47 protein-coding genes (2 of these 47 running past the window's edge) are annotated in these 57,671 nt (G+C 57.6%); 22 read left to right on the top strand and 25 right to left on the bottom strand.

Annotated elements, in window-relative coordinates:
- Nucleotides 1–444: the beginning of a glyceraldehyde-3-phosphate dehydrogenase gene (locus KO536_RS16710; protein ID WP_133077828.1), read on the bottom strand. Its footprint begins 1,020 nt before the window's first position; only the first 444 of its 1,464 coding nucleotides appear in the window; its start codon is at nt 442–444; its stop codon lies off the left edge, out of view.
- 286 nt (nt 445–730) lie between these two features.
- On the opposite strand from KO536_RS16710, the gene mfd reads away from it, so the two are divergent.
- Both mfd and KO536_RS16720 read left to right on the top strand, forming a co-directional pair.
- Complete coding sequence (gene mfd / locus KO536_RS16715) at nt 731–4,180, top strand: transcription-repair coupling factor (RefSeq protein ID WP_219262486.1); 3,450 nt, start codon at nt 731–733, stop codon at nt 4,178–4,180.
- Nucleotides 4,181–4,191: 11 nt separating this feature from the next.
- Complete coding sequence (locus KO536_RS16720) at nt 4,192–6,894, top strand: DEAD/DEAH box helicase (protein ID WP_133077830.1); 2,703 nt, start codon at nt 4,192–4,194, stop codon at nt 6,892–6,894.
- Nucleotides 6,895–7,075: 181 nt separating this feature from the next.
- On the opposite strand, the gene nagZ is transcribed toward KO536_RS16720, so the two are convergent.
- Nucleotides 7,076–8,074: a beta-N-acetylhexosaminidase gene (gene nagZ / locus KO536_RS16725; protein ID WP_219262539.1), complete on the bottom strand. Its 999-nt coding sequence runs from the start codon at nt 8,072–8,074 to the stop codon at nt 7,076–7,078.
- 181 nt (nt 8,075–8,255) lie between these two features.
- Nucleotides 8,256–8,963, bottom strand: coding sequence for a TetR/AcrR family transcriptional regulator (locus tag KO536_RS16730; protein WP_133077832.1), 708 nt, complete (start codon nt 8,961–8,963; stop codon nt 8,256–8,258).
- Nucleotides 8,964–9,223: 260 nt separating this feature from the next.
- Between KO536_RS16730 and lexA the strand changes: the two genes are divergently transcribed.
- Both lexA and sulA read left to right on the top strand, forming a co-directional pair.
- Nucleotides 9,224–9,832, top strand: coding sequence for a transcriptional repressor LexA (gene lexA, locus KO536_RS16735; RefSeq protein ID WP_019827486.1), 609 nt, complete (start codon nt 9,224–9,226; stop codon nt 9,830–9,832).
- 10 nt (nt 9,833–9,842) lie between these two features.
- Nucleotides 9,843–10,316: an SOS-induced cell division inhibitor SulA gene (gene sulA / locus KO536_RS16740; protein ID WP_133077834.1), complete on the top strand. Its 474-nt coding sequence runs from the start codon at nt 9,843–9,845 to the stop codon at nt 10,314–10,316.
- Between the two features lie 69 nt (nt 10,317–10,385).
- Here sulA and KO536_RS16745 read toward each other — a convergent pair whose 3' ends face one another.
- From KO536_RS16745 to KO536_RS16775, 7 genes are all read right to left on the bottom strand, one after another.
- Nucleotides 10,386–10,619, bottom strand: a complete 234-nt coding sequence (locus KO536_RS16745; protein WP_003446620.1) for a hypothetical protein — start codon at nt 10,617–10,619, stop codon at nt 10,386–10,388.
- Between the two features lie 119 nt (nt 10,620–10,738).
- Nucleotides 10,739–11,260: a DUF6586 family protein gene (locus KO536_RS16750; protein ID WP_133077835.1), complete on the bottom strand. Its 522-nt coding sequence runs from the start codon at nt 11,258–11,260 to the stop codon at nt 10,739–10,741.
- Between the two features lie 279 nt (nt 11,261–11,539).
- Nucleotides 11,540–14,167 (bottom strand): type I DNA topoisomerase, encoded by a 2,628-nt coding sequence (gene topA, locus KO536_RS16755; RefSeq protein WP_133077836.1) that lies wholly within the window; start codon nt 14,165–14,167, stop codon nt 11,540–11,542.
- Nucleotides 14,168–14,281: 114 nt separating this feature from the next.
- A complete protein-coding gene (locus KO536_RS16760; RefSeq protein ID WP_133077837.1) occupies nt 14,282–14,518 on the bottom strand; it encodes a DUF1653 domain-containing protein in 237 nt (78 codons plus the stop codon).
- An 87-nt stretch (nt 14,519–14,605) separates the two neighbouring features.
- Nucleotides 14,606–15,781 (bottom strand): acetyl-CoA C-acyltransferase FadA, encoded by a 1,176-nt coding sequence (gene fadA / locus KO536_RS16765; RefSeq protein WP_133077838.1) that lies wholly within the window; start codon nt 15,779–15,781, stop codon nt 14,606–14,608.
- A gap of 27 nt (nt 15,782–15,808) precedes the next feature.
- Nucleotides 15,809–17,956: a fatty acid oxidation complex subunit alpha FadB gene (fadB, locus tag KO536_RS16770; RefSeq protein WP_219262487.1), complete on the bottom strand. Its 2,148-nt coding sequence runs from the start codon at nt 17,954–17,956 to the stop codon at nt 15,809–15,811.
- A gap of 408 nt (nt 17,957–18,364) precedes the next feature.
- Complete coding sequence (locus tag KO536_RS16775; RefSeq protein WP_019827478.1) at nt 18,365–18,802, bottom strand: hypothetical protein; 438 nt, start codon at nt 18,800–18,802, stop codon at nt 18,365–18,367.
- 103 nt (nt 18,803–18,905) lie between these two features.
- On the opposite strand from KO536_RS16775, the gene KO536_RS16780 reads away from it, so the two are divergent.
- On the top strand, nt 18,906–19,346 hold the full coding sequence (locus KO536_RS16780) for a universal stress protein (RefSeq protein WP_019827477.1): 441 nt from the start codon (nt 18,906–18,908) through the stop codon (nt 19,344–19,346).
- A gap of 77 nt (nt 19,347–19,423) precedes the next feature.
- On the opposite strand, the gene KO536_RS16785 is transcribed toward KO536_RS16780, so the two are convergent.
- The gene (locus KO536_RS16785; protein ID WP_219262488.1) at nt 19,424–21,340 is read right to left on the bottom strand and encodes an ATP-binding cassette domain-containing protein; all 1,917 of its coding nucleotides are present in this window, start codon (nt 21,338–21,340) and stop codon (nt 19,424–19,426) included.
- Nucleotides 21,341–21,554: 214 nt separating this feature from the next.
- Here KO536_RS16785 and KO536_RS16790 point away from each other — a divergent pair, with 214 nt between their 5' ends.
- On the top strand, nt 21,555–23,483 hold the full coding sequence (locus KO536_RS16790; protein ID WP_219262489.1) for a transglycosylase SLT domain-containing protein: 1,929 nt from the start codon (nt 21,555–21,557) through the stop codon (nt 23,481–23,483).
- A gap of 182 nt (nt 23,484–23,665) precedes the next feature.
- Here KO536_RS16790 and KO536_RS16795 read toward each other — a convergent pair whose 3' ends face one another.
- The 3 genes from KO536_RS16795 to yegS all read right to left on the bottom strand — a co-directional run bounded on the left by KO536_RS16795 (nt 23,666) and on the right by yegS (nt 26,467).
- Nucleotides 23,666–24,472, bottom strand: coding sequence for an MOSC domain-containing protein (locus KO536_RS16795; protein ID WP_219262490.1), 807 nt, complete (start codon nt 24,470–24,472; stop codon nt 23,666–23,668).
- Nucleotides 24,473–24,543: 71 nt separating this feature from the next.
- A complete protein-coding gene (locus KO536_RS16800; protein WP_219262491.1) occupies nt 24,544–25,479 on the bottom strand; it encodes a chemotaxis protein CheV in 936 nt (311 codons plus the stop codon).
- A gap of 91 nt (nt 25,480–25,570) precedes the next feature.
- Nucleotides 25,571–26,467: a lipid kinase YegS gene (gene yegS, locus KO536_RS16805; protein WP_219262492.1), complete on the bottom strand. Its 897-nt coding sequence runs from the start codon at nt 26,465–26,467 to the stop codon at nt 25,571–25,573.
- Between the two features lie 158 nt (nt 26,468–26,625).
- On the opposite strand from yegS, the gene KO536_RS16810 reads away from it, so the two are divergent.
- Nucleotides 26,626–28,074, top strand: a complete 1,449-nt coding sequence (locus tag KO536_RS16810; RefSeq protein WP_219262493.1) for a mannose-1-phosphate guanylyltransferase/mannose-6-phosphate isomerase — start codon at nt 26,626–26,628, stop codon at nt 28,072–28,074.
- 75 nt (nt 28,075–28,149) lie between these two features.
- Here the strand turns inward: KO536_RS16810 and glp are convergent, their stop codons facing one another.
- Nucleotides 28,150–29,376 carry a gephyrin-like molybdotransferase Glp gene (glp, locus tag KO536_RS16815; RefSeq protein ID WP_133077847.1) on the bottom strand — a complete coding sequence of 409 codons (1,227 nt, stop codon included), beginning with the start codon at nt 29,374–29,376 and terminating at the stop codon, nt 28,150–28,152.
- The gene (gene moaB, locus KO536_RS16820) at nt 29,360–29,899 is read right to left on the bottom strand and encodes a molybdenum cofactor biosynthesis protein B (protein ID WP_133077848.1); all 540 of its coding nucleotides are present in this window, start codon (nt 29,897–29,899) and stop codon (nt 29,360–29,362) included. Before moaB ends, glp begins: the two co-directional genes overlap by 17 nt.
- 78 nt (nt 29,900–29,977) lie before the next feature.
- Here moaB and mobA point away from each other — a divergent pair, with 78 nt between their 5' ends.
- Nucleotides 29,978–30,547, top strand: a complete 570-nt coding sequence (gene mobA / locus KO536_RS16825) for a molybdenum cofactor guanylyltransferase MobA (protein WP_219262494.1) — start codon at nt 29,978–29,980, stop codon at nt 30,545–30,547.
- A gap of 104 nt (nt 30,548–30,651) precedes the next feature.
- Complete coding sequence (locus KO536_RS16830; RefSeq protein ID WP_133077850.1) at nt 30,652–30,873, top strand: YgdI/YgdR family lipoprotein; 222 nt, start codon at nt 30,652–30,654, stop codon at nt 30,871–30,873.
- A gap of 74 nt (nt 30,874–30,947) precedes the next feature.
- Here KO536_RS16830 and KO536_RS16835 read toward each other — a convergent pair whose 3' ends face one another.
- Both KO536_RS16835 and KO536_RS16840 read right to left on the bottom strand, forming a co-directional pair.
- Nucleotides 30,948–31,838, bottom strand: coding sequence for a pseudouridine synthase (locus KO536_RS16835; RefSeq protein ID WP_219262495.1), 891 nt, complete (start codon nt 31,836–31,838; stop codon nt 30,948–30,950).
- Nucleotides 31,839–31,905: 67 nt separating this feature from the next.
- Nucleotides 31,906–32,142 carry a glutaredoxin family protein gene (locus KO536_RS16840; protein ID WP_046809656.1) on the bottom strand — a complete coding sequence of 79 codons (237 nt, stop codon included), beginning with the start codon at nt 32,140–32,142 and terminating at the stop codon, nt 31,906–31,908.
- A 210-nt stretch (nt 32,143–32,352) separates the two neighbouring features.
- Here KO536_RS16840 and KO536_RS16845 point away from each other — a divergent pair, with 210 nt between their 5' ends.
- From KO536_RS16845 to KO536_RS16880, 8 genes are all read left to right on the top strand, one after another.
- The gene (locus KO536_RS16845; protein WP_219262497.1) at nt 32,353–34,086 is read left to right on the top strand and encodes a monovalent cation:proton antiporter-2 (CPA2) family protein; all 1,734 of its coding nucleotides are present in this window, start codon (nt 32,353–32,355) and stop codon (nt 34,084–34,086) included.
- Nucleotides 34,087–34,227: 141 nt separating this feature from the next.
- Nucleotides 34,228–34,542, top strand: a complete 315-nt coding sequence (locus KO536_RS16850; RefSeq protein WP_133077853.1) for a YqjD family protein — start codon at nt 34,228–34,230, stop codon at nt 34,540–34,542.
- Between the two features lies 1 nt (nt 34,543).
- Nucleotides 34,544–34,918, top strand: a complete 375-nt coding sequence (locus KO536_RS16855; RefSeq protein WP_133077854.1) for a phage holin family protein — start codon at nt 34,544–34,546, stop codon at nt 34,916–34,918.
- Nucleotides 34,915–35,253 carry a hypothetical protein gene (locus tag KO536_RS16860; RefSeq protein ID WP_133077855.1) on the top strand — a complete coding sequence of 113 codons (339 nt, stop codon included), beginning with the start codon at nt 34,915–34,917 and terminating at the stop codon, nt 35,251–35,253. The genes KO536_RS16855 and KO536_RS16860 overlap by 4 nt, the downstream gene beginning before the upstream one ends.
- Before the next feature lie 107 nt (nt 35,254–35,360).
- On the top strand, nt 35,361–36,692 hold the full coding sequence (locus KO536_RS16865; protein ID WP_219262498.1) for a deoxyguanosinetriphosphate triphosphohydrolase: 1,332 nt from the start codon (nt 35,361–35,363) through the stop codon (nt 36,690–36,692).
- A gap of 388 nt (nt 36,693–37,080) precedes the next feature.
- Nucleotides 37,081–37,707 carry a response regulator transcription factor gene (locus KO536_RS16870; protein ID WP_219262499.1) on the top strand — a complete coding sequence of 209 codons (627 nt, stop codon included), beginning with the start codon at nt 37,081–37,083 and terminating at the stop codon, nt 37,705–37,707.
- A gap of 8 nt (nt 37,708–37,715) precedes the next feature.
- Nucleotides 37,716–41,339, top strand: a complete 3,624-nt coding sequence (locus tag KO536_RS16875; protein ID WP_219262500.1) for a transporter substrate-binding domain-containing protein — start codon at nt 37,716–37,718, stop codon at nt 41,337–41,339.
- A 95-nt stretch (nt 41,340–41,434) separates the two neighbouring features.
- A complete protein-coding gene (locus KO536_RS16880) occupies nt 41,435–44,389 on the top strand; it encodes an HD domain-containing phosphohydrolase (protein ID WP_133077859.1) in 2,955 nt (984 codons plus the stop codon).
- 6 nt (nt 44,390–44,395) lie between these two features.
- Here the strand turns inward: KO536_RS16880 and KO536_RS16885 are convergent, their stop codons facing one another.
- Nucleotides 44,396–44,878 carry a GAF domain-containing protein gene (locus KO536_RS16885; protein WP_133077860.1) on the bottom strand — a complete coding sequence of 161 codons (483 nt, stop codon included), beginning with the start codon at nt 44,876–44,878 and terminating at the stop codon, nt 44,396–44,398.
- Nucleotides 44,871–45,764 (bottom strand): ATP-binding protein, encoded by an 894-nt coding sequence (locus KO536_RS16890; protein WP_133077861.1) that lies wholly within the window; start codon nt 45,762–45,764, stop codon nt 44,871–44,873. Before KO536_RS16890 ends, KO536_RS16885 begins: the two co-directional genes overlap by 8 nt.
- Nucleotides 45,765–45,939: 175 nt before the next feature.
- Here KO536_RS16890 and KO536_RS16895 point away from each other — a divergent pair, with 175 nt between their 5' ends.
- Nucleotides 45,940–48,255: a response regulator gene (locus tag KO536_RS16895; protein ID WP_219262501.1), complete on the top strand. Its 2,316-nt coding sequence runs from the start codon at nt 45,940–45,942 to the stop codon at nt 48,253–48,255.
- Between the two features lie 126 nt (nt 48,256–48,381).
- Here KO536_RS16895 and KO536_RS16900 read toward each other — a convergent pair whose 3' ends face one another.
- A complete protein-coding gene (locus tag KO536_RS16900) occupies nt 48,382–48,867 on the bottom strand; it encodes a glutathione peroxidase (protein ID WP_219262502.1) in 486 nt (161 codons plus the stop codon).
- A gap of 15 nt (nt 48,868–48,882) precedes the next feature.
- Complete coding sequence (gene msrB / locus KO536_RS16905; protein WP_133077864.1) at nt 48,883–49,278, bottom strand: peptide-methionine (R)-S-oxide reductase MsrB; 396 nt, start codon at nt 49,276–49,278, stop codon at nt 48,883–48,885.
- A 222-nt stretch (nt 49,279–49,500) separates the two neighbouring features.
- On the opposite strand from msrB, the gene KO536_RS16910 reads away from it, so the two are divergent.
- Together KO536_RS16910 and htpX are read left to right on the top strand one after the other, a co-directional pair.
- Nucleotides 49,501–50,712 (top strand): pyridoxal phosphate-dependent aminotransferase, encoded by a 1,212-nt coding sequence (locus tag KO536_RS16910; protein ID WP_095028529.1) that lies wholly within the window; start codon nt 49,501–49,503, stop codon nt 50,710–50,712.
- 313 nt (nt 50,713–51,025) lie between these two features.
- Complete coding sequence (gene htpX, locus KO536_RS16915; protein WP_133077865.1) at nt 51,026–51,913, top strand: protease HtpX; 888 nt, start codon at nt 51,026–51,028, stop codon at nt 51,911–51,913.
- 56 nt (nt 51,914–51,969) lie between these two features.
- Here the strand turns inward: htpX and KO536_RS16920 are convergent, their stop codons facing one another.
- Nucleotides 51,970–52,635, bottom strand: a complete 666-nt coding sequence (locus KO536_RS16920) for a thiopurine S-methyltransferase (RefSeq protein ID WP_219262503.1) — start codon at nt 52,633–52,635, stop codon at nt 51,970–51,972.
- A gap of 101 nt (nt 52,636–52,736) precedes the next feature.
- Here KO536_RS16920 and KO536_RS16925 point away from each other — a divergent pair, with 101 nt between their 5' ends.
- Nucleotides 52,737–53,504 carry a class III extradiol ring-cleavage dioxygenase gene (locus tag KO536_RS16925; protein WP_219262504.1) on the top strand — a complete coding sequence of 256 codons (768 nt, stop codon included), beginning with the start codon at nt 52,737–52,739 and terminating at the stop codon, nt 53,502–53,504.
- A 172-nt stretch (nt 53,505–53,676) separates the two neighbouring features.
- Here KO536_RS16925 and KO536_RS16930 read toward each other — a convergent pair whose 3' ends face one another.
- Nucleotides 53,677–55,347 carry a DEAD/DEAH box helicase gene (locus KO536_RS16930; RefSeq protein WP_133077868.1) on the bottom strand — a complete coding sequence of 557 codons (1,671 nt, stop codon included), beginning with the start codon at nt 55,345–55,347 and terminating at the stop codon, nt 53,677–53,679.
- A gap of 370 nt (nt 55,348–55,717) precedes the next feature.
- Nucleotides 55,718–56,473, bottom strand: coding sequence for a spermidine synthase (locus tag KO536_RS16935; protein ID WP_133077869.1), 756 nt, complete (start codon nt 56,471–56,473; stop codon nt 55,718–55,720).
- Nucleotides 56,474–56,631: 158 nt separating this feature from the next.
- Between KO536_RS16935 and KO536_RS16940 the strand changes: the two genes are divergently transcribed.
- On the top strand, nt 56,632–57,671 hold the 5' portion of the coding sequence (locus KO536_RS16940) for a class II 3-deoxy-7-phosphoheptulonate synthase (RefSeq protein WP_133077870.1). 307 nt of this gene lie beyond the right edge of the window; the window shows 1,040 of its 1,347 coding nt (coding positions 1–1,040); its start codon is at nt 56,632–56,634; its stop codon lies beyond the right edge, outside the window.

Genomic DNA, 57,671 nt, shown 5'->3' on the forward strand with positions numbered 1-57,671 from the left:
GCCGATACGACCGAAGCCGTACAGAACAACGTCAGTACCTTTGCGTGCAGAAGCGTTTTGCTGACCCACTACATCGGCCAGCTCTTCGCGTACAAACTGCTCAGCCGTGCGGCCATTGCCTTCGGCCTTGAACTTGACGGCCAGCTTGCCCAGGTCTACCGAGGCAGCGCCGAGCTTGAGCTCGCTCATTGCCTTTAGCAGAGGGAAAGTTTCGTGCACGGACAATTCGATATCATCGGACTGACGATGGCGAGCAAAGCGGTGAGCTTTGAGAATCGCAATGACTGAACGGTTGATCAGGCTGCGGCCATAGATCGAGCTAACCACATTGTTATTGCGGTATAGCTGACCGATAAGCGGAATCATCGCTTCTGCGAGTGCTTCACGGTCGATCCATTCACCAAGACACTGGTCGGGCTTCTGAGTCACGGGAACCTTCCACATGTAGGGGCTGAAAAAAGGGGCTACATTATGCCGCCGCGCCCATTCAGGGGCAATGCACGCCTGTCATACGCCGTTACTGAAACGATTAAGCTCCCGTAAATATAGGCGAATATTTTTATAACACCGGCATTTTTATGGGCCTGCAGCCCTTGAGCAGCCCCTCTCACACCCCCATGTTCGATAACTCACGCTGAATTCAACGCCGTTCAAAGACTGCAACTGACAGCCTGCCCCTTGGCCCGTTACAATTGCAGACTTTGCCGCAACGCTTGGAGCTCAACCTTCCGTGCCCGTCCTGCGTCTACCGAAACTCCCTGCTACGGCAGGTAAACAGCACTGGAGCAACTTGCCCGGTGCCGCCCTGAGCCTTGCGATTGCCGAGGCCGCCAGCGCCGCCAAGCGCTTCACCCTGCTCCTGACCGCCGACAGCCAAAGTGCAGAACGCCTTGAGCAAGAGCTGAGGTTTTTCGCGCCCGAGTTGCCGGTGCTGCATTTTCCCGACTGGGAAACCCTGCCCTACGATCTCTTTTCTCCTCACCAGGACATCATCTCCCAGCGTATCGCCAGCCTGTACCGGCTGCCGGAGCTGAGTCATGGGGTTTTGGTAGTGCCGATTACCACCGCCCTACATCGCCTTGCGCCGACCAAGTTCTTGCTCGGCAGCAGCCTGGTGCTGGATATCGGCCAGAAGCTGGACGTGGAACAGATGCGTACCCGGCTTGAGGCCAGTGGTTATCGCTGCGTTGACACCGTGTATGAACATGGTGAATTTGCAGTGCGAGGCGCCCTGATCGACCTGTTCCCGATGGGCAGCAAGCTGCCGTACCGGATCGACCTGTTCGACGACGAAATCGAGACCCTGCGCACCTTCGACCCGGAGAACCAGCGCTCGATAGACAAGGTCGAGTCGGTAAGGCTGCTGCCCGCTCGCGAGTTCCCGCTGCAAAAAGACGCCGTGACCCGCTTCAAGGCCCGCTTCCGTGAACGCTTTGATGTCGACTTCCGTCGATGCCCGATCTTTCAGGATCTGACCAGCGGGATTACACCTGCGGGTATCGAGTACTACCTGCCACTGTTTTTCGATGAAACCTCAACCCTGTTCGATTATCTGCCGGCCGACACGCAAGTGTTCTCGCTGCCAGGCATTGAGCAGGCGGCCGAGAATTTCTGGTCTGACGTGCGCAACCGCTACGAAGAACGCCGCATCGACCCGTCGCGTCCTTTGCTGCCGCCTGCCGAGCTGTTTTTGCCGGTTGATGACTGCTTCGCCCGCCTCAAAAGCTGGCCACGGGTAGTCGCAAGCCAGGATGACCTGGACACCGGCAGCAGCCGTGAACGGTTCCCGGCCCAACCGCTGCCCAATCTCGCGATTGAAGCCAAGGCCAATCAGCCACTGGCTGCCTTGTCCGGGTTTCTTGAGCAGTTTGATGGCCGCGTGTTGTTTACCGCCGAATCGGCGGGTCGGCGCGAGGTGCTGCTCGAACTGCTGGAGCGCCTGAAGCTGCGACCAAAAACGGTCGACAGCTGGCCGGACTTCGTCGCCAGCAAGCATCGCCTGGCAATCACCATTGCCCCGCTGGATGAAGGTCTGCTGCTGGACGACCCGGCACTGGCACTGATTGCCGAAAGCCCGTTGTTCGGCCAGCGTGTAATGCAGCGCAGGCGTCGCGAAAAACGCGCCGATGCCAACAATGATGCCGTCATCAAGAACCTCACCGAGCTGCGTGAAGGCGCACCCGTTGTCCACATTGACCACGGTGTCGGTCGCTATCAGGGCCTGGCAACGCTGGAAGTGGATAATCAGGTGGCCGAATTCCTGACCCTGGAATACGCCGAGGGCGCCAAGCTCTACGTGCCGGTGGCCAACCTGCACCTGATCGCCCGCTACACCGGCAGCGATGATGAACTGGCGCCGTTGCACCGCCTGGGTTCGGAAACCTGGCAAAAGGCCAAGCGCAAAGCTGCCGAGCAAGTGCGTGACGTGGCTGCCGAACTGCTCGACATTTATGCCCGCAGAGCTGCCCGTGAAGGCTATGCGTTTGCGGACCCGAAAGCCGATTACGCCACCTTCAGTGCCGGCTTCCCGTTTGAAGAAACACCGGACCAGCAAACCACCATCGAAGCCGTGCGCGCCGACATGCTGTCGCCCAAGCCGATGGACCGCCTGGTGTGTGGCGACGTGGGCTTCGGCAAAACCGAAGTGGCCATGCGTGCGGCCTTCATTGCCGTGCATGGTGGTCGTCAGGTCGCCATTCTGGTCCCCACCACCCTGCTCGCCCAACAGCACTACAACAGCTTCCGCGACCGTTTTGCCGACTGGCCGGTAACCGTTGAGGTGATGAGCCGCTTCAAGTCGGCCAAAGAGATCAACCAGGCAGTGGCCGACCTGGCCGAAGGCAAGATCGACATCGTGATCGGCACCCACAAGCTGCTGCAGGACGACGTCAAAATCAAAAACCTGGGCCTGGTGATCATCGACGAAGAACACCGCTTCGGGGTTCGCCAGAAAGAACAGCTCAAGGCCCTGCGCAGTGAAGTCGATATTCTGACCCTCACCGCAACACCCATCCCGCGCACGCTGAACATGGCGGTGTCGGGCATGCGCGACCTGTCGATCATCGCCACGCCACCGGCACGCCGGTTGTCGGTGCGCACCTTTGTCATGGAGCAGAACAAAAGCACGGTCAAAGAGGCACTGCTGCGCGAGTTGCTGCGCGGCGGCCAGGTTTACTACCTGCACAACGATGTCAAAACCATCGAAAAATGCGCCGCCGAACTGGCAGAGCTGGTACCCGAGGCGCGGATCGGCATCGGCCACGGGCAGATGCGCGAACGCGAACTCGAACAGGTGATGAGCGACTTCTACCACAAGCGCTTCAACGTGCTGATCGCCTCGACCATCATCGAGACCGGCATCGACGTGCCGAGCGCCAACACCATCATCATCGAGCGCGCCGACAAATTCGGCCTGGCACAACTGCACCAGTTGCGCGGTCGCGTGGGGCGAAGTCACCACCAGGCTTACGCCTACCTGCTGACCCCCCCGCGCCAGCAAATCACCGGGGATGCGCAAAAGCGCCTGGAAGCCATCGCCAACACCCAGGATCTGGGGGCCGGTTTTGTGCTGGCCACCAACGACCTTGAGATCCGTGGCGCAGGCGAGCTGCTGGGCGATGGCCAAAGCGGCCAGATCCAGGCCGTCGGCTTTACCCTGTACATGGAAATGCTCGAACGGGCGGTCAAGTCGATCCGCAAGGGCGAGCAGCCCAACCTCGACCAGCCACTGGGCGGCGGGCCGGAAATCAACCTGCGGGTGCCCGCGCTGATTCCCGAGGCCTACCTGCCCGATGTGCACACTCGACTGATTCTCTACAAGCGCATTGCCTCGGCCGCCGACGAAGAAGGCCTCAAGGACTTGCAGGTCGAGATGATCGACCGCTTTGGTCTGCTTCCGGAACCGACCAAGAACCTGGTACGCATCACCCTGCTCAAATTGCAGGCCGAGCAGCTGGGAATCAAAAAGGTCGATGCCGGCCCACAAGGCGGGCGAATCGAATTTGCAGCGGACACACCGGTTGACCCGATGGTGCTGATCAAACTGATCCAGGGCCAACCCAACCGCTACAAATTCGAAGGCGCAACCCTGTTCAAGTTCATGGTGCCAATGGAGCGCCCGGAAGAACGCTTCAATACCATCGAGGCGCTGTTTGAGCGCCTGACGCCGAAGTCTTCCTAAATGAACTACCCATGACCCTGAGCCAGACACCCCGGTTGACCAAGCCGCTCGCACCGACCTGGACCAGCCGCTTCAAAGAGCAAAGCCTTGAGCGTGGCCGCCGCTACGCCAAGGAAAACCGTGTCAGGATCGTCCAGATCGGCGACAGCATGATCAGCGCGAGCTGCCAGGGCTCAGGCGAAAACCCCTACCGCCAGACCATACATCTGCGTGAGTCCGCCAAAGGTACTTTGCTTTTGGTGGACGCCACCTGCACCTGTCCGGTACGCACCCATTGCAAGCACACCGCTGCCGTCTTACTGAAGATTGAAGAAACCTTGAACTACCCTGCCGCCGCTCAGGATGCCGAGCTTCTGGAAAAACTCCAGGCCGTACTCGACTCACGTCGTCCCAACAACCTGCCAGAACTTCGGGTCGACGATGTAAAGCCGGTGCCACGGCTGTGGCTGGCCAGCGCTGAATTCAGCGCCTTCGAACCGCGCAACGGCAAGATGCAACGCTACATCCAGCACCGCGCAGCACTGTCGTTCAACTACCTGGATCAATACGTCAGCGGGCAAAAGAACACCGACATCCTGCTGCGCCAGGAACAGCAGACCCTGCGGATCAAGCGTCATCCCGACACAGAGAACCTCTACCGCGAGCAATTGCGCAGCCTGGGCTTCAAGATTGCGACCCGCCAGAGCAAGGCGCTGCCTGAAAGTGCTGGAGAGCTGTTTGAACTGGTCAATGACAGTGCCTGGCTGAATTTCACCCTCAACCAGATGCAAGGCCTGAGGGAACAAGGCTGGGAGCTGCAGATCGATGAAGGTTTCGGCTTTGACCTGACCCCGGTCGAAGACTGGTATGCCAATGTCGACGAGGCCCCGGAACGTGACTGGTTCGACCTGGAACTGGGCATTATCGTCAACGGCCGACACCTGAGCTTGCTGCCGATACTGCTGAACCTGATGCGCTCCCACAGCGACATCCTCAACCCCGAAAAACTCGCCCGGCGTCGGGATGACGAACTGATTCTGGTGAATATCCCGGCCAACCCCGGCAGCAATCATGGCCCGCTTCAGGTCGCCCTGCCGTACGGACGGCTGAAACCGGTACTGGCAACCCTGGACGAATTTTATCTGGGTGAACCGGACGCGACCTCCCTGCGGATCAAAAGCGCTGACGCACCACGCCTCAATGCTCTCGATGCCCTGCCCTTGCGCTGGGAAGGTGGCGAGCAGATACGCGGTTTTGCCCAGCGCCTGCGCGACATCAAGGACTTTAGCGTCGAAGTTCCCCAAGGGCTCAATGCCAACTTGCGCCCATACCAGCTTGAAGGCCTGAGCTGGATGCAGTCGTTGCGCCAGCTCGAAGTGGGCGGCGTACTGGCCGACGACATGGGGCTGGGCAAAACCCTGCAGACCCTGGCCCATATCTTGTGCGAAAAAAATGCCGGCCGCCTGGATCGTCCGGCAATGGTGGTGATGCCCACCAGCCTGATCCCCAACTGGCTGGACGAAGCTGCGCACTTCACTCCGCAGCTCAAGGTGCTGGCGCTGTTTGGCGCCACCCGCAAAAAACACTTTGCACACCTCAATGACTACGACGTGATCCTGACCACCTACGCCTTGCTGCCCAAGGACATCGAGCACCTGGCAAAACTGCCCTTGCACCTGCTGGTCCTGGACGAGGCCCAGTACATCAAGAACCCCGGCAGCAAGGCCACCCAGGCGGCCTGTGAACTGATTGCACGGCAACGCCTGTGCCTGAGCGGCACCCCGCTGGAAAACCACCTGGGCGAGCTTTGGTCTCTGTTCCACTTCCTGCTGCCCGGCTGGCTGGGCGACGTTAAAACCTTTAACCGCGACTACCGCATACCCATCGAGCGTCAGGGCAGCAACGAGCGCCTGCAGCATCTCAATGCGCGGATCAAACCGTTTTTATTGCGCCGCACCAAGGAACAGGTCGCGACCGAACTGCCGCCCAAGACCGAGATCATTCACTGGGTCGACCTGAACGAGGCCCAGCGCGACGTCTACGAGACCATGCGCCTGGCGATGGACAAGAAGGTGCGCGACGAAATCACTCGAAAAGGTGTCGGGCGCAGCCAGATCATTATCCTCGAGGCGCTGCTCAAGCTGCGTCAGGTGTGCTGCGATCTGCGACTGGTCAGCGACACCCCGCCGAAAAAAGGCAGTTCCTCGGGCAAGCTAGACAGCCTGATGCTGATGCTCGAAGAACTGTTTGCCGAAGGCAGGCGCATCCTGCTGTTTTCCCAGTTCACCTCGATGCTCGGCCTGATCGAAATCGAACTGAAAAAACGCAAAGTGCGCTACGCCATCCTCACGGGGCAAACCCGTGACCGACGCACACCGGTCAAAGACTTCCAGAGCGGCACCCTGCAAATATTCCTGATCAGCCTCAAGGCTGGCGGCGTGGGATTAAACCTCACCGAAGCCGACACCGTGATTCACTATGACCCGTGGTGGAACCCGGCGGCTGAAAACCAGGCCACCGACCGCGCCTACCGTATCGGCCAGGAAAAACCGGTGTTTGTTTACAAGATGATTGCCCGCGGCACCGTGGAGGAAAAAATCCAGCACTTGCAGCAAGAAAAATCGGATTTGGCCGCAGGTGTTCTGGACGGACGAGTCGCCGGTGACTGGAAATTACAGGACGACGACATCGACGCGCTCTTCGCGCCGCTGCCACCCAAAACAGAGAAGCGCTGAGACACCCGACTTATTGATTAACTGCAGGCGCGGTCTTTCTGCTTGATCGCGCTGACGCCATCGCGAGCAAGCCCGCTCCCACGGGCTTTGTGGTGCTTGCGAAATCTTGGGAGCTGGCTTGCCGCGATTCAGGCGATACGGTCTTTCTGCTTCGCCAAGCGTCAAAGCGGCATCGATGTGCTCAATCTATTAATTGAGCATCCTTGAGCGCACCCATTGCCACCAGCCAGCGCGGGCTCTGGCGATAGTCAGTGCTGGCCCAGGCCTGACCGCGCATGCGTGCAATCCTGGGCGAAGGGGTAACGTTCAACCGCTGAGCAGCGCTGAGTGCCAACTCCGCCGCCGCACGGTCGTTGCATACCAGTCCCATGTCACAACCCGCCGACAAGGCCGCCTCAATCCGGCTGGCGGCATCACCCACTACGTGCGCACCCGCCATCGACAGGTCGTCACTGAAAATCACGCCGTCGAACTGAAGCTCGCCGCGCAAAATATCCTGCAACCAGCGACGCGAGAATCCTGCAGGCTGGCTGTCCACTTGTGGATAGATCACGTGGGCTGGCATGACAGCAGCCAGATGCTTGCTCAAGCGGGCAAAAGGTACGAGGTCATGGGCGCGAATCTGCTCAAGACTGCGCTCGTCAGTTGGAATGGCGACGTGAGAATCAGCCTCGGCCCATCCGTGTCCCGGAAAATGCTTACCGGTCGCCGCCATGCCCGCGTCGTTCATCCCGCGAATAAAAGCCCCGGCCAATGTGGCTGCGCGCTCAGGGTCTCCCTCGAACGAACGGCTACCGACCACAGCGCTACGTTGATAATCCAGATCCAGGACCGGGGCAAAGCTCAGGTCCAGCCCTACGGCCAGCACTTCAGTGGCCATGATCCAGCCACACTGTTCAGCCAGGTACTCGGCGTTGGGGTTATCAGCAATGGCACGCATGGCTGGCAGGCGCACGAACCCCTGACGCAGACGCTGCACCCGGCCACCTTCCTGATCGACCGCCAGCAACAGGTCGGGACGCAGCGCGCGAATCGAAGCGCTCAACTCACGCACCTGGCGCGGATGCTCGATATTGCGTGCAAAGATAATCAACCCGCCTACTTCTGGCTGGCGAAGTAATTGCCGATCTTCAGCCGTCAGCCAAGTACCGGCGACGTCCACCATCAAGGAGCCTTGCAAGGCAGAACTCATGGGAAATCCTTTAAAAAGAGAGCGTTCATTGCCCGGTCCGGATCCGCAGCCACGCGCCTGCGCGCCGCACTCCAGAGAGGCAGCGGCGAATCGACAGACGGGAATAAGTCAGGGTTGGGCATGGCAACTAGCTTAGCGGAACAAAGCTGCCGCGCCCACCCGCCGCGGGTCAAACCTTGGCGGTAACCGGGGCGGTTTTACTGCGGGGGCGAAGCTGGGCACTGGCCATTGCAGAATCCGTGACGCCGCTTTGTGCACGCATGCCTGCCGCGAGGAATGGCACCATCAGACGCATCACCTGCTCGATGGAGGTGTTGACACCGAAATCAGTCTCGGCAATTGCACGCAACGCCTTGATTCCCGACATGCTGAAGGCCGCAGCACCCAGCATGAAGTGCACGCGCCAGAACAACTCGATGGGCGGGATTTGTGGGGCAGCCTCGTTGACCAGCAGCATATAGCGGCGAAAAACCTTGCCGTACATGTCTTCAAGATAGCGACGCAAGTGACCCTGGCTCTGACTGAACGCCAACCCGAGCAAGCGCATGAAAATCGACAGGTCGTTACCACTGCGCGGCTGGATCACCAGCGCCTGCTCGACCAGCATCTCCAATAACTCTTCAAGGCTGGGGCGGTTCTCAGGCTTGGCCTGACGACGCTCCAGCTCACGATCGAGGTTGGCGCAAAAAGGCCCCAGGAAGCGCGAAAAGACGGCCTGGATCAGCGCCTTTTTAGAACCGAAATGGTAATTGACCGCCGCCAGATTGACCCCGGCTTTACTGGTGATCAGCCGCAATGAGGTTTCAGCAAACCCTTTTTCCGCGAACAGCTGCTCGGCAGCATCAAGGATACGTTCAACGGTTTCCGACTGGGCCATGACTACTCCGCCTGACAAACATTTAAACACTTGTTTGAAACATACGTTTCAGATTGTAAAAAGTCAAGATGAGGCATTCGTTTCAGGACCGGGCAGTTCTGCATTTAACCACAGCCTCGGCCAGTCCGGCCCCACCTGATAAAGTACGGGTCGCCCGACTTATTAATGACCGTCCAGCGGACCGTTGGAAATGGGTGATTGCCAAGAAGCTTTCACTGTATATAATCCCAGTCACTGTATAAAAAGACAGAGCGATCAACATGCTAAAACTGACGCCACGCCAAGCTGAGATCCTGGCCTTCATCAAGCGATGCCTGGATGACAACGGATACCCGCCCACCCGTGCCGAGATCGCACAGGAGCTGGGCTTCAAATCCCCCAACGCCGCCGAAGAACACCTCAAGGCGCTTGCCCGCAAGGGTGCCATCGAGATGACCCCCGGCGCCTCCCGCGGTATTCGCATACCCGGCTTCGAAGCCAAGTCTGACGAATCCACGCTGCCCATCATTGGCCGAGTAGCTGCCGGTGCTCCGATTCTTGCGCTGGAGCACGTCGAAGAGTCCTGCAACATCAACCCGACCTTCTTTCACCCCAGAGCCGACTACCTGCTACGGGTACAAGGCATGAGCATGAAGGATGTCGGCATCTTCGATGGCGATCTGCTTGCCGTGCATACCTGTCGCGAAGCCCGTAACGGCCAGATTGTCGTGGCCCGTATCGACGACGAAGTCACGGTCAAACGCTTCAAGCGTGAAGGCAACAAGGTCTGGCTCATTGCCGAGAACCCTGAATTCGCCCCGATTGAAGTCAACCTCAAAGACCAGGAACTGGTCATTGAAGGCTTGAGTGTCGGCGTAATTCGCCGCTAAAGGAGGCTTCATGCAGTTCCCACACACCCCGCTGCCAGCACAACTCACCCTTTTTGAAGCGTTCATGGCTCAACCCATGACGCCCGCGATCAAGGACGTGCTCGATTCCCCCTGGAGCGCCGAACCCGAGGTGTTCAGTGAACTGTCGCTACGCGGTGCCGCCGGAAACTGCCTGAACCTGCTTGCCCCCATGCTGCGCGAACTGAGCGAGCAACAAAACGCCCGCTGGCTGACACTGATTGCGCCACCTGCAAGCCTGACCCAAAGCTGGTTACGCGATGCCGGACTGAACCGCGAGCGCATTCTGCTGCTGCAACCCAATGGCAACAAAAGCGCCTTGCAACTGACCTGCGAAGCGCTGCGACTGGGTCGCAGCCACACGGTAGTGAGCTGGATCAACCCGCTGACCAGCGCTGCCCGCAATCAGTTGATCAGCGCAGCTCGCACCGGTCACGGGCAAAGTCTAAATATACGCTTGGGTTAAACAGTTGATGCCTGCGCAGGGCCAGTGCAGAACGCACTCGCCTGGCTGCGGAGCACGAGTCAGAGTCGCTTAGTGAAGAATGCGTGGCCCATCGTCTTTTTCGAGCTCGCCTTCGGCCAGCCGACCCGCCATTTGTACACCGACGCTAAGCATGGCTTTCGCCACCTCTACGTGCTGCCCCTGAAGAAAAGCCTTGGCATCTTCAGAAAAATTCAGCGTTACCAAAGACCCTTCGTCCTCAGCACGGCGCAACTCGATGCGGCCGTCTGGCAACTCGACAATTTCTAGAAAAGACGTTGGCATATAAATTTGTTCTCCACGAAAGCGCGGGAGTATATCAGCCATCCCGCGGGAATTTCCCGTGATCTGTAGCGCTTTCGATTACAGACTGATGAATGACTGTACCGTTTCGGTTTCGACCCTTAGCACTCATTGAGTCCATCACGGAACCGAATGGCCAGACCTTTGAGGTTCTGACGCCACTCCTCCATTGTTTCGCGACTCAACTCCTGGGGTGCCTCATCCTCCAGGTTGACCGCAATGATCAAGGGCTGGAACACATCCGCCTTGACCTTTTTGGGTGCCTGTAACGGCTGATACAGAGCAGCGTGGGTCGCAACCAGTTGCGCCAGCCATGTCTGCGGCGCCTGTGCCAGTTCAACCAGCTCGGCCAGTTCCGGGATGGCCTTCTCGTCCAGCACTTGCTGGGTGAGCAGCAGTTCGACCCGAGGTGCATTGGCTTGGGACAGACGATAAAAGCCAGCAATCTCATGACACAAGCCAAGCAGCGCACCATACAGATGAAATACCGCCGACTCGCGCTCTGCCTGAACCAGCGCCTGAGCATTCATGGCCCGACCCTCACTCGCCTTGTTCATGGCCTCAAGGGCCAGGCCAGCGAAATAGATCTTCTGATTGGTACGGGTATAGAGTTCGTGAGCCATGCGGGCGCTCCACATCGAATGGGTAAAGGCAGGTAGTGCAGTCTCAGGGATCAGGCCGTGCTGGCGCAAGGCCTACGTTCCCTGCGCTTTTGTGGGAGCGGGCTTGCCCGCGATGCAGGCGCTGCGGTGCTTCAGCCAAACCGTGTCGATGCCATCGCGAGCAAGTCTGCTCCCACAAAAGCACTCAAGCAGCGGCAACCAGGCCCGGGATTGGCAAACAAAAAAACCGCGCAAGGCATACAGCCCTTGCGCGGTTTTCTATTCAGCGATCAACTCAGATCAAGCGTCTTTTTCTTTACGCTTGTCTTCAACCTTCCAGCTACCGCCGTCGTAGAACGCACGCCAGCCAGTCGGCTTGCCATCCACTTCAGTCTGCACGTACTGCTCTTTGGTTTTGCGGCTGTAGCGAATCACTGCAGGACGGCCATCCGGATCTTTCTTCGGCGCTTCGCACAAGAAGTGATACTTGGGATCGATCTCGTCCTTGTGGGGCACAATTTCGATCACTAACGGAGCACGAGTCTCACGGTTTTTCGGGAACTGGCTTGCCGCCAGGAACAACCCCGAAGCACCGTCACGCAGGATGTACGTGTCGTTGACCTTCTCGCATTTAAGTTCCGGCATTTTCACCGGGTCCATTTTCGGTGGCGCCGCTTCACCGCTTTTCAGCAGTTTTCGGGTGTTTTTGCACTCGGCATTGGTACAGCCGAAGAACTTGCCGAAACGACCGGTTTTAAGCTGCATTTCGCTGCCGCACTTGTCGCACTCAAGGCTCGGACCTTCATAGCCCTTGATGCGGTAGTTGCCTTCTTCGATTTCGTAGCCGACACAATCCGGGTTGTTACCGCAGATGTGCAGCTTGTGCTTCTCATCCAGCAGGTAGGCGTCCATTGCCGTGCTGCAGATCGGGCAACGGTGTTTGCCCAACAGCACCAGGGATTCGGATTCGCCTTCGTCGTCGGCCGCAATTTCGTCACCCGGCACCAGATTGACAGTGGCCTTGCAACGCTCTTTGGGCGGCAGGCTGTAGCCCGAACAACCCAGGAACACGCCGGTTGAAGCCGTGCGAATCTGCATTGGACGACCACATTCCTTACAAGGAATATCAGTCATTACCGGCTGGTTGGCACGCATGCCACCTTCCGGTGCAGCAGCTACTTCGAGCTTCTTCTTGAAGTCGCCGTAGAACTCGTCCAGTACGTTTTTCCAGTCACGCTCGCCTTGCGCCACGTCATCGAGGTTCTCTTCCATACCGGCCGTGAAGCCGTAGTCCATCAGGTCGGAGAAGCTCTCGGACAAGCGTTCGGTAACGATGTCGCCCATTTTTTCGGAATAGAAGCGGCGGTTGTGCAACGCCACGTAACCACGATCCTGAATGGTCGAGATAATCGCCGCATAGGTCGAAGGACGACCAATGCCACGTTTTTCCATCTCTTTTACCAGGCTGGCTTCGGAGTAACGCGCAGGCGGCTTGGTGAAGTGCTGGCTCGGGTCGAGCTCGATCAGCTTCAGGGCATCGCCCTGAGCCATATCTGGCAGCACATCGTCGTCGCCCGGCTTGGCAATTTGCGGCATCACACGGGTGTAACCGTCGAATTTGAGGATGCGGCCCTTGGCACGCAGCTCAAAATCACCGGCCGCCACAGTGACGGTGGTGGACAGGTACTTGGCCGGCAGCATCTGGCACGCCACGAATTGGCGCCAGATCAGCTCGTAAAGGCGCTCAGCGTCGCGCTCCATGCCCGACAGCTTGCTCGGGTGCATGTTTACGTCAGAAGGACGAATCGCTTCGTGAGCCTCCTGTGCGCCTTCCTTGCTGCTGTACACATTAGGTGCCGGCGGCAGGTACGACGCGCCGAACTCACCTTCAATATAAGTACGCGCCATCTCGACCGCATCGGCCGAGAGGTTGGTGGAGTCGGTACGCATATACGTGATGTAGCCAGCTTCATACAAACGCTGGGCCATCATCATGGTTTTCTTCACCCCGTAGCCCAGGCGATTGCTCGCGGCCTGTTGCAGGGTGGAGGTAATGAAAGGCGCCGACGGCTTGCTGCTGGTCGGTTTGTCTTCACGCTTGACGATGCTGTAGTTCGAAGCCTTGAGCTTCTCCAGCGCCGCCATTGCCTGAGCTTCGTTGAGCGGCTTGAACGCCTCGCCTTTTTCACGGGCAACGTCAAAACGCACTTTCGCCCCCTTGGCAGTGCCAAGGTCGGCGTGGATTTCCCAGTACTCTTCAGGGTTGAACGCACGAATTTCGCGCTCACGCTCCACCACCAGCTTCACGGCCACCGATTGCACACGGCCTGCCGACAGGCCACGGGCTACCTTGGCCCACAGCAGCGGCGAAACCATGTAACCCACGACGCGGTCGAGGAAGCGGCGGGCCTGCTGGGCGTTAACGCGGTTGATATCCAGCTCGCCCGGCTTGGAGAAGGCTTCCTGAATCGCTTTCTTGGTGATTTCGTTGAACACCACGCGCTTGTAGCGGGTGTCATCACCACCGATGGCTTCGCGCAGGTGCCATGCAATGGCTTCCCCCTCGCGATCCAAGTCGGTTGCGAGATAGATGGTGTCAGCATCCTTGGCAAGCCGGCGCAGCTCTTCGATGACCTTTTCCTTGCCGGGCAGGATCTCGTACTTGGCTTTCCAGCCATGCTCGGGATCGACGCCCATGCGCGAGATCAGCTGCTTCTGAGCCTTCTCTTTTGGCGACAGGGCCGGCACTTCGCCCGCCGCTGCCTTGCCACGCTTGGCAGCCGGTTCTTTGCTGGCGCTAGCCGAACCGCTGGTGGGCAGGTCTCGGATATGGCCGATACTCGACTTCACCACGTACTCGTTGCCCAAGTACTTGTTGATGGTCTTGGCCTTAGCCGGGGATTCCACAATGACCAGCGATTTGCCCATGGATCAGAAAATTCCTGAATTCTAGAAGTGAAAGGCGGTTCGCGCCTGACGCGGCACCGCTATATATAGTGGCTACAAGGTGAGGTCAAGCACAGGGTTCTGCGCGACCTTGCCTTATGGCCGGGAAAAAAGGCTGGGTTCGGCCTGAATCAAGGCAAAGCGCGGGACGTGTTCGCCCTCAACGATGACTGACTCCAGGAACATGCTCAGCGGGCGCACCCAAAAGCCGTAATCGCCATACAGGGCTTGGTAGAACACTACATCTTCTTCGGTTTCAGAATGGCGAGCCACACTGAAAACACGATACTGAGGACCTTTGTAGTGTTGATAGAGCCCAGGTTGTAGCGACATGTTGCGGCCCCTCTGCAAATAAAAAAATTAAACACGCTTAAAAACAAAAACCGGGGCACAAGGCCCCGGCTTCCATCAACGCAACGCTTAGACGCGTTCGAAGACGGTGGCAATGCCCTGGCCAAGACCAATGCACATGGTGGACAACCCGAAAGTGCCGCCATTTTGCTTCATTACATTGAGCAAAGTGCCGGAGATACGAGCACCCGAGCACCCAAACGGGTGACCCAGAGCGATGGCACCGCCGTGCAGGTTAACCTTCTCATTCATCTTGTCGAGCACTTTCAAATCTTTCAGCACTGGCAGGGCCTGTGCAGCGAAAGCTTCGTTGAGCTCAATGAAGTCGATATCGGCCATATTCAAGCCTGCACGCTTCAATGCTTTTTGTGTAGCCGGTACTGGACCATAGCCCATGATCGCAGGATCCACACCCGCAACTGCCATCGAGCGGATCACTGCCAGCGGCTCAAGCCCCAGGTCTTTTGCACGCTGGGCAGACATCACGATCATGCATGAAGCACCATCGGTGATTTGCGACGAAGTGCCCGCAGTCACGGTACCGCCTTTAGGGTTGAACGCAGGTTTCAACGCCGCCAGGCTTTCCAGGGTGGTATCTGGACGAATAGTTTCATCGTAGTCGAAAACTTTCAGGAAACCGTTTTCGTCGTAACCCTGCATCGGGATGATTTCGTCCTTGAACTTGCCTTCTACCGTCGCCTTGTGAGCGAGCTGGTGAGAACGCACAGCAAATGCATCCTGCTGTTCGCGGGTGATGCCGTGCATCTTGCCCAGCATTTCAGCGGTCAAACCCATCATGCCCGAGGCTTTTGCCGCGTACAGCGACATGTGCGGGTTAGGGTCGACACCGTGCATCATGCTCACGTGACCCATATGCTCGACGCCGCCCACCACGAAAACGTCACCGTTGCCGGTCATGATCGCTTGCGCAGCCGTGTGCAGGGCGCTCATGGACGAGCCGCACAGGCGGCTCACGGTCTGTGCAGCCGAGGTGTGCGGGATCTGGGTCATCAGCGACGCCATGCGCGCAATGTTCCAGCCTTGCTCCAGGGTCTGGTTCACACAGCCCCAGATCACGTCTTCGACTTCACCCGGGTCAACTTTGCTGTTGCGCTCCAGCACTTTACTGATCAGGTGTGCAGACATGTCTTCAGCACGGGTGTTGCGGTGCATGCCACCCTTGGAGCGGCCCATCGGGGTGCGACCGAAGTCTACAATCACCACGTCTCTAGGATTCAAGCTCATAATTTCACTCTCACTCTAATGGGGCGCTTAACCGAAGAAGCTCTGGCCGTTCTTGGCCATCTCACGCAGCTTCGCAGTCGGGTGGTACAGCGCGCCCAGTTCAGCGTACTGATCGGCCAGGGCCACGAACTCTGCAACACCGATCGAATCGATGTAGCGCAGCGCGCCGCCACGGAACAGCGGGAAGCCAATGCCATAGACCAGGCCCATGTCAGCCTCGGCTGCGGTTTCAACGATGCCGTCTTCCAGGCAACGCACGGTTTCAAGACACAGCGGGATCATCATCCAGTTGATGATGTCTTCGTCGGTCACGTCGCGCTGCTCGTAGACGATAGGCTTGAGGACCTCAAGCACGCTCGAATCAACGATTTTCTTCTGCTTGCCGCGCTTGTCTTCTTCGTAGGCGTAGAAGCCCTTGCCGTTCTTCTGACCCAGGCGCTTGGCCTCGTACAGAGCGTCAATCGCTGAACGACGGTCGTCTTTCATACGGTCCGGGAAGCCTTCGGCCATAACGTCGCGACCATGGTGACCGGTGTCGATGCCGACCACGTCCATCAGGTACGCCGGGCCCATTGGCCAACCGAATTTTTCCATCACTTTGTCGATACGCACAAAGTCGACACCGGCGCTGACCAGCCTGGCGAAACCGCCGAAGTACGGGAACAGGACGCGGTTGACCAGGAAGCCCGGGCAGTCGTTGACCACGATCGGGTTCTTGCCCATTTTCTTGGCATAGGCAACGGTGGTTGCTACTGCCAGGTCGCTGGACTTCTCGCCACGAATCACTTCAACCAGCGGCATCATGTGCACCGGGTTGAAGAAGTGCATGCCGACGAAGTTTTCCGGACGCTTGAGGGCCTTGGCCAGCAGGCTGATGGAAATGGTCGAGGTGTTGGAAGCCAGAATGGCGTCTTCGCGAACGTGATTTTCCACTTCCGCCAGTACAGCCTGCTTGACCTTCGGGTTCTCGACTACCGCTTCGACCACAAGGTCGACGTTACCGAAATCGCCGTATGACAAAGTAGGACGAATGCCGTTCAGCACTTCAGCCATTTTCGCCGGTGTCATGCGACCCTTATCAACGCGGCCTACCAGCAGCTTGGCAGCCTCGGCCAGACCCTGCTCGATGCCGTGCTCGTTGATGTCTTTCATCAGGATCGGCGTACCTTTGGAGGCCGACTGATAGGCAATACCGCCACCCATGATGCCTGCGCCCAGAACGGCCGCCTGCTTCACGTCTTTGGCAATCTTGTCGTAGATCTTGGCTTTTTTCTTCAGTTCCTGATCGTTCAGGAACAGGCCGATCAGGCATTGCGAAGCTGAGGTTTTTGCAAGCTTGGCGAAACCTGCTGCTTCCACTTCCAGCGCCTTGTCACGACCGAAGTTCGCGGCTTTCTGGATGGTCTTGATCGCTTCAACCGGGGCCGGGTAGTTCGGGCCAGCCTGGCCGGCCACAAAACCTTTAGCGGTTTCGAAAGCCATCATTTGTTCGATTGCGTTCAGCTTGAGTTTTTCAAGCTTGGGTTGACGCTTGGCCTTGTAGTCCAGTTCGCCACTGATGGCGCGCTTGATCAGGTCCAGCGCTGCAGCGCCCAGCTTTTCAGCCGTTACCACAGCATCTACGGCGCTCACTTTCAGAGCATCTTCGGCGCGGTTTTCCTTGCCGGAGGCAATCCACTCAACCGCGTTATCAACGCCAATCAGGCGTGGCAGGCGCACGGTACCGCCAAAGCCCGGATAGATACCCAGCTTGACTTCCGGCAGGCCGATTTTGGCGCTGTCCGCCATGACCCGGAAGTCAGCAGCCAGACACATTTCCAGACCGCCACCCAACGCGATGCCATTGATGGCCGCGACGGTGGGTACGTTGAGGTCTTCAAAATCGCTGAAGATCCTGTTGGCTTCGAGGTTGCCAGCGATCAGCTCGGCATCCGGCAACTTGAAGTTTTCGACGAACTCGGTGATGTCGGCGCCAACGATAAAGACGTCTTTACCACTGGAAACGATGACACCCTTGACCGAAGCATCTGCCTTGATCGCATCTACAGCCTGACGCAACTCGTTCAGGGTTAGACGGTTGAATTTGTTGACGGACTCACCCTTGAGGTCGAACTTCAGTTCGACGATGCCACTTTCAAGAGCCGTAACCGTGATGGCTTTACCTTCGTAAATCATCAACTGATCTCCAGGATATGGAAGCTGAACAGTACACGTCAGAAGCTAGCGTCTGGCTGTCACTGACCTTTGTGTCAATGCTGTTGCCAATCCGCCAGGCACACCCGCCAACGCGATAATCGGGATTGAAAATGAGAGCTGTCTTACATGACAAACGCTCAATTCATACGCCCGTTTGATTTGGGTGTCGACACCTTCAGGGAAAAGCGATCGATTGTCAATTGTCCGAAACAACGATGACAAAACGACCCGGCAGTCAGTTTAGACACCTGCGGTACGAGTGCTCGAAACCATTGAAGCGCCCTGCAGGTGAAAATTGTGGGAGCGGACTTGCTCGCGATTCAGACGACGCGGTTTGTCCGCCACACCACGCCGATTCCATCGCGAGCAAGCCCGCTCCCACAAAGGTCATGCCAGCGCCTTGAGCACCTCATCAATCGCCTTGAGCACCTGAGCCTCACCCTTCTCGCCCCACACCAGCACAATCATCTGTGCATCGGCCTCAACTTTGTAAACATTGGCCGGCAGCTTTTTGAACTGCGCCAGCAGGCGCTCATCTTCACATTCTTCCTGCCAGCGATTGAGCCATTTTCCAGGTGCCGATTGCCAATAGCACCAAACATCAGGCTTAGTACTGCGGCGCGGGCGATGGTACTGCGCGCAGGAACCGGGCGGCTGGGGCTCAAGCCAGTACGGCCATTCCTGAGGCGCCAGCTGCATGGACAAACCAATGCGCCGTGCCTCCATGCGCAAATCCATACGCCCACTCTGCCCCCGGGAAGGCCGCAACCAGGCCAGGGGACTCAGAACCAGCGCCAGGATTGACACCACTATCCATACCGTCATATCTGTACTCTCATTACGTGATAAACGAGTGACCCAGACTTGAACCAAGGCTCTGGAAAAGGGCCATACTCATAACTAATCGCCATCTACAGGAGCACCCCACATGCCCTACGAACATATTTTGGTCGCTGTCGACCTGACCGACGAATGTGACCCCGTGATCAATCGCGCCAGCGAAAGCGCCAAGGCTAACGGTGCCAAACTGTCACTGATACATATCGTCGAGCCGATGGCGATGGCGTTTGGCGGCGACGTGCCCATGGATCTCTCGCAACTGCAGCAGCAACAGTTCGATCAGGCCAAGGAGCGCCTTGAGCGGCTGATCGCCAAGTACCCGCAACTGCACAAGGATTACTGCCACCTGAACTACGGTCAGCCGCGCCAGGAAATCCATGCCTTGGCCAAAGCACAAAAATGCGACCTGATCGTGGTCGGCAGCCACGGCCGTCACGGCCTCGCCCTGTTGCTGGGCTCCACCGCCAACGACGTACTGCATGGCGCTCCGTGCGACGTACTGGCAGTCAGCCTGAAAAAACCTGACTAAGTTTATCTGCATGTAACAACAAAAAAGCCCGGCACCTTGTTAAAGGGCCGGGCTTTTTCAGTTCAGCACGCAGTCAATCAGGCATCCAGCTCAGCCCAGCGCTCAACCAGTTGCTCAAGCTCGGCTTGCAACGTTTCAAGCTTGGCAATGACTTCTGCAGTTTTGGCAGCAGGCAACTGATAGAAACCCGCATCAGCCATCTCTGCTTCAACCGCAGCAATTGCCTGTTCTTTCGCGTCGATATCCGCCGGCAACGATTCCAGCTCACGCTGCAACTTGTAGCTCAGCTTCTTTTTCGCAGCAGGAGCAGGTTGTGCGGCCACAGGAGCCGGCGCAGCCTCGACCACGGCCGAGTTCAGGTCGGCCTTGCCGGACTTGCTCTCGGTCACGCCCAGCAGACGCGGCGAACCGCCCTGGCGCAGCCAGTCCTGATAACCGCCGACGTACTCGCGAACCTTGCCTTCGCCCTGGAAAACCAGGGTACTGGTGACCACGTTGTCGAGGAATGCCCGGTCGTGACTGACCATCAGCACGGTGCCCTTGAAGGTCAGCAAGACCTCTTCGAGCAGCTCCAGGGTTTCAACGTCCAGGTCGTTGGTAGGCTCATCGAGCACCAGCAGGTTGGCTGGCTTGCTGAACAGCTTGGCCAGCAACAGACGCGCACGCTCACCACCCGACAGCGCCTTGACCGGCGTGCGGGCACGCTGAGGGCTGAACAGGAAGTCACCCAGGTAGCTGAGTACATGGCGGCTCTGACCGTCGATATCGATAAAGTCGCGGCCTTCAGCCACGTTATCGATCACGGTTTTTTCCAGATCCAGCTGATGACGCAACTGATCGAAGTAAGCCACGTCGATGCGTGTACCTTCCTCAACCGTGCCTTCGGTCGGCACCAGGCCGCCCAGCATCAGCTTCAGCAGCGTGGTTTTACCTGTACCGTTGGCACCCAGCAGACCGATACGGTCGCCACGCTGGAGCACCATCGAGAAGTCCTTGAGCAGGAACGGGCCTCCCGGGTGAGCAAAGCTGACGTTTTCCAGCACCATCACTTGCTTGCCGGACTTGTCTGCCGTATCCAGCTGGATGTTGGCCTTGCCGGTACGCTCGCGACGCTCGCTGCGCTCTACGCGCAACTCCTTCAGGGCGCGTACACGGCCTTCGTTACGGGTGCGACGGGCCTTGATACCTTGACGGATCCACACTTCTTCCTGGGCCAGACGCTTGTCGAACAGCGCGTTGGCTGTCTCTTCAGCAGCCAGGGTGGCTTCCTTGTGGACCAGGAAGCTGGCGTAGTCGCCGTTCCAGTCGATCAGGCCGCCACGGTCCAGTTCCAGAATCCGGGTGGCCAGATTTTGCAGGAATGAACGGTCGTGGGTAATAAACAGAACCGCGCCCTGGAAGTCCTTCAAGGCCTCTTCCAGCCACGCGATTGCGCCGATATCCAGGTGGTTGGTCGGTTCGTCGAGCAGCAGCAAGTCCGGTTCGGAAACCAGTGCTTGCGCCAGCAGGACGCGGCGACGCCAGCCACCGGACAATTCGGCGAGGGTTTTGTCGGCAGGCAACTGCAGACGGCTCAGGGTGCTGTCTACCAATTGCTGCAAGCGCCAGCCATCACGGGCTTCGAGGTCTTGCTGAACATGCATCAGCTTGTCCAGGTCAGCATCGGTCACGATGTTCTGGCTCAGGTGATGGTACTGGGCCAGCAACTCGCCAACACCGTCCAGGCCTTCGGCCACAACGTCGAACACGGTCCGCTCGTCGGCTACCGGCAACTCTTGCGGCAATTCGCCAATCTTGAGGCCGGGCGCGCGCCAAACAGAGCCGTCATCGGGTTTTTGATCACCTTTGACCAGCTTCATCATGCTGGACTTGCCGGTACCGTTGCGGCCGATGATGCACACCCGCTCTCCACGGGCGATCTGCCAGGACACCTTGTCCAACAACGGCATAGAGCCGAAAGCAAGGGACACATCGCTGAATTTGAGCAGGGTCATGAGCTTCTCCAAAAACTGGGCGCGCATTCTACCTGATTTAACCCCTTGGGCGGCCGGGTATTTCTTGTACGGCCCCCGCTCCCCTTCATTTAGTGCCAAGTTGCACCGGTTAACCGGCAAGGCTTTCACGTGCTGCTGGCAAAAGGCTAAGCTAGGAAATAATCAGTGCAGGCCAGACCTGCGCTCGTCGCGTTTTTATCAGTACGGAAGCCTCATGCGCAGTCGTCTCTTCAATTTTTTATCCTGCCTGCTTCTCACCAGCTGTGCCGTGCAAGCCGCCCATGGCGCAGACCTGACTCAACAACGCCAACTTTACGACCAGGCCAAGCGTGCCTTGGCCAAGGGTGACTCCGGCCCTTACTTTCAAAGTGCCGCGGCCCTGCGCAGCTACCCGCTGACGCCTTATCTTGCCTATGACGAACTGACCGCCCGCCTGAAGTCAGCCAACAACACGGAAATTGAGCAGTTTTTGGCCGAGCACGGCGACCTGCCTCAAGCCAACTGGATGAAACTGCGCTGGTTGCGCTGGCTCGCAGACCGTGGCGACTGGGCAACCTTCGCCAAGTACTACGACCCAAAACTCAACTTCACCGAACTGGACTGCCTCAACGGTCAATATGAGCTGCAGCACAACCGCAAGGCCGAAGGCTATGCCAACGCCGAAAAACTGTGGCTGGTCGGTAAAGCGCAGCCAGCCGCATGCGATGCACTGTTCAGCCAATGGGCCGCCGATGGCCAGTTGACCGAGCAAAAACGCTGGCAGCGGGTCAAGCTTGCCGCCGAAGCGCGCAATTACGCCCTGGCCACCCAACTGGCCAACGGCCTCAATACGCTGGGGCCACAAGCCAGGCTGATGATCGACGTGGCGCAAAAGCCCGACATGCTGAGCCAGCCTTCACGCTTTGCTCCGGCCAGTGAGGCCATGTCTGACGCCGTAGGCCTGGGCCTGCGCCGCCTGGCCCGCCAGGACCCGGAAAAAGCCGCGTCATTGCTCGACACCTACGCAACCAATATGCATTTCTCGCGCGACGAGAAAGTCGCCATTGCACGGGAAATCGGTCTGACATTCGCCCGCCGCTACGACAGTCGCGGCCTGGACATCATGACCAAATATGACCCGGAACTGCGGGACAACACTGTTACCGAATGGCGCCTGCGCCTGCTGCTGCGCCTGGGCCGCTGGGAAGACGCCTACCAGCTGACCCGCAAACTGCCCCAGGACCTGGCAACCACCAGTCGCTGGCGCTACTGGCAGGCCCGCAGCCTTGAGCTGGCCGAACCTAAAAACCCGCAGGCGCAAGTGCTGTTCAAAAAAGTCGCCAACGAGCGTGATTTCTACGGATTCCTGGCCGCCGATCGGGCGCAGACGCCTTATCAGCTCAACAACAGACCGTTGATGCTCAGCCCGCAACTGGTCAAAAAAGTGCGCAACACGCCGGGTGTGCAACGGGCACTGGAGTTCCATGACCGCGGGCAGATCGTCGATGGCCGCCGCGAGTGGTACTACGTCAGCCGCCTGTTCAGCCGCGATGAAATGGTCGCCCAGGCCAGGCTTGCCTACGACCTGAAGTGGTATTTCCCGGCCATTCGAACCATCAGCCAGGCCCAGTACTGGGATGATCTGGATATTCGATTCCCGATGGCCCACCGCGACACCCTGGTGCGTGAAGCCAAGCTTCGCGGCCTGCATTCCAGCTGGGTGTTCGCCATTACCCGTCAGGAAAGTGCCTTTATGGATGACGCCCGCTCTGGCGTGGGCGCCAGCGGCCTGATGCAATTGATGCCAGCCACCGCCAAAGAGACAGCGAGAAAATTCAATATTCCACTGGCATCACCGCAGCAAGTGCTCAATCCGGACAAAAACATCCAGTTGGGTGCCGCTTACCTGAGCCAGGTGCATGGCCAGTTCAACGGCAACCGGGTGCTGGCTTCGGCGGCGTATAACGCAGGGCCCGGCCGTGTTCGTCAGTGGCTCAAGGGCGCCAATCATCTGGGCTTCGACGTCTGGATCGAAAGCATCCCTTTCGACGAAACCCGCCAGTATGTGCAGAACGTGCTGTCTTATTCGGTGATCTACGGGCAGAAGCTCAATGCACCACAGCCGGTAGTGGACTGGCATGAGCGGTATTTTGATGATCAGTAATGCTGATCCGTGTAGCCGCTGAGGAGCGAAGCGAGGCTGCGTTGGCGTGGTGCGGCACTCCGACGCAGCCGTCGTAAATCAGGTACCGCCGTGGCCCAGATAGATTGGGGACTCAGGTTTCGCGACGGCTGCGCCGCCGATCGCAGCCTCGCTCCGCTCCTCAGCGACTACAAGCTGCGGCGTTATTCCAGCACCGTCACCGGCATCCCGACTTCCAGCACGCCACTGCCATCATTCACCAGGTTCTGACCGAACATGATGCCGTCTTCCTGCTTGCGATAAGTCATCAGGGTCGCCAACGGTTCACGCTGCTCATCACGCACACCGGTGTGCGGGTCGATGGTGGTCAGGATGCAGCGCGAGCAGGACTTGACCAGGCGAAACTCGACATCACCAATGCGAATGCGCTTCCAGCCGTCTTCGGCAAAGGCTTCGCTGCCTTCGATCACCAGATTGGGCCGAAAACGCAGCATATCCAGAGGGCGTCCCACCTTGTGTGAAATGTCATCCAGCGACGCCTGACCAATCAGCAAGAGCGGGTAGCCATCTGCAAACGCGACCTTGTCATCATCACGGCCATAGCCGGCCTCAGTGGTACGTGCACGCTCCAGTGGTACATGCACCAGGCGCACTGGCTTTTCGATAAAGCGGCTTAACCAATCGGCGGCGGCATCGCCCGCATCCGGCACCCGCAAGGTGTCACGCCAGATGGTGACGCCACGCAGGCCGGTGTCGACATCCGGCACCGCCACGTCCAGTGCTTCAAAGCCCCGCGCGTTCAGGGTCAAGCCACCCGAAGCGTTCCAGAGTGCCGAAAGCTGGCTCATTTTGGGGTCGGTGCGCTGGGTAAGAAAACGCCCGCTGGCTTGATCCACCAGCATCCAGCGCCGATCACCGACCAGCCCCAGCTTGTCCAGCCGGGCCTGAGGCAGGCTTTCGCCCTTGCCGGACTTAAGTGGAAAACGATAAAGCGCGCTTAGACGCAGCATGGCTCATGCTCCCTGCAAGGTAAAAAAAGCCACAGTATACGAGCAGATCACCCATGAAAAGACACAAGGTTTCACGCAGAGACTTGATCCAGTATCAAGCGCTGGCGGACAACATCCACCAGTTTGTCCGGCTGAAATTTGGACAGGAAGTTGTCGCAACCCACCTTTTTCACCATCGACTCATTGAAGCTGCCTGACAGAGAGGTGTGCAGCACCACATACAAATCTCGCAAACGCGGGTCGTTTCGGATCTCGGTGGTCAGACGGTAACCGTCCATTTCCGGCATTTCGGCATCGGTGAAAATCATCAGCAACTTGTCAGTCATGACCTGGCCGGTGTCGGCCCAGCCCTTGAGCATGTTCAGGGCCTTGAGGCCATCGCTGGCGATGTGCATCTTGATCCCCAACTGCGAAAGCGTTTCGCGCAGCTGGGCCAAGGCGACACTGGAATCGTCGACCAGCAGCACTTCTCGTCCGCGTACCTGTTCGAAGATGGGATCGGCCAGCTTCTCCCGTGAGACTTTGGCGTTGTAAGGCACAATTTCGGCCAGGACCTTTTCCACGTCGATGATCTCGACCAGTTGTTCCTCGACCTTGCTGATGGCGGTCAGATAATGGCTGCGCCCGGCACTGGCGGGCGGCGGCAGAATGGCCTCCCAGTTCATGTTGACGATGCGATCAACCCCGCCCACCAAAAACGCCTGCACCGAGCGGTTGTACTCGGTCACGATAATGGTGCTGTCCGGGCCGGGCACCAGGGCACGCATGCCAATCGCCCGGGAAAGGTCGATCACCGGAAGGGTCTTGCCCCGCAGGTTGACCACGCCACACACATGGGGATGGCGATGTGGCATGAGCGTCAGTTTGGGTAGCTGCAGGACTTCTTGCACCTTGAACACGTTGATCGCGAACAACTGCCGACCGGCCAGACGAAACATAAGAAGCTCCAGCCGGTTTGCACCCACCAACTGAGTGCGCTGGTCTACCGTATCGAGAATGCCGGCCATGAGTGACTCCTGAGCGTGGGGACTTGATGACTGACGTTATCGGCCGGACTCCCGGAAACTTGATATTGGATAGCCATCAACTAACCCGCAGTCACTCACTGCCCAGCAAAGGCGAGCCCTCGGGCAAGTGAACCTTCAATGCACCATTGCGCACGGTAAAGCGCATGGCATCACCTTCCAGCGGCTCGCCATCGAGATTCATCGAGAGGCCTTCGGCAGCCTTGATTTCAACCCAGGGCAAACGCGCCCGGACAAACAGGTTATCCAGCCCCCAACCCTCAGCCATCAGGCTTTTCAGGGTGCCTACGATTTCCTGGGGGGCAGGCAAAATACTGATATCCAGCATGCCATCATCGGCCAGGGCATCAGGGCACAGCATTTGCCCGCCTCCCGCCTGGCGACCGTTGCCAATCCCAAGCGCCAGCAGCTCGCCTTTCCAGTGAAAGTCCGGCCCCTGCAACTCGGCGTAGGCGGCATGCAGCTCACTGAAGCGCGTCAGCCCGGTAAACAGATAGGCCGCGCCGCCCAGTACCTTTTTCAGATCCTCCGAGGTGTTGGCCGTCACCTGACTGCCAAAGCCCCCCGTGGCCATGTTCAAAAACAATTGACCACCCACTTCGCCCAGATCAACGGCCCGGGCTGGCACATTGAGCAAGGCCAGGGCTTCGCTCGGCTCAAGCGACACGCCCGCCGCCCGCGCAAAATCATTGGCCGTGCCTAAAGGCAACGGCACCAGACTGGCCTCGGTATCGGCCAGCGCCATGGCCTCACAAATATCACGCAATGTGCCATCGCCACCGCCCGCAATCAGATGGGTATAACCCGCATCCAGCGCCTCGTGCACCAAACGCTGGGCGTCCCCGGCTTCCCATGTCAGGCGTACCGCCAATTCCCACCCGGCCGCACGCTGCTGCTCAACGGCCGCCCGCACCTCTTCATTGAGCGCTTGCTTGCCATGCAGAATCAAAAACGCCTTACCTGCACTCATGTTCCATCCCTCGACAAATTCGGTCCGATAGCTTGGACAACAGCCTTGCAAGAACGACTCATGTACCCGCGATTTAACCTCCACGGGTCGATCAAAGCCGCATAACCCGTCAGACTTCACCCTCTGACAGCAATCCAATGATTCTAGAGGCGTTTTGAATGAGCACACTCGTTCCCTGCATCATCGCCGGTGGCGCTGGCACCCGGCTGTGGCCGGTGTCACGAGAGGCCATGCCAAAGCCCTTCATGTGCTTGCCGGATGGCGAGAGCTTGCTGCAGAAGACCTTCAATCGCGCAATCGGACTGCGCGACGTGAACCAGTTGCTGACCGTCACCAACCGGGACGTGTTTTTCCGCACCCTAGACGATTATCGTCCACTGAACAACGCAGGCCTGGAGCTGGACTTTATCCTCGAGCCCTTTGGCCGCAACACCGCCCCGGCCATCGCTGCTGCCGCGCTGCACGTTGCCCGGCGTTACGGCGAAGACGCCCAACTGCTGGTGCTGCCCGCCGACCACCTGATTACCGATAATGCCGCCTTCAGCCAGGCGGTAGACCGCGCCCGGCAACTGGCCGACCAGGGCTGGCTGGTGACCTTTGGCATTTTGCCAACCCGGGCTGAAACCGGCTTTGGCTATATCGAAAAAGGCCAGAAGCTGGGCAGCGACGGCTACAAAGTCGAGCGGTTTGTTGAAAAGCCTGAAGCACAGGCGGCCCAGGACTACCTCGAGGGCGGGCTGCATCTATGGAACAGCGGCATGTTTTGCTTGCGCGTCGACAGTGTGCTGCGCGAATTCAAGACTCACGCCCCCCATGTTCTGGCTGCAGTGATCAACTGCCTCGAGCACAGCCAGGTGTTCCAGGGTAAACAGCAGCGCCATCTGGAACTGGATAGCCAGAGCTTTGCCCTGGTGCCCGATATATCCATCGACTACGCACTGATGGAGCACTCGCAAAAAGTCGCCGTAGTGCCCTGCCAGTTGGGCTGGAGCGATATCGGCTCATGGGAGGCGGTACGTGAATTGAGCCCGGCAGATGCCAATGGCAACCAGTGCAATGGCGAAAACGTGCTGCACGATGTACACAACTGCTACATCGATTCGCCCAAGCGCCTGGTGGGCGGGGTCGGTCTCAATGACCTGATCATTATCGACACGCCGGATGCGCTGCTCGTCGCCGATGCCAGGCGCAGCCAGGACGTCAGGCACATCGCCCAGGCGCTCAAGCTTCAGGGCCACGATGCTTATCGTCTGCACCGTACAGTGACCCGTCCATGGGGCACTTACACCGTGCTGGAGGAAGGGCCGGGGTTCAAGATCAAGCGCATCGTGGTCAAGCCTCAGGCCGCACTGTCATTGCAGGTCCATCAACAACGCAGCGAACACTGGATCGTGGTCAGCGGCACGGCGCAGGTGACTAATGGCGACCTTGATTTCGTCCTCGGCATCAACGAGTCCACCCTGATCAACCCCGGCAGCCCTCATCGACTGAGCAACGCAGGAGAACATGATCTGGTGATGATCGAAGTGCAAAGCGGCGCGTATGTGGGCGAAGACGATATCGTGCGCCTGACTGATATTTATGGGCGAGCGCCCCTCGCTGAATGACTCGACTGTGTAGCCGCTGGCGCAGGCTGCGATAAGGATCGAAGGGCCTTCGTCAGCGGCTACAGCACGCCAGGCTTACCCCAGCACTTCACTCAACGGGATAAACCCCACCCAGTCGCCTTCAACCAAGGTACGTTCCTCAAGGACTTCCACCAGGCCCTCGGCCCATGCTGCGCTGCGCAAAACCCCCGAACTCTGGTTTTTGTAGATCACCGCACGCCCCTGCTCCAACCGTGCGCGCAAGTATTCGCGGCGATTGCCCGGCTTGGGCCAGACGAACCCGGCAGGCACCTGGAATTTCAGTGGTTCGACGGCTTGCACGCCCTGAAGGCGCAACAGGTACGGCCGTGCCAGCAGCGCGAACGTCACCAGAGTCGACGCAGGATTGCCCGGCAAGCCGATCACCGGCACACCGCGAAAATGTCCGCAGGTCAGGGGTTTGCCCGGTTTTATTGCCAGCTTCCACAAGGCCAGCTCGCCCTCTTCGCGAAGCGCAATACCTAAAAAGTCCGCCTCGCCCACCGACACTCCGCCCGTGGAAAGAATCAGGTCGACCGCCCCCAACTCACCCAGGCGCTGACGGGTTGCAGGCAAGTCATCAGGCAAAATACCCCCATCGACCACTTCGCAGCCCAGTCGCGTGAGCCAGCTGCACAGCAACACGCGGTTGCTGTTGTAGATTTGCCCCGGCCCCAACGGCTGGCCCGGCTCGATCAACTCATCGCCCGTGGACAACACCGCGACTTTGACCCGACGAATCACGTCCAGTGCTGCGCATCCCAAGGACGCTGCCAGGCCCTGCTCAATCGGCCCCAAGCGCGTGCCTGCAGGCAGGACGACCTCACCAACGGTGGTTTCCTGCCCCTGAGGACGAATGTTCTGACCTGTACGCAAGGCATGGGTAAAAACCACTCGACCGTCGGCCTGGACCTGGGCGTTTTCCTGCATCTCGACGCAGTCCGCACCCGCTGGCATCGGTGCGCCGGTAAAGATCCGTGCACAGGTCCCAGGAGCCAGTGGTTCGGGGGCCGCACCGGCAAAAATACGCTGGCTGACCGTTAGCGGCTCGCCCGACCAATCCGCCACATTCAGGGCATACCCGTCCATGGCGCTGTTGGGCCACGGCGGCAGGTCAAGGCTTGAGATCAGGTCATGGGCCAGCACCCGGCCTTCGCTCGCCGCCAGAAGAACCGACTCGGTGTCGCGGATCGGCGCAGCTTCTGCCAGCGCCAGCAGGCGCGCCAACGCCACTTCGACAGGCATCAGCTCGCCCGTACGACCCGGCTTACCCACGGGTGTCACAGGCCGGCGCCTGCTTCAAATGGGCGACGAAGTTGCACGGGCGATGACGGGAATCCAGTTGCTCGGCCAAAATCCCGTCCCAACCGGTGCGTACCGCATTGGTCGAACCCGGCAGGCAGCACACCAGCGTGCCGTTGGCCAGACCGGCCAGGGCCCTGGATTGCACGGTCGAAGTGCCGATATCGGCCACCGAGATTTGACGGAACAACTCGCCAAAGCCATCAACCTGTTTATCCAGCAAGCAGCTCACGGCTTCTGGCGTGCTGTCGCGGGCGGTAAACCCGGTGCCGCCGGTAATCAGCACCACTTGCACCTCATCTTCGGCAATCCAGGTGGCGACCTGGGCGCGAATTTTATACAGGTCATCCTTGAGCAATACCCGCGCCGCCAGGGTGTGCCCGGCATCGCTCAGGCGATCGACAAAGACTTGGCCAGAGGTATCGGTTTCGAGGGTTCGGGTGTCACTAACCGTCAGAACAGCGATGTTCAAAGGTACGAAAGGTGCATCAACCTTGGCTTTCATAGACGAGGTCCAGTTGTAGGATAAACAGCCCGGTGTTATATCACAGCCCTTCTTTTCGCTGGTTGTGCGGAGTACCGGATGAGCCTGTTTCAATGCTCCATTTTGCTGCTGGCGGGGGGGCGCGGCCAGCGCATGGGCGGCCAGGACAAAGGGCTGGTGACGTGGCGGGGCCAGCCGCTGATCGAGTTCGCGCAGCGCCTCGCAAGACCGCTGAGCGATGACCTGATCATTTCGTGCAATCGCAACCACGAGCTATACGCACCCTACGCCGATCAACTGGTCAGTGATGGCAATGATGACTTTGACGGACCTCTGGCAGGGATACGCGCGGGACTGGCCGCGGCCCGGAACACACACATGCTGGTGCTGCCCTGTGACGTACCAAACATTGACAGCGATTTGCTCGTTGCCCTGCTTGACGCAGCCCGCCAGCACCCTGAGCAACCGGCGATGGTGCGCCACGGCGAACAGTGGGAGCCGCTGCTGTGTGTAATCCCGACTGCACTGGCGCCTGCCTTCGAAGCCGCCTGGCAGGCGGGTGAGCGCAGTCCGCGAAAAATAATGCTTCAGCTCAATGCACAGGCCTGGCAATGCGCCGAAAATGATCCCCGACTGATCAATTTCAACACCCCGGATTTACTGGAATAAACCGCGCAGGCGTCTGCCAGACACTAGTAATGGAACTTGCAGACGATGTATACGTCTCAGGGACAGTAATCCATAACAGCACATTCACTTGTTGGAGATACACCATGACTCACCGGACTCTCGCCGCCCTGATGCTTGCTGCTGGCCTGGCTGCCCTTGCTGGCTGCTCTTCGCCTTCAGTGATCACACTTAACGACGGCCGTGAAATCCAGACAGTCGATGCGCCAAAGTACGATGATGCCTCGGGTTTCTATCAGTTCGAGCAATTGGACGGCAAAAAAACCCGCATCAACAAAGACCAGATTCGCACCGTTAAAGAGCTGTAATCCGGCTTTGGGGGAGCGAGCAGGCTCGCTCCCCACCTTTCGTGAACCGCATTCCCCTTGTGCGGATTCTGTTATTACCAGTCCAGCGTGATCCGGCTCTCGAAAAAACGCGCCTCACCCGTCAGCGGGTCTGCAAAGCGCAAGCTCTGGGCCAACAGTTTTAGCGGATTGGCATAGTCATCGACGGCGTCCTTGATCACGTCAGGGTAAAACGGATCATTGCAGATCCCTGCCCCCAGGGCCGCCATGTGCACCCGCAACTGATGCTTCTTTCCTGTCACGGGATACAGCGCGTAGCGCCACAAATCACCCTTTTTCTCACAGATATCGACCAAGGTTTCAGTGTTGCTGACGCCCTGCCCTTCTTGCATGCGGAAAAAGGGTTCGCCTTCCACCAAGCGGCTTTTGTGCACGCGCGGTAGCTCCAGATCAGGCAAGGCCCGAGCAATTGCCTCGTAACGCTTTTCGATTTTACGCGTGGGAAACAACGACTGATACGCCGAGCGAGTCTCAGGGTTGGCCGAAAACAGCACCAGGCCTGCCGTGTGCCGGTCTATCCGGTGCAGGGGGACCAGATGAGGGTTATCCAGGGTTCGAATCAAGCGTCGCAACAGCGTTTGCTCAACATATTCGCCCGCAGGGGTCACCGGTAGAAAGTGCGGTTTATCCGCGACAACCAGATGCTCATCGGCATACAGGATGGTTTCCTGCACGGGGATCGGCGTTTCGTTAGGCACTTCGCGAAAGTAGTGAATGCGCAGCCCTTCCTTGTAGGCCAGTTGCGGACTGATCGGCGCTCCATTGGCATCCAGTACCCGGCCACGGGCAATCCGGTCGAGCCACTGATCGCGGCTGATGGCTCGAAAGTGCTCACACAGGCAGTCGAGCACCGTGAGCCAACTACCCGGCGGCAGGTACAAAGTGCTGGCTTGATGCTCGGCGGCGTTGAAAGGCTGGGGCGACATAGAAACACTCAGGCGATAAATGCAGCTGGCGATTATCGCGCAAAGACCCGGTGAACCCCATCAGGATTTATCCGAGAAAGCTCACCACCTGCTCGGTATCAAACGGCCAGCCCAGCTCTTGGCCAGTATCGACCCGGCGCAATACGGGGATCAGAAGACCGTAGGTTTCAAACAACGCATCGCTGTCGGCGATATCGACCAGCTCGACCATCAGCCCATGTTCAACCAAAGGCATTAGAATCGCTTCGGCCAGCTCACACAGATGACAGCCCAGGGTGCCGAACAATTGACATTCGGGAGGCATAAATAACGACCTGAGGAATAAAGTGCTCATCTTAAGAGCCTTGCCCGAAGACGTCGACCTGCAGCCGGCACCACCAGTCACTTGGCTGGCCTGGCAATACAATCGCTCTGTTGCAATCCTTGCGACTACGCTTGACCCACATCAGCGCCATCCCTTCTCAATTACCGGATGCTCGCGGCTTTTTTACTCGATCTGACAGGGAAGACTTTCGTGTTTGCCAATTTGCTCATCATCCTTGCCTCGTCACTGGTAGTCATTGCACTGTTCCGGCGCCTGAAACTGCCACCGGTGCTGGGTTATTTGTGTGTTGGCCTGTTCGTCGGCCCCACCGCACTGGACTGGATCAATGACAGCCCGGATCTGCCAGACCTGGCAGAGCTTGGGGTGGTATTCCTGCTGTTCTCCCTGGGGCTGGAGTTCTCACTGCCCAAGATGCTCAAGCTACGCCGGGTAGTGTTTGGTCTTGGCAGCCTGCAAGTGCTGTGCTCAGCCGTTGCCCTGGGCGGCCTGCTGTATGCGTTTGGCATGAGTCTCAACAGTGCATTTTTACTGGGCGCCGGGCTCGCCTTGTCGTCCACGGCGATCGTGAGCAAAGAGCTCACCAGCCTGGGAGAAATCTTCAGTCGTCACGGCCAGAACGCCATCGGCGTACTGCTTTTTCAGGACGTGGTCGCGGTGCTGCTGCTGACCCTGGTGCCGGTATTCGCTGGCAGCAGCGATCAGGCCTGGTACTGGGCCTTGCCGATAACCTTGGGCAAGACAGTGATTCTGTTTTTCGGGCTTGTGTTTGCCAGCCGCTTTCTGCTGCCGCGCCTGTTCCACGAAGTAGCCGCATCACGCTCAGCCGAGCTGTTTGTATTGTTGGCGCTGGTGATCGTGCTGCTCACCGCCTGGCTCACTCACCTGCTCGGCCTGTCACCCGCCCTGGGTGCCTTTCTTGCCGGCATGTTGCTGGGCGAAAGCCACTACCGGCATCAGATTGAAGCCGATATCCGGCCCTTCCGCGACATCTTGCTGGGCCTGTTTTTCGTCAGTATCGGCATGCTGATTGACCTGCAACTGTTCGTTCACGATGGCTTCCTGATTCTGGGCCTGACACTGGCCCTGATGCTGATCAAGGGCTGCGTGGTTGCACTGCTGGTCAAGCTGCGCGGCAGTGACGGTGAGACGGCCTGGCGCAGTGGCCTGGCACTGGCCCAGGGCGGCGAGTTCTGCTTCGCACTCATGGCCCAAATGCAGCTCAACTCGCTCATTCCCCCAGAGATCGCAGGCTACCTGCTGGCAGCCACTTTCTGTTCAATGCTGCTGACGCCTCTGCTGTTAAGGGCTGCACCGAAAATTGCTGCCAGCTTGCACCGCCAGTCCTATGAGGAGGCCGAACTGGAAGAAATAGCCGCTCAAAGTGCCGAACTGCACGGGCACGTGGTGATGTGTGGCTATGGCCGCGTAGGCCAGTCCATCGGGCGGTTCTTGCGCCGTGAAAACAAGGACTTTGTCGCACTGGACTACGACCCTGACCGCATTCAGGAGGCTACAAAAGCGGACAACAGCGTGCACTACGGCGACGCCCGTCGCGGGGATTTACTCCGTGCCGTCGGCGTGGATCGGGCGCGACTGCTGGTGATTGCCGTCGACAACACCGAGGTCGCCATGTGCGTGCTCAAGGAGGCCCGGCTGATCACACTCGAAGTCCCCATCCTGGTCAGAACCCGCGACGACAGCCAACTGGCTGACCTCAAGGCTGCCGGTGCGACTGAAGTGGTTCCCGAATTGCTGGAGTCCAGCCTTATGCTCGCCTCCCACGCACTGATCATGCTTGGGCTGCCTGAAAAAACCGTGCAACGCCGAGTGGATCAAGTGCGTCATGATCGGTATCACTTGCTTGAAGGCTGTTTTGAAAATACAGACTCCCGTGATGCATCCACCCCCCGCGAAAACGATTGATTTAAGCTAAGGTTGGTCCCTGTTCAACACAAACATCTCTTGCCTGCGCCTTGCCAACGATCATGCGAAGGCGCAGAAGCGAGTGAACCTTCGCCGAAGACCTACACTCGAACGATCAACAAGCCACTAACGGAGTTAATCATGGCCCGCAAAACAGCAAAGAATGCTCAAGAAATACTGATGGCCGATTTCCAGGCTCTGGTGCTTGACGCCGAACGGCTGCTGGAGCACACCGCTTCCCTGGCCGGGGATCAAGCTGAAGAGCTGCGCGCCCAGATCAAGGACAGCCTGTACAAAGCCCGTGAAACACTGGAAGAAACCAAGGAATCGTTGAAAGACCGTGGCGAAGCCGCCGTGATCGCCACTGAAGATTACGTTCAGAGCAACCCTTGGCAGTCCGTTGGTATCGCGGCAGGCGTAGGCTTTTTGATTGGTCTGCTGGCAACGCGGCGCTGATATGACAGACGAATCAGGTACCCCCCGTTCCTCACCGCGGCGCCTGGGTGCCGCGTTTCTGGGTCTGTTGCACAGTCATGTCGAGCTGCTGGGCATTGAGCTGCAAGAGCAGAAGGCGCGCACGGTCAGCCTGTTGTTGTTTGCCGGCCTGGCACTCGTGTTCGGGCTTCTGCTGTTGATCGGGCTGTCGGCGCTGGTCATGATTTTGCTCTGGGACAGTTACCGCATCCCGGGCATCATCGGGCTTTGTCTGTTTTATACGCTGGCCGCTGTTTTTTGCGGGCTGCGCCTCAAAGCCGCGGTGTTCGATGAGTCATCTCCTTTCAACGCCACGCTTGAAGAGCTGGCCAAAGACCGCGAGCGTTTGCTGCCATGAGCCTGCCTGAACTGCCAAAAAACGCCTCACGCCAGGAATTGCGTAAAACACTGATTCGCTTGCGCATGGAAATGCATCGCCAGGAGATTCGTCATGAATCCCAACAGTTGCTGCAGCCCTTGCAAAAAATGCGCGGGATGACCAGCAACTGGCAGGAAACCCTTGGAATCAAGCACGCTCCCCTGTGGGGAGTCGGGATTGTGACCTTACTTGGTTTTCTGACAGGCAGAGGCGCCAAAAGTAAAAACGCCGAAGGTGCTTCCCGCTGGATAGGCCTGACCACAGGTTTGATACCGCTGATCAAGATGGTTATCCAGGCATCGCGCAAGCCTTGAGCGGCGCAACCACCCTCCTTCATTCTGCAGGACGGGGCTTGCCCCTCTTGCAGCATCCGGCCTGAAGCGAGAAGCTGCGCCATTAGTCATTAACGGAGCACTGCGCCTTGGATTGGCAAACCCTGCTTAATCGCGAACGCTTGGGAAAACCTCATCACAGCCCCGAAGAGCTCGGGCGCAGCCCTTTCCACAAAGATCACGACCGGATTATCTTTTCTGGGGCATTTCGTCGCCTGGGACGCAAGACTCAAGTCCACCCGGTCAACAGTAACGATCATATCCATACCCGCCTCACCCACTCACTCGAAGTCAGCTGTGTCGGTCGTTCACTGGGCATGCGCGTGGGTGAAACAATCCGTAGCGCCTTGCCTGAATGGTGCGATCCGGCCGACCTGGGCATGGTGGTGCAATCGGCCTGCCTGGCCCATGACATTGGCAACCCGCCCTTCGGTCACTCCGGAGAGGATGCCATTCGCAACTGGTTTGAACAGGCAGCCAAACGTGGCTGGCTGGACGACATGAGTGACGTTGAGCGCAATGATTTCTTGAGTTTCGAAGGCAACGCCCAGGGTTTTCGCGTGCTGACGCAGCTGGAATATCACCAGTTTGATGGCGGTACGCGCCTGACCCACGCAACGCTGGGCACCTTCCTCAAGTACCCCTGGACTGCGCGCCACGCTGACTCGCTGGGTTACAAGAAGCACAAGTTCGGGTGCTACCAGAGCGAGCTGCACCTGCTCGAAGGAATCGCTCAAAAACTGGGCCTGCCCCAGATAGAAGACCAGCGTTGGGCGCGCCATCCGTTGGTCTACCTGATGGAGGCGGCCGATGACATTTGCTACGCGCTGATCGACCTTGAAGATGGCCTGGAGATGGACCTGCTGCAGTACGCTGAAGTCGAGTCCCTGCTGTTGGATCTGGTGGGTGATGACTTGCCTGAAACCTACCGCCTGCTGGGCCCCGGTGATTCCCGGCGACGCAAGCTGGCCATACTGCGTGGCAAGGCAATCGAGCATCTGACCAACGCTGCCGCCCAGGCCTTTGTCGAGCAGCAGGATGCGCTGCTGGCAGGCACTCTGCCGGGGGACCTGGTCGAGCACATGCACGGCCCGGCCAAGCGCTGTGTACTGGATGCCAAGGACATGGCGCGCAAGAAAATCTTTCAGGACAAACGCAAGACCCTGCATGAAATCGGCGCCTATACCTCTCTGGAAATCCTGCTCAATGCCTTTTGTGGCGCTGCACTGGAGCAGCATGGAGGACGAGTCCCATCATTCAAAAATCGTCGCATTCTCGACTTGTTGGGCAATAACGCACCCGATCCGCACTGGCCACTCCATCGCTCTTTCATGCGCATCATCGATTTTATCGCCGGTATGACCGATAGCTATGCCACCGAAATGGCACGGGCAATGACGGGCCAATCCAGCCCGGGCTGATACTTGTTGCCCGCCCTTTTACAAAGGGAGGGCATTCATCCTTCCGGACTGATCGTTTCTGCCGCCTGCAGGCGCCCATAAACTTTCAGCCCAATCAAAAAAACAACAACCCGAATATAAGAAACACACATAAAACGTTATGTAGACACAAAGAAGCTATACGTAGGACTATTCCCATGAAAGTGCAAACTTCTTAACCAACACTTTAAACTCACGACTCCAAATACGACTAAAACGCTCCACCATTTCAAACAAAGCGTGAGTCCACGCCTGATTTATCGTAGGAAAATTCCCATACTACGCTTGTAGGCATATCGATTCGTGCTCACGCTCTTATATCTGAGCTAAGGTGCGCGCTTTCTATGAATTAGTTTATGGGAGCGTTAATATGAACACCGTTTTTATTGTCGACGACCATCCGGTTATCCGGCTGGCCATTCGGATGTTGTTAGAACATGAAGGTTATGAAATAGTCGGAGAAACCGACAATGGCGTAGATGCAATGCAAATGATCCGGGAATGCGTACCAGACCTGATAATTCTCGATATCAGCATTCCCAAACTCGATGGCCTGGAAGTGTTATCACGGTTCAACACAATGAATTCAACACTTAAGACACTGGTCCTTACAGCTCAGTCCCCCAAGCTTTTTGCCATGCGCTGCATGCAATCCGGTGCTGCGGGCTACGTGTGCAAGCAAGAGGAACTGAGTGAACTTGTCAGTGCAATAAAAGCTGTATTTTCCGGCTACAATTACTTCCCAAGCCAAGCATTGACTCCTGAAAAAAATGAAACTGACAACTTCTCCGAAATTGAGCTTTTCAAACAAGTTAACGATCGGGAGCTCATGGTTCTAAAATTGTTTGCACAAGGTAAAACAAACAAGGAAATCGCCACCGGCATGTTCCTCAGCAACAAAACGGTGAGCACTTACAAAAAAAGGCTCATGCAAAAATTAAAAGCCAATTCTCTCGTAGACCTTATCGAACTGGCCAAACGTAACGCCCTGGTGTGAGAAATAGGATGCCCACGCGGTTAAACAAGTATTTATCACTGTTCGCAGGGTTGATCCTGTGTACATCAGTGTTCGCCGAGCCACCCCGCACTGAAACCTTTTCATTGCTCAGCCGCTCGGGCTCCTATCAGATGGACGTCCCGCTGAATAAAGCACAGCGCTATTGGCTACAGAACAACCCCGAACTTCTGGTGGGTACCTCCACCGCAGACTACCCGCCCTTCGACATAACCGACAGCGGTCAGGACTACGAAGGTTTCACCGCCGATTACGTTGGCATTCTGGCCAAAGCCCTCAACGTTTCGATAAAAGTTCAGCGTTTTGCCTCCAGAGACGCTGCCATCAAGGCACTTGAAGAGGGACGGATCGACCTGCTCGGCACTTCAAATGGCTTCGAAGCCGCCAACCAGAACCTGTTGCTTTCCACTCCATACGCCATCGATCAGTCCGTACTGGTCACCCGGGAGGGAGAAACTCGCTCGCTCTCCCAAGGACTGGCAGGCTTGCGCCTGAGCATGGTCTACCACTACTTGCCACTCAATGAGGTCAAGGCGCTTTACCCCAAGGCAATCATTCAGTCTTACCCTTCCTATCAAAACGCCATAAACGCTGTGGCTTTCGATCAGGCCGATGTGTTTCTGGGGGATACGGTATCGACCCACTACATGATCAACAAGGGGTATCTGAAGAACATCAAAATGGCCAATTTTGGCAAGCACGAGGCCCACGGTTTCAGTTTTGCCGTACGCCGTGACAACCTGGAACTGCTCGACATCATCAATGCCACACTCAAGGCCGTGCCCAACAGTGAACAAGAAAGCATTGCCAAACGCTGGAGCGCAGGCAGTGACATTTTACTCTCCGATCAAAAACTGCAACTGACAAAGCTGGAAGAACGCTGGCTGGCTCAGCACCCGGTGGTCAAGGTAGTCGTCAACGAGACCCTGGTGCCACTGACTTTCTTTAACGCCAACGGGAATTTCAGAGGCATTACTGCCGATCTGCTGGAGATGATTCGCTTGCGCACAGGGCTGCGCTTCGAGATACAGCGCGCACAGAGCTTCAGATCCATGATCCGGATGATCAATCAACACGAAGTCGACATCATCGCCGCCATCAGCCCGTCGGTATCCCGGGAGGACACCCTCAACTTCAGTCGTCCCTACCTCGTAAACTCATTTGTCCTGCTCACAGCAAAAAGCTATGAACAACCCGCAAGCCTTGAGCAGCTGTCGGGTAAAAAACTGGCCTTGACCCAAGGCAACCCACTGACAGAATACCTGCGCAGTGAATACCCACAGATAAACCTGATTGAAACCGAGGATATCCATGGCGCCACAGAACTTCTGGCCGAAGGCCAAGTGCAAGGTGCGGTCAGCACTCTGGTGATTGCCAATTATTTGCTGGGTTCCGAGCTGTTTCAGGACCGTTTGCAAATCAGCGCCACCATCGGCACCCAGCCCGCCACTTTTTCCCTTGCTACGGCACGAGATGCCACCGAGCTGGGCTCAATCCTCAACAAGGCACTGTTGAGCATTGCTCCAGATGAGCTGGGCATTATCAACAGCCGCTGGCGTGGGTACATTCCGGCATCGGACAGTTACTGGCGCAATTATCACCGCCTGATCTACCAGATCATCATTGGCACAAGCCTTTTACTGCTGCTGTCACTGGTCTGGAATGCCTATATGCGGCGTCAGATCCGCCAACGAAAAATGGCTGAACGTGCACTCAGTGATCAGTTCGAGTTCATGCGGGCGCTGGTCGATGGCACGCCTCACCCAATTTATGTGCGTGATCGAGAAGGCATTCTTAAAACCTGTAACAACAGCTATCTGGAAGCTTTTTCAGCCAAGCGAGAAGAAATCATAGGCAAGACGGTGATGCAAACCTGCAGCCTCTTGAACAACACGTATGAAGCCCATGATTATCAGGCCGACTACTTGCGGGTCATGAGTGAAGGCACACCGCTTATCGTTGATCGGCCACTGAATATTGGCGACAAAACGTTCACCATCTACCACTGGATCCTTCCTTATCGGGATTCGCTGGGTGAGGTTCAGGGCATTATCGGAGGCTGGATTGATATCAGTGAACGTCGCCAGCTCCTGGATGAACTTCGCGCTGCCAAAGAGCTGGCCGATGACGCCAACCGGGCCAAAAGCACCTTCCTGGCAACCATGAGCCACGAGATTCGCACACCCATGAACGCTGTGATCGGTTTGCTTGAACTTACCTTGAAGCGTGCCGACCAGGGACATCTGGACCGTCCCTCCATTGAGGTTGCCTACAATTCGGCCAAGGACCTGCTGGAACTGATCGGCGATATTCTCGATATTGCCCGAATCGAATCCGGACGGCTGAATCTGTCCCCTGAACGCGTCAACCTGCGCAGTCTTGCCAATTCAGTGATCAGGGTCTTTGATGGCCTGGCCCGGCAAAAAAGCCTGACCCTTTCCCTGATATTCAATCCCGAAGACAACGCCCCCGATGTACTGATCGACCCACTTCGATTCAAGCAAATCCTGACCAACCTGATCAGCAATGCAATCAAATTCACCCAACATGGCCAGGTAACCCTCGAACTCAACTTGCTACCCACCCACACTGCTGATCAGGTTGAACTCAAGTTGAGTGTCAAAGACACAGGCATCGGCATCAGCAAGGGCGATCAGGCGCGCCTGTTTGAACCCTTCGCACAAGTGGAAAACAGCGGGCAGCTCGCCCTCAACGGCGCAGGTCTCGGTCTGGTGATTTGCCGCAGCCTGTGCGAAATGATGGGCGGCAGTCTAGAACTGTGCAGCCAACCCCAAGTAGGAACCCTGGTTCAAATAACACTCAAGGTTCCAGCCCTGGCCCCCTCCCCGATGGTTGCGACGCAAGAGCCAGCAATCAATCCGGCGGCTCGCCAACTTAACATTCTGGTGGTCGATGACCATCCCGCCAATCGGTTGTTGATGTGCCAGCAACTGGGGTTTTTAGGGCATCGTTTTGCCACAGAACACGATGGTGCATCTGGACTGGAAACCTGGAAAAAGGGTGCATTCGATCTGGTCATTACTGACTGCAACATGCCTGTCATGAACGGTTATGACCTGACTCGAGCCATACGCCAGCATGAGCGGACGCTACAACAACCACCCTGTACGGTGCTGGGGTTTACTGCAAATGCCCAACCTGAAGAGCGCCAGCGCTGCGAGCAGGCCGGGATGGACGACTGCCTGTTCAAACCCATCAGCCTGACCCTGCTGAGCCAACGAATAACTACCCTTGAGCCCCTCTACCCTTGCTCGCAGGTGTTCAACGTTGAATGCCTCTATTCACTTTCCGGACATAACACCGCACAGACCCAACGCTTGCTGGAAGAACTGATACGCAGTAACCGGCAGGATCTCAAAGCGTTGCTTGAGATTCCTGACAACGGGGAGTTGCAAACATTTGGCGACATTGCTCACCGGATAAAAGGCGCGGCCCGCATTGTGGGAGCCAATACCCTGATCACGCAGTGTGAAGCGCTGGAACAGGCAAACCGGGCAAACCTCACCCAAGCTCGCAATCGGGTACAAGGCGCCATGCAGGAACTCGAACAGGCGTTGACCCGGCAACTTGAAAAGCTGGCTAACAACACCTGAACCGCCGGCTGAACCGGACCAAGGAATGAGCAATTTGGCCCGGTTTTACTATGCTTACATGCACCAGCAAGCTTTTGTCTGCGGAGAAAACGCTCATGCGCAACACTGCGCGCTCTCACAAACGCCAGTTCCCATTGCATGTCCACATCAGTGCGATGTTTACATTTTTGTTGCTCATGCTCGGCTTAGTGCTGGGCGTTTTTAACTATCTACAAACCACCCACATCATTCTCGACAGCAGTAAAAAGCTGTTCGGCTATATCGAACAGGATGTGCAGCATGATTTGCTCAATGCCTACCAACCCATAAGGCACGCACTGAACCTGCTGATTCTCAATCCTGATGCCATGACTGATCGAGTCGAACTGAGAATGGGGCTGTTGCAGCCCTTCGTACAAACCCTCGAAGACAACCACACCCTGTCTGCTTTGTTCCTGGGAGATGACAACGGAAACTTTTTCCTGGTCAGGCCTTTGCGCAATCAAGCGATCAGGCTGCAGTTGCATGCACCGCCACAAGCGAATTACGAAGTCTGGTCGATAAAACGCTCGGAACCAAACGGTACGGTTGAGTCAAAAAAAATATATCTGGATGAACATTTGACCAAGCTGGAAGAGCGAAACATCCCGGGTGAAACCTATGACCCTCGCACCCGAAAATGGTTTATCCCGGTGCACGCCGACAACAATCAAGCCACCACCAGCCCCTATTTGTTTTTTTCCACCCGGGAAGTGGGCACCACATTAGCCAGACGCAGCGCCACGAATACAGTCATGGGTGCCGACGTAACCCTTTCTCAACTGTCCAGTACCCTCGCCAGCCATCAGACAACGCCCGGTACGCAAATCGTTTTATTCGATGGCGATGGCCGGGCAATCGCCTATCCGGATTTCAACAAGCTCTTAACCGCCCAGGATCCCGCAAAACTACCCAAAGTCTCGGAATTAAGCCCGGCCCTGAGCTATTTGATCGAGCAGAGTGCAACCACTGAGCATCGCCTGAACGACGGCAATCGCCAATGGATCACGTCACAATTCAAGGTGGACGACGGCGGATCCAATGGTTTGCAGCTGGCCATGATGGTCCCGGAAGACGAACTGCTGGCAGATGCCTATAAGCTGCGATGGCAAGGTGCCATGATGACGCTGATTGCCCTCTTCCTGTGCGTACCCATGGGTTGGGTGACGTCCCGATTACTGGTCAAACCTTTGCAGGCACTGGTGCGTGAGGCCGATGCCATTCGGCGGTTTGATTTCAACTACGCGCCCAGGAAGCAGTCACCCGTGCTTGAGATTGACCAGCTGGAAGCCTCCATGGGACGAATGAGAGAAACGCTCGCCAGTTTTTTTGAAATCACCTCCAGCCTCTCTGCTCATACCCGATTTGAACCTTTGTTGCAGTCGGTCCTGTTTGAGACGCTCAAAATCGCGCAGGCACAGGCCGGGCTCATCTACCTTGCAAAAAACGACAGTACGCAACTGGAGTTAAAAGGCTTGATCATGAATGGCCAGCCCCAGGACCTCACAACCCAGCCGCAGTCGGTATTAGACCCTGACGACAATCAGAGCCCCGAATGGCTGCGGGCACTTTTCGAAGGCCATGACAGTGTGGCCCGCGCACTCACTTTCGAGCAGGCTGGCGACTTGCAACCACTGATGCACGAACTGGACAGCCAGAGCATCCATCTGATCGGCATTCGCCTGCACAACCGCCACGGCGAGACCGTCGGTATTCTGGTTCTGGTGTTGAACAACAGTGGCTCGCTTGACGATCAGGATCATCTGCGGGCTGACCGGATTGCCTTTATCCAGGCGGTGTCAGGCACAGCTGCGGTCGCCATTGAGAGCCAGCGCCTGCAAGCACGGCAAAAGCAGTTGCTGGATGCTTTGATTCAACTGCTGGCTGGAGCCATTGACGCCAAAAGCCCGTATACGGCAAGCCATTGCCAGCGAGTTCCAACCCTCACGCTGATGCTGGCCCAAGCGGCGGCGGCGAGCCAGCAGCCACCGTTTGAGCAGTACAACCCCTCGGACGAACAATGGGAGGCCCTGCGCATCGCGGCCTGGCTACATGACTGCGGCAAGGTCACAACGCCGGAGTATGTGGTCGACAAGGCCACCAAGCTTGAAACCTTGTACGACCGCATTCACGAGATCCGCACCCGTTTTGAAGTGCTCAAGCGCGATGCATGGATCGACTACTGGCAAGCGCGCGCCCTGGGCGGCAATGATCAACAACTCACGGAGCAGCGCGACACCTGCTTGTCGGCGCTGGATGACGACTTTGCCTTTGTCGCCCAATGCAATGTGGGAGGTGAAGCCATGATGGAAGCTGATCTTGAGCGTTTGAACGCCATTTCACGACGCACATGGAGCCGGACTCTGGACGATCGGCTTGGGGTGTCCTGGGAAGAGCACAAACGCCAGTCCACCCGTGAGGAACATGCCTTGCCGGTCACAGAGCGATTGCTCGCCGACAAACCGGAGCACCTTTTCATCCGGCCCGAAGCCGACGTGATTGCTGCGCAAAACCCTTGGGGCTTCAAACTCGACATACCGCAATACAAGTTCAACCGCGGCGAACTGTACAACTTGAGCATCAGACGCGGCACATTGACCAATGAGGAACGCTACATCATCAATAATCACATCGTTCAAACCATCCTGATGCTCAGCAGCCTGCCCCTGCCCAGTTACCTGAGCAACATCGCGGAGATCGCAGGTGGACATCACGAAAAAATGGACGGCAGCGGTTATCCAAAACGCTTGAAGCGTGAGGAGATGAGCCTGGAGTCGCGGATGATGGCGATTGCCGACATTTTCGAGGCACTGACCGCTTCGGATCGCCCCTATAAACGCAGCAAGACGTTAAGTGAGGCCCTGAGCATCATGGCCACGATGTGCCGCGATGCCCACATTGACCCCCAACTGTTCGCGCTGTTTATGCACGAACAGGTGTTTATGCAGTACGCCCGGCAGTTTCTCGGACCGGAACAAATCGATTCAGTCGACATCGATGCGCTCATGCTCAAGGCCGGGCTGACGACTTGACCGGTATCAGCACTCGCTCAGACGTAGAAAGATCGCAGCCAGTGCTTCAATGCCCTGCTGGTCCTGCTCGCTGAACCGCCCGACACTCGGGCTGTCCAGATCGAGCACACCGATCAGCCGGCCATCCTTGATCAACGGAACGACCAGCTCACTGTTGGAAGCACTGTCGCAAGCGATATGCCCGGCAAATGCGTGAACATCCTCAACCCGCTGTGTTTGCCTGCTCGCAGCCGCGGCCCCGCAAACGCCACGTCCAAAAGGAATCCGGACACAGGCGATCTGACCCTGGAACGGGCCCAGTACCAACTCTTCATTGCGGTTGAGGTAAAACCCAGCCCAGTTCAGATCATCCAGCTGGTGAAACAAAAACGCTGAAAATTGCGCGGCATTGGCAATAAAGTCCCGCTCATCCGCCAACAACGACTCCAGTTGAGCCTGCAACAAGGTGTAGCCGTTCAGACCGGCACCTGTGGCATTCAAATCAATCATTCACTTGCTCCAACAATTTCAAACCCACCCAGTAACGCGCGAACTGATAGGCGCAACGGCCGTTGCGATTGCCTCGCCCGGTCGCCCAGCGCACGGCAAGAATATCCAGCGCTTCGTCGCGTTGCCACTGCAAACCGGCTTTGCTGGCCAATACGTCGATCCAGTGCTCGACCACACTCAGGAAGTGCTCCTGGGTAAAGGGATAGAACGACAGCCAGAGGCCGAAACGGTCGGACAAGGCAATCTTGTCCTCTACGGCCTCGTTGGGATGAAGCTCACCGTCGACGTTCTTCCAGTTTTCGTTGTCGCTCTCTTTTTCAGGCACCAGATGGCGACGGTTCGAGGTTGCGTAAAGCAACACGTTATCCGGCGCTTGTTCCAGGGAGCCATCGAGGACGCTTTTCAGCACCCGGTAATCGCTTTCGCCAGCCTCGAAGGACAAGTCATCGCAAAACAATACAAAACGTTGAGGCAAGCCCTGTAACAGTTCGACCACTCGCGGTAGATCGGCCAGATGATCGCGCTCGATTTCAATCAGGCGCAGCCCGGCATCTGCGTGCTCCGCCAGCAAGGCACGAATGATCGATGACTTGCCCGTACCCCGTGATCCCCATAACAGGGCATGGTTGGCTGGCAAACCGTCGAGAAACTGCCGGGTGTTGCGACCCAACTGATCACGCTGATTATCAATGCCGATAAGGTCCGCAAGGCGCATTTCAAGACTGACCTGCAACGGCAGCAGGTAACCGGAGCGACCTTCACGCTGCCAACGGGCAGCCAGGCACTCGTGCCACTCAATCGGTTCACGCTGCGCTGGCAGCAAGGGTTCAAGACGTGCAAGGACTGCTTCGGCACGCTCCAAAAAGGCATCCAGTTTAGAATTCACAACATTTCCTCAGACTGATACACAATGATGGCATATTGATATGACGCACATTTATCCGCCATCCACGACATGACTCACCCGGTTTGCGGCAAATACCGCAGTTATACCTGCCGGTTGTCCTACACATCGACTACTCTTGCACGCCGCAAGGAAATGGAAACAGGTGCAGCACCCCATGGATATAAAACTCACCCATCGCCTGTCTTTCAAACAAGCAAAACTGACTGTGCTGGTCGGTCTGGTTCTCGGATCCATCCTTAGCCTGCTACAAATCGGCATCGATTATGCCAGTGAAAACGCCGCCATCAATCGCGAAATCCAGTCTCTGCTTGAGATCAGCCACAACCCGGCATCGCGCATTGCCTACAACCTCGACTCAGAGCTGGCACAAGAGCTCTTGCTCGGTCTGTTGCGATCACCGGCGATCACCGGCGCACAACTTGTCGACAGCGACAATGTGGTCCTGGCAGCTGTTCAGGATCAGCCTGAAAGCGGGCGTTATCGAGCACTCAGCGATTATTTGTTTGGTTCCAATCGCTCATTTGACCAACGACTGTACTTCAATCACTTGCCTGAACAAAGCATCGGGGTTTTACACCTCGAGGTGGATACCTATCCCTTCGGGAAGCGTTTTTTGCAGCGGGCGGAAGTCACGCTGCTCAGCGGTTTCATTCGCAGCATCATCCTGACCTTTATCCTCCTGGGCCTGTTTTACGTCATGCTGACCAAGCCGCTGGTACGGGTGATTCGACAGATAAGCCAGCGTCTGCCCGGTGACCCTGGCCAATCGAAGGTGCAGTACCCTTGCGGCCATGAAGACGATGAAATTGGTGTGCTGGTCAACGCCGCCAATCAACAGTTCGAGGCGATGGCCCGTGAAATGGAGTATCGGCGCCGCGCTGAAAACAGCCTCACCGAGTACCTGGCGCAACTGGAAACCATCGTCTCGGTGCGCACCAAAGAGCTGGAAACCATCAACGAACAACTGCGTCACTCCAATGAAGAGCTGGAATCTGCGCGCAGCACTGCACTGGAAATGGCCCAGGCACGGTCTGCCTTTCTGGCCAATATGAGCCACGAAATACGCACCCCGCTCAATGGCTTGCTGGGCATGCTGGCGCTGTGCCTGGACAGCCCGCTCAATGCCGAGCAACACCAGCAACTGTCGATAGCCCACGACTCTGGCAAAGTCCTGGTCGAACTGCTCAATGACATTCTCGACCTGTCGAAATTCGATGCCGGCCAACTGGAGCTGGAACATATTGCCTTCGACCTGGGTTCGCTGATCGAAGACACTGCCAACCTGCTGTCGCAGAACGCAGCCCCCAGCGTGGAGCTGACGTGCCTGATCGACCCGAACTTCCCCGCATTGGTGCTGGGTGACCCGACACGGGTACGCCAGATCGTCAGCAATCTGCTATCCAATGCCCTGAAATTCACCCGGTTCGGACGGGTGGATGTGCGCCTCAGCGCACAGGGCGATCAGGTACGCATCGAGGTGTGCGACACCGGCATCGGCATTGCCCAGGATGCTCAGGCGCGAATTTTCAGCCCTTTTACCCAGGCTGGAGCCAGCATTACCCGTCAGTTTGGGGGCACAGGGCTGGGGCTGACCCTGACCAACAGCTTGTGCGAGGTCATGCACGGACGACTGACCATCAGTTCGGAAATCGGTTTTGGCAGCCAGTTCTGTGCCGAACTGCCTTTGCCTTGCTACGCCCCCGCCATCACGCCCAAACCACTGTCCGGGCGGGTTATTGTGGTGAGTGCGGCGAGCAGCGGCCTGAGCGAGTTGCTTGCCAGCTTTTTGCCCCTGTGGGGGCTCGACTACACACACTATTCACTGGACGCCCGTCTGGACGGCACAGACCCTCATCTGTTGATTACTGATTGCCCCGAATGCCTGTTTGGCCTGCGGCCGGCAATCAGCGCACCGATCCTGCTGGTCACTGCCTATGGAAACTTCATGCCCAGTGATCAGGTCAGTGCACTGGCACCCCTGCAGCAAAAAGCCAGGCCGCTATCGCGCCATGCGTTGTATCAAACCTTGCAGTATCTGCTACAGAAAAACGATCAAGACGTCCCGGCGGATCGGACCAGCAGCACGCCTGTCTCGCACCGCGCACGGATTCTGTTGGTCGAAGACAACCCGGTCAACCAACTCGTGGCCAAGGGCATGTTGAGCAAATTGGGGTGTGACGTAGTAGTAGCGGCCCACGGCGGCGAGGCGCTGAAACAATTGGAGCAGAGAACCTTTGATCTGGTGTTGATGGACTGCAACATGCCGGTAATGGACGGCTATGAGGCCACCCGACAAATTCGTCACCGTGGGCGCTGGCCAAAGTTACCCATCGTCGCCCTGACCGCCAATGCAATGCCCGAAGAGCGCGAGCGCTGCCGCTCGGCGGGGATGAACGACTATCTGGCCAAACCGTTCAGGCGCGAAGAGCTGGCTGCGCTGATTGATACCTGGGTGCCGCAAACAGCCTGAAAAGGCATTGCCTGTAGCACCTGGTTTAACTGGCGAACCGCCGCGCATGCTTTTGCGACGGCTGCGCCGCCGGACGCAGCCTCGCTCCGCGAGTCAGCGGCTACAAGGACTCAGAGCGACAACGGCTTAGCGCAGTAACGCCTCGATATCCGACTTGAGCGCCTCCGGCTTGGTGGTCGGGGCATAACGCTTGATGCTTTTGCCATCGCCACTGATCAGGAACTTGGTGAAATTCCACTTGATACCCTGGGAGCCCAGCAGCCCGGGCGCGCGTTTCTTGAGCTGGACAAACAGCGGATGGGCCTGGCTGCCATTGACGTCCACTTTTTTGAACAGCGGGAAGGTCACGCCAAAATTCAACTCGCAGAACTCAGAGATGGCGGCTTCGTCACCCGGCTCCTGTTGCCCGAACTGATTACACGGGAATCCCAGAATCACCAGGCCCTGATCCCTGTACTGCTGCCACAGGGCTTCGAGCCCCTTGTACTGCGGGGTAAATCCACATTTACTCGCGGTATTGACCACCAGCAACGCTTTACCCCCGAAGTCCGCCAGGGTTTTCGGCTCGCCGCCAAGAGTGGTGCATGCAACATTGAGCAGATTGTCGTTCATGACGGCGCCTCAAGATTAGTCGCGGGGAACCAGGTCCAGGCACACCGAGTTGATGCAGTAGCGCAGACCGGTGGGTGGCGGACCGTCGGGGAATACATGCCCCAAATGCGCATCACACTTGGCGCAGACCACTTCGGTACGCACCATGCCGTGGCTGACGTCACGGATCTCGACCATCGCGCTTTCGCCAATCGGCTGATAGAAGCTCGGCCAGCCGCAACCTGAATCAAACTTGGCGCGCGAATCAAACAACGGCTCCTGGCAGCAGATACAGTGATAAACACCGTCGGTTTTAGTGGCGTTGTATTTACCCGAAAACGGCCGCTCAGTGCCCTTGAGGCGGCACACGTTGTACTGCTCCGGATCGAGCATGGCCTTCCATTCGTCCAGGGTTTTGTTCAACTTTTCCATGGTTCTGCCTCTGCAACTGAAAAACCCCGATCGGTGGCTTTTCCAGGGGTCGGGTGGCACGTATGATTGCGCCTCGTTAAACGCCAGTCTGGCACCCGCACTAGTTGCATTCAAACGGATTATTGAAGCAAGCCGGTGTCAGCCACTGTGTGAAAACACAGAATTTCCCAGAGCCGTGATCATCACATTGCCTGGATCGTTCATTTTCGGGATCACATCGCCATGCAGGTCAGCAAATCAAACAAGCTCGCCAACGTCTGTTATGACATTCGCGGCCCAGTGCTCAAGCACGCCAAACGTCTGGAGGAGGAAGGTCATCGCATCCTCAAGCTGAATATCGGCAACCCGGCCCCCTTTGGTTTTGAAGCGCCGGACGAAATCCTTCAGGACGTAATCCGCAACCTGCCGACCGCCCAGGGCTACAGCGACTCCAAAGGCCTGTTCAGCGCGCGCAAGGCCGTGATGCAGTACTACCAGCAAAAGCAGGTGGAAGGTGTCGGCATTGAAGACATCTACCTAGGTAACGGCGTCTCCGAGTTGATCGTGATGTCGCTGCAAGCGCTGCTCAACAATGGCGACGAAGTCCTGGTGCCAGCACCCGACTACCCGCTGTGGACTGCCGCCGTAACGCTGGCCGGTGGTCACCCCGTGCACTACCTGTGCGACGAGCAAGCCAACTGGTGGCCTGATCTGGAGGATATAAAAGCCCGGATCACCCCTAATACCAAAGCCATGGTCATTATCAACCCGAACAACCCGACGGGTGCGGTGTACTCCAAGGAAGTCCTGCTGGGCATGCTGGAGATTGCGCGCCAGCACAACCTGGTGGTGTTCTCGGACGAGATCTACGACAAGATCCTGTACGACGACGCCGTGCACATCTGCACCGCTTCGCTGGCCCCGGACGTGCTGTGCCTGACCTTTAACGGCCTGTCCAAGTCGTACCGGGTCGCGGGTTTCCGCTCGGGCTGGATCGCCATCTCCGGGCCCAAGCAAAATGCCCAAAGCTACATTGAAGGCATCGACATGCTGGCCAACATGCGCCTGTGTGCCAACGTACCCAGCCAGCATGCCATCCAGACTGCACTTGGCGGCTACCAGAGCATCAACGACCTGGTCCTGCCCAACGGCCGCCTGCTGGAACAGCGTAACCGCACCTGGGAGTTGCTCAACGATATCCCCGGCGTCAGCTGCGTGAAGCCGATGGGTGCTCTATACGCATTCCCGCGTATCGACCCCAAGGTGTGCCCGATCCTCAACGACGAGAAGTTCGTTCTGGACCTGCTGCTCTCGGAAAAACTGCTGGTGGTTCAAGGCACGGCATTCAACTGGCCTTGGCCTGACCACTTCCGCGTCGTGACCCTGCCCCGTGTTGACGAACTGGACATGGCCATCGGCCGGATCGGTAACTTCCTGAAGACCTACCGTCAGTAACGTCTGAACATGCTGTGCGACGAATCAAAAGTCGCACAGCATGTGTCTGATGAAACATTCTTCACATGCCGTCTTTCCCTACCCGCACTCTCCTTTTTTAAAAAACCCAAATCGTTAAAGCCCTTTATTTACTGGGTTTGGGTGGAACTCTTGTTCAAAAAAAGTGCTCATTCAGATTAGGAAATGTCGGGCATGCCACTAGAATCAGCCTGTAGGACACAGTTTGAAATAGTCACCCGGTTGAATAGCCTGAGGCGGCACCTTATATACCCGCATACGGCAACACCCTTAAGACGAGGAGATTCTTACAACCATGATGCGCATTCTGCTGTTTTTGGCCACTAACCTGGCGGTCGTGCTGATTGCCAGCATCACCCTGAGCCTGTTCGGCTTTGACGGGTTCATGGCGGCCAACGGGGTTGATCTGAACCTCAGTCAGCTGTTGGTGTTCTGTGCGGTCTTTGGTTTTGCAGGGTCTTTGTTCTCGCTATTCATCTCCAAATGGATGGCGAAGATGAGCACCAGCACCCAGGTGATCACTCAACCTCGCACTCGTCATGAACAATGGTTGATGCAAACCGTTGAACAACTGTCCCGCGAAGCCGGGATCAAAATGCCCGAGGTGGGAATTTTCCCGGCATATGAAGCCAACGCTTTTGCCACGGGCTGGAATAAAAACGATGCGCTGGTCGCTGTCAGCCAAGGTTTGCTGGAGCGTTTTTCGCCAGATGAAGTAAAAGCCGTACTGGCACACGAAATCGGTCACGTTGCCAACGGTGACATGGTGACCCTGGCACTGGTGCAAGGCGTGGTGAACACCTTCGTGATGTTCTTCGCCCGGATCATCGGCAACTTTGTCGACAAGGTGATTTTCAAGAACGACGAAGGCCGCGGCATTGCCTATTACGTCGCGACCATCTTCGCTGAACTGGTCCTGGGTTTCCTGGCCAGCGCCATCGTGATGTGGTTCTCGCGCAAACGCGAGTTCCGGGCTGACGAAGCCGGTGCACAGCTTGCTGGCACGTCGGCCATGATCAGTGCCCTGCAGCGCTTGCGCTCCGAACAGGGCCTGCCGGTTCACATGCCGGACACCATGGCTGCTTTTGGCATCAACGGCGGCCTCAAACAAGGCCTGGCGCGGATGTTCATGAGCCACCCGCCACTGGAAGAACGTATCGATGCACTGCGTCGCCGCGGCTAACCCCACGGCAACCAAAGAAAAGGGCGACTGAGGTCGCCCTTTTTTCATGCCCGCATTCAGGCCTTGCCGGTTTTTTCCAGGCGATAGACCCGCTCCACCAGACGCGTCACACCGCCCTTGAGGAACTTCCATTCCTGGTCGAGTACATCCGGCTCCTCGACGACTTCCAGCGCCCAGTCAGGCAACAGCAGGCGCTGTACTTCGGCGTCCGGCACCGAGAACGGCGGGCCATTCATCTGAGACTGGTCGTAATCGAGCGTGATCAACAGCCCCTGGCATCCCGGCATGAGGATTTTCGTCAGATGCCGAGCGTAGGCTTCGCGCATGTCGGGGGGAAACGCAATCATCGCTGCCCGGTCATACACCCCCACACACGTGGCGACATCGGCCGCAGTCAGTGCAAAGACATCACCGCACAAGATCGTCACAGGGCCCGCCTCATAGACCCTGAAGGCGCCCCGCTGGCTAATCTGCGGCTCGACCTTCTGCTCACTGAAAAACTGCTCCACGGCCGTCTGCGTGAGCTCTACGCCCAGCACCTCGTAGCCTTTGGCCGCCAGCCAGCTCAAATCCAGGCTCTTTCCACATAGCGGCACCAGCACACGGCCGCCCTGCTCAAGCCCAAGGGTGGGCCACAGGCGCTGAAGATACGGATTGACCTGCTGCAGGTGAAAACCGATCTGATTGCGGTCCCAGCGGTCGTGCCAAAATTCGGGCTGCATGATTCACCTTTAAATTCGATAGATAAGCACTAAAACTTATATTGGATTTAGATCAATGATCAGGACGAAGATGAGACATCTTAACCTTGAGGATGTTTTTCATGCTTCCCAGCCTGTTCATCTCCCACGGTTCGCCAATGCTAGCACTGGAACCGGGCGCCAGTGGCCCGGCGCTCACGCGCCTGGCCAACGAACTGCCCCGCCCGAAAGCCATCGTGCTGGTATCCGCGCACTGGGAAAGCCCTGATCTGCGAGTCGCCAGCCATCACGCACCTGAAACATGGCACGACTTTGGTGGTTTTCCGCCTGCATTGTTTGCCGTGCAATACCCTGCACCCGGGGATCCGGCGCTGGCCGCCAGCATTGTTCAACTGCTTGCAGACAAAGGCTTACCGGCCCGGCTGGACGCCAACCGCCCTTTTGACCACGGTGCCTGGGTGCCACTGTCATTGATGTACCCGGCAGCCGATATTCCTGTGGTCCAGGTTTCACTGCCCAGCCAATTGGGCCCGAAAGCCCAGACCGAGATAGGGCGCGCCCTGAGTACCTTGAGAAATGAGGGAGTCCTGATCATCGGCTCGGGCAGCATCACCCACAACCTGCGCGAACTGGACTGGCACGCTGGCCCGGAGAGCGTAGAGCCCTGGGCCAAAGCCTTTCGTGACTGGATGATCGAGACACTGGCCTCTGACGACGAAACGATGCTGCACGACTACCGAAAACTGGCGCCCTTTGCAGCCAAAAATCATCCCAGCGATGAACACCTGCTGCCACTGTACTTCGCCCGAGGCGCAGGTGGCCCATTCAGCATTGCCCACCAGGGCTGGACACTGGGTGCGCTGGGGATGGATATCTATAGATTTGGTTGAATCCGGGCCCGTAGTCGCTGCCTAGGAACGAAGGCTGCGCGCTTTTATTGCGCAGCGCCCAAGATCAAGAGCTCGCAGCCTTCGTTCCTCGGCAGCGACTACAAATCACGGACAAAAAAAATCCCCGAACCAGTCGGGGATTTTTTTAGCGATCAATCACAGCAAGCAGTGATTAATCTTCGCGGTAGCGACGCAGCTTGAGCTGCTTGCCAGCAACGCGGGTGTCTTTCAGTTTGGCCAGCAAACCTTCCAGACCCACTTCCGGCAGCTCTACCAGGCTGAAGCTGTCACGCACCTGGATGCGACCGATTGCTTCACGTGCCAGGCCACCCTCGTTGAGGATAGCGCCCAGCAGGTTCTTGGCAGCGATGCCATCACGCGCACCCAGAGCGGTACGGCAACGAGCACGGCCTTCAGCCAATGGAACCGGAGCACGACGCTCACGATCACCACGATCCGGACGGTCACCCGAACGCTCTGAACGCTCACGTGGCGCGCTGTTCGGCACCAGCGGACGATCACGCTCGATGGCAGCCAGAGTCAGGGCCTGACCGTTGGTTGCCTTGCGCAGCAGAGCAGCGGCAAGAGCACGCGGGCTGCAACCGATATCGGCAATCAGGCGATCCAGCAGGTCACCGTGAGTCGATTCAGCGTCAGCAACCAGCGGAGTCAGGCTGTTGGTCAACTTCTTGATGCGAGCATCGAGAACAGCTTGAGCATCCGGCAGGCGGACTTCAGCAACTTTCTGACCGGTTACACGCTCGATCACTTGCAGCATGCGGCGCTCACGAGGAGTTACCAGCAGCAGTGCGCGACCTTCGCGACCTGCACGGCCTGTACGGCCGATACGGTGAACGTAGGACTCTGGATCGTAAGGCATGTCAACGTTGAACACGTGAGTGATACGTGGAACATCGAGACCACGAGCAGCAACGTCGGTCGCCACAACGATGTCCAGACGGCCATCCTTGAGGGAGTCGATTACGCGCTCACGCTGGTTCTGGGCAATGTCACCGTTCAGCGCAGCAGCTTTGTAGCCTTTGGCTTCAAGGGCGCTGGCCAGATCCAGGGTCGCTTGCTTGGTGCGTACGAACATGATCAGGGCGTCGAAATCTTCAACTTCCAGCAGGCTCAATACAGCCGAGGTCTTCTGGTCAGCGTGAACCAACAGGTGAGCCTGTTCGATCGCGGTAACGGTCTGAGTCTTGGTCTGGATCTTCACGTGTTGCGGATCGCGCAGATGGCGCTCGGCAATGGCACGGATCGACTGCGGCAAGGTTGCCGAGAACAATACGGTCTGACGGGTTGGAGGAAGAGCCTTGAAGATAACTTCAAGATCGTCCATGAAACCCAGTTTCAACATTTCGTCAGCTTCGTCCAGAACCAGGTGGTTCACGGTCGACAGAACTTTTTCGTCACGACGCAGGTGGTCGCACAGACGGCCCGGAGTGGCGACAACGATCTGTGCGCCATTACGGATTGCTTTCAGTTGTGGACCCATAGGGGCGCCGCCGTAAACGGCCACAACGGTAACGCCCGGCATTTGCTTGGCGTAGGTTTCGAAAGCGGTTGCTACTTGCAGCGCCAACTCACGGGTTGGCGCCAGGATCAGGGCTTGCGGCTCGCGCTTAGCAGGATCGATGCGGTGCAGGATCGGCAGTGCGAACGCGGCGGTTTTACCCGTACCGGTTTGCGCCTGACCAATCATGTCGTGACCGGCCATAATGATCGGGATCGATTGATGCTGAATAGCCGAAGGTTCTTCGTAGCCAGTCGCAATGACAGCTGCAAGAATGTTCGGATTAAGATTAAAAGCGGCGAAGCCGCCGGTTTCCTGGGTCATGGGTCTGCCTCTAAGTGCATCCGCAAAGACCCATGCTCCAAAGCTGCGCATGCCGTGTAAGACTCAAGAGTCGCCCTGGCTGCTTTGTCGGCGGGGATTTGCGAAAACGTTAAATGAATGGAGCGTTCAGGGTTGTCCGCGAAACGGACGAGCAGCCGAAGCGTGCTTCGGGAAATGCGACACCTAAACGTGGCCCGGCTAAAGGCCGGCGCGCACTATACCGGATTTATCAAAAAAAAGAAGCGTTTTTTTGGGGCACAATCGTCTGTATCCCTCTATAGACCGGGCTTTAACGATATTTTCGACCTTAAAAAAACGTTTAACGCCTGGCCACCTTGGGGCAAACGCTAAAACGTTTCATCCTTGGGCATCAGGTCGCAGGGCGAACCGCCTTGATCAACGACTCAAGCGAATAGCCCAAACGGGGTGCCAGGGCCTGCGCCCGAGCGGTCAAGGCGTCGATATCCAGATCCTGATCAAGATCGGCAGGCACCATCAAAATGACATTGCCCTCTTTGACGGGCAGCTCCCAGTAATGCCGGTGATACAAGCCACGCAACAAGGCAGCGCCCAGCGGCTTGCCGTCATCGGTGGCCCACTGATTGATGATGAGCCAACCATTGGGAGCGAGCTTCTTCTGGCAGTTTTCCAGGAATGTCCACGCCAGGTGCCCAGCGGCAGGCCCCAGGTCGTTATAAAGGTCGACGAAAATCAGGTCCGCCGGCTCGGCGCTGTCCAACAGTTCGATGGCATCTCCAATGCGGATATACAACCGAGGGTCATCGTCCAGGCCCAGGTACTCGATAGCCAGGCGCGGCACATCCGGACGCAGCTCAATGGCTTCAACATCTTCAAGAGGCAGGAACTTGAGGCAGGCCTGGGTCAGGGTTCCTGCGCCAAGGCCCAGGAACAGCGCGCTCTCGGGGGCGTCATGGCACAGCGCACCGATCAGCATGGCGCGGGTGTAGTCGTATTCCAGCCAGCTGGGATCCGCAGTGAACACGCAACTTTGCTCGATCGCATCGCCAAATTCGAGGAAGCGATAGTCAGCCACTTCCAGCACTCGAATCATGCCGAAGTCATCATGGACTTCAGCGAGCAGACGCTCTACGCGCTCCTCAGACATTTCCTCTCCTTGCCGCGTCCCGGCATCACCCGCAACGCTGTAGAAAACAGCCACTCGATGTCGAGCGCAAAGGCGCAATTGTCGGCCATTGCGGCGCAAGAGGTCACGCACTAATTGCTGCTAACATGGGCCATCTCCTACAAATACTAGAGTCTGCGATGAGCCAAATCTGGACACCTGACAGCTGGCGCACCCTGCCAGCTCAGCAACAACCCCACTACCCTGACGCAGCACACCTGTTGCGCGTCGAGCAAAGCCTGGCCAGTTATCCGCCACTGGTCTTCGCCGGCGAAGCCCGCGAACTGCGCCGTCAGTTTGCCGAGGTCACTCAAGGTAGGGCGTTTCTGCTTCAGGGTGGCGATTGCGCTGAAAGTTTTGCGGAGTTTTCGGCAGCCAAGATTCGCGACACCTTCAAGGTGCTGCTGCAAATGGCCATTGTGATGACGTTCGCGGCAGGCTGCCCGGTGGTCAAGGTCGGACGCATGGCCGGTCAGTTCGCCAAGCCGCGCTCGGCCAACGACGAAACCATCAACGGGGTCACGCTACCGGCCTATCGCGGCGATATCGTCAACGGCATCGGCTTTGATGAAAAAAGCCGTGTCCCTGACCCGGAACGTCTGCTGCAGTCCTATCACCAGTCCACCGCCACCCTGAACCTGCTGCGCGCCTTTGCCCAGGGCGGTTTTGCCGACCTGCATCAAGTGCATAAATGGAACCTGGACTTTATCGCCAACTCGGCATTGGCTGATAAATACAGCCAACTGGCCGATCGTATCGATGAGACCCTGGCCTTCATGCGCGCCTGTGGCATGGACAGTTCGCCACAACTGCGCGAGACCAGCTTCTTTACCGCCCACGAAGCACTGCTGCTCAACTACGAAGAAGCCTTCGTACGCCGCGACAGCCTGACCAACGACTACTACGATTGCTCGGCGCACATGCTGTGGATCGGCGACCGCACGCGCCAGCTGGACGGCGCCCATGTCGAGTTCCTGCGCGGGGTCAACAACCCGATCGGGGTCAAGGTCGGCCCAAGCATGAACAACGAAGACCTGATCCGCCTGATCGACATTCTCAACCCGGACAACGACCCGGGCCGCCTTAACCTGATCGTGCGCATGGGTGCCGACAAGGTTGGCGATCACCTGCCGCAGCTGATCCGCGCCGTAGAGGGCGAAGGCAAACAGGTGCTGTGGAG

Origin of the sequence: Pseudomonas sp. NKUCC02_KPG, from assembly GCF_019345465.1 — a bacterium.
GTDB lineage: Bacteria > Pseudomonadota > Gammaproteobacteria > Pseudomonadales > Pseudomonadaceae > Aquipseudomonas.

Excerpts from the sequence above, each read along its gene's own strand:
- KO536_RS16720 (WP_133077830.1), top strand. The coding sequence starts at position 4,192 with ATGACCCTGAGCCAGACACCCCGGTTGACCAAGCCGCTCGCACCGACC.
- KO536_RS16730 (WP_133077832.1), bottom strand. The coding sequence starts at position 8,963 with ATGGCCCAGTCGGAAACCGTTGAACGTATCCTTGATGCTGCCGAGCAG.
- lexA (WP_019827486.1), top strand. The coding sequence starts at position 9,224 with ATGCTAAAACTGACGCCACGCCAAGCTGAGATCCTGGCCTTCATCAAG.
- sulA (WP_133077834.1), top strand. The coding sequence starts at position 9,843 with ATGCAGTTCCCACACACCCCGCTGCCAGCACAACTCACCCTTTTTGAA.
- KO536_RS16745 (WP_003446620.1), bottom strand. The coding sequence starts at position 10,619 with ATGCCAACGTCTTTTCTAGAAATTGTCGAGTTGCCAGACGGCCGCATC.
- KO536_RS16750 (WP_133077835.1), bottom strand. The coding sequence starts at position 11,260 with ATGGCTCACGAACTCTATACCCGTACCAATCAGAAGATCTATTTCGCT.
- topA (WP_133077836.1), bottom strand. The coding sequence starts at position 14,167 with ATGGGCAAATCGCTGGTCATTGTGGAATCCCCGGCTAAGGCCAAGACC.
- KO536_RS16760 (WP_133077837.1), bottom strand. The coding sequence starts at position 14,518 with ATGTCGCTACAACCTGGGCTCTATCAACACTACAAAGGTCCTCAGTAT.
- fadA (WP_133077838.1), bottom strand. The coding sequence starts at position 15,781 with ATGAGCTTGAATCCTAGAGACGTGGTGATTGTAGACTTCGGTCGCACC.
- fadB (WP_219262487.1), bottom strand. The coding sequence starts at position 17,956 with ATGATTTACGAAGGTAAAGCCATCACGGTTACGGCTCTTGAAAGTGGC.
- KO536_RS16775 (WP_019827478.1), bottom strand. The coding sequence starts at position 18,802 with ATGACGGTATGGATAGTGGTGTCAATCCTGGCGCTGGTTCTGAGTCCC.
- KO536_RS16780 (WP_019827477.1), top strand. The coding sequence starts at position 18,906 with ATGCCCTACGAACATATTTTGGTCGCTGTCGACCTGACCGACGAATGT.
- KO536_RS16785 (WP_219262488.1), bottom strand. The coding sequence starts at position 21,340 with ATGACCCTGCTCAAATTCAGCGATGTGTCCCTTGCTTTCGGCTCTATG.
- KO536_RS16790 (WP_219262489.1), top strand. The coding sequence starts at position 21,555 with ATGCGCAGTCGTCTCTTCAATTTTTTATCCTGCCTGCTTCTCACCAGC.
- KO536_RS16795 (WP_219262490.1), bottom strand. The coding sequence starts at position 24,472 with ATGCTGCGTCTAAGCGCGCTTTATCGTTTTCCACTTAAGTCCGGCAAG.
- KO536_RS16800 (WP_219262491.1), bottom strand. The coding sequence starts at position 25,479 with ATGGCCGGCATTCTCGATACGGTAGACCAGCGCACTCAGTTGGTGGGT.
- yegS (WP_219262492.1), bottom strand. The coding sequence starts at position 26,467 with ATGAGTGCAGGTAAGGCGTTTTTGATTCTGCATGGCAAGCAAGCGCTC.
- KO536_RS16810 (WP_219262493.1), top strand. The coding sequence starts at position 26,626 with ATGAGCACACTCGTTCCCTGCATCATCGCCGGTGGCGCTGGCACCCGG.
- moaB (WP_133077848.1), bottom strand. The coding sequence starts at position 29,899 with ATGAAAGCCAAGGTTGATGCACCTTTCGTACCTTTGAACATCGCTGTT.
- mobA (WP_219262494.1), top strand. The coding sequence starts at position 29,978 with ATGAGCCTGTTTCAATGCTCCATTTTGCTGCTGGCGGGGGGGCGCGGC.
- KO536_RS16830 (WP_133077850.1), top strand. The coding sequence starts at position 30,652 with ATGACTCACCGGACTCTCGCCGCCCTGATGCTTGCTGCTGGCCTGGCT.
- KO536_RS16835 (WP_219262495.1), bottom strand. The coding sequence starts at position 31,838 with ATGTCGCCCCAGCCTTTCAACGCCGCCGAGCATCAAGCCAGCACTTTG.
- KO536_RS16840 (WP_046809656.1), bottom strand. The coding sequence starts at position 32,142 with ATGCCTCCCGAATGTCAATTGTTCGGCACCCTGGGCTGTCATCTGTGT.
- KO536_RS16850 (WP_133077853.1), top strand. The coding sequence starts at position 34,228 with ATGGCCCGCAAAACAGCAAAGAATGCTCAAGAAATACTGATGGCCGAT.
- KO536_RS16855 (WP_133077854.1), top strand. The coding sequence starts at position 34,544 with ATGACAGACGAATCAGGTACCCCCCGTTCCTCACCGCGGCGCCTGGGT.
- KO536_RS16860 (WP_133077855.1), top strand. The coding sequence starts at position 34,915 with ATGAGCCTGCCTGAACTGCCAAAAAACGCCTCACGCCAGGAATTGCGT.
- KO536_RS16870 (WP_219262499.1), top strand. The coding sequence starts at position 37,081 with ATGAACACCGTTTTTATTGTCGACGACCATCCGGTTATCCGGCTGGCC.
- KO536_RS16875 (WP_219262500.1), top strand. The coding sequence starts at position 37,716 with ATGCCCACGCGGTTAAACAAGTATTTATCACTGTTCGCAGGGTTGATC.
- KO536_RS16880 (WP_133077859.1), top strand. The coding sequence starts at position 41,435 with ATGCGCAACACTGCGCGCTCTCACAAACGCCAGTTCCCATTGCATGTC.
- KO536_RS16885 (WP_133077860.1), bottom strand. The coding sequence starts at position 44,878 with ATGATTGATTTGAATGCCACAGGTGCCGGTCTGAACGGCTACACCTTG.
- KO536_RS16895 (WP_219262501.1), top strand. The coding sequence starts at position 45,940 with ATGGATATAAAACTCACCCATCGCCTGTCTTTCAAACAAGCAAAACTG.
- KO536_RS16900 (WP_219262502.1), bottom strand. The coding sequence starts at position 48,867 with ATGAACGACAATCTGCTCAATGTTGCATGCACCACTCTTGGCGGCGAG.
- msrB (WP_133077864.1), bottom strand. The coding sequence starts at position 49,278 with ATGGAAAAGTTGAACAAAACCCTGGACGAATGGAAGGCCATGCTCGAT.
- KO536_RS16910 (WP_095028529.1), top strand. The coding sequence starts at position 49,501 with ATGCAGGTCAGCAAATCAAACAAGCTCGCCAACGTCTGTTATGACATT.
- htpX (WP_133077865.1), top strand. The coding sequence starts at position 51,026 with ATGATGCGCATTCTGCTGTTTTTGGCCACTAACCTGGCGGTCGTGCTG.
- KO536_RS16920 (WP_219262503.1), bottom strand. The coding sequence starts at position 52,635 with ATGCAGCCCGAATTTTGGCACGACCGCTGGGACCGCAATCAGATCGGT.
- KO536_RS16925 (WP_219262504.1), top strand. The coding sequence starts at position 52,737 with ATGCTTCCCAGCCTGTTCATCTCCCACGGTTCGCCAATGCTAGCACTG.
- KO536_RS16930 (WP_133077868.1), bottom strand. The coding sequence starts at position 55,347 with ATGACCCAGGAAACCGGCGGCTTCGCCGCTTTTAATCTTAATCCGAAC.
- KO536_RS16935 (WP_133077869.1), bottom strand. The coding sequence starts at position 56,473 with ATGTCTGAGGAGCGCGTAGAGCGTCTGCTCGCTGAAGTCCATGATGAC.